The sequence below is a fragment of the Bradyrhizobium sp. MOS001 genome (genome assembly GCF_004634465.1).
GTDB lineage: Bacteria > Pseudomonadota > Alphaproteobacteria > Rhizobiales > Xanthobacteraceae > Bradyrhizobium > Bradyrhizobium barranii.
Genome location: NZ_SPVJ01000016.1, coordinates 1 through 55,463, shown reverse-complemented (window position 1 = coordinate 55,463; position 55,463 = coordinate 1). Strand labels below are relative to the sequence as shown.

At 64.2% G+C, this 55,463-nt stretch carries 61 protein-coding genes and 1 pseudogene (1 of these 62 running past the window's edge); 25 read left to right on the top strand and 37 right to left on the bottom strand.

From position 1 onward, the window contains the following. The 3 genes from CT676_RS20945 to CT676_RS20935 all read left to right on the top strand — a co-directional run. A protein-coding gene (locus tag CT676_RS20945; protein WP_135215268.1) for a transporter substrate-binding domain-containing protein crosses the window boundary here: on the top strand, positions 1-260 show its 3' end. 535 nt of this gene lie to the left of the window's left edge; 260 of the gene's 795 nt are visible here — the last part of the coding sequence; its start codon lies beyond the left edge, outside the window; it ends in the stop codon at positions 258-260. Positions 261-328: 68 nt separating this feature from the next. After that, positions 329-775: a ribose 5-phosphate isomerase B gene (gene rpiB / locus CT676_RS20940; RefSeq protein ID WP_085402833.1), complete on the top strand. Its 447-nt coding sequence runs from the start codon at positions 329-331 to the stop codon at positions 773-775. Between the two features lie 104 nt (positions 776-879). Then, positions 880-1,605 (top strand): sulfite exporter TauE/SafE family protein, encoded by a 726-nt coding sequence (locus tag CT676_RS20935; RefSeq protein ID WP_063986422.1) that lies wholly within the window; start codon positions 880-882, stop codon positions 1,603-1,605. A 6-nt stretch (positions 1,606-1,611) separates the two neighbouring features. Here CT676_RS20935 and CT676_RS20930 read toward each other — a convergent pair whose 3' ends face one another. Continuing rightward, positions 1,612-3,690 (bottom strand): EAL domain-containing protein, encoded by a 2,079-nt coding sequence (locus CT676_RS20930; protein WP_135215267.1) that lies wholly within the window; start codon positions 3,688-3,690, stop codon positions 1,612-1,614. Continuing rightward, complete coding sequence (locus tag CT676_RS20925) at positions 3,690-4,847, bottom strand: ABC transporter substrate-binding protein (RefSeq protein WP_244623218.1); 1,158 nt, start codon at positions 4,845-4,847, stop codon at positions 3,690-3,692. Before CT676_RS20925 ends, CT676_RS20930 begins: the two co-directional genes overlap by 1 nt. 201 nt (positions 4,848-5,048) lie before the next feature. On the opposite strand from CT676_RS20925, the gene radA reads away from it, so the two are divergent. From radA to CT676_RS20895, 6 genes are all read left to right on the top strand, one after another. Continuing rightward, positions 5,049-6,497 carry a DNA repair protein RadA gene (gene radA, locus CT676_RS20920; protein ID WP_135215265.1) on the top strand — a complete coding sequence of 483 codons (1,449 nt, stop codon included), beginning with the start codon at positions 5,049-5,051 and terminating at the stop codon, positions 6,495-6,497. 166 nt (positions 6,498-6,663) lie between these two features. Next, positions 6,664-7,293 (top strand): CvpA family protein, encoded by a 630-nt coding sequence (locus tag CT676_RS20915; protein ID WP_071914705.1) that lies wholly within the window; start codon positions 6,664-6,666, stop codon positions 7,291-7,293. A 29-nt stretch (positions 7,294-7,322) separates the two neighbouring features. Further along, positions 7,323-8,828, top strand: coding sequence for an amidophosphoribosyltransferase (purF, locus tag CT676_RS20910; RefSeq protein WP_063983721.1), 1,506 nt, complete (start codon positions 7,323-7,325; stop codon positions 8,826-8,828). A 218-nt stretch (positions 8,829-9,046) separates the two neighbouring features. After that, on the top strand, positions 9,047-9,787 hold the full coding sequence (locus CT676_RS20905) for an SDR family NAD(P)-dependent oxidoreductase (protein WP_135215264.1): 741 nt from the start codon (positions 9,047-9,049) through the stop codon (positions 9,785-9,787). A 78-nt stretch (positions 9,788-9,865) separates the two neighbouring features. Continuing rightward, complete coding sequence (locus CT676_RS20900) at positions 9,866-11,029, top strand: hypothetical protein (RefSeq protein ID WP_135215263.1); 1,164 nt, start codon at positions 9,866-9,868, stop codon at positions 11,027-11,029. A 166-nt stretch (positions 11,030-11,195) separates the two neighbouring features. After that, positions 11,196-12,422, top strand: coding sequence for an ABC transporter substrate-binding protein (locus CT676_RS20895; RefSeq protein ID WP_063983724.1), 1,227 nt, complete (start codon positions 11,196-11,198; stop codon positions 12,420-12,422). Between the two features lie 105 nt (positions 12,423-12,527). Here CT676_RS20895 and CT676_RS20890 read toward each other — a convergent pair whose 3' ends face one another. The 8 genes from CT676_RS20890 to CT676_RS20855 form a co-directional block, all read right to left on the bottom strand. Beyond that, complete coding sequence (locus CT676_RS20890; protein WP_135215262.1) at positions 12,528-13,784, bottom strand: TCR/Tet family MFS transporter; 1,257 nt, start codon at positions 13,782-13,784, stop codon at positions 12,528-12,530. After that, positions 13,781-15,163 carry a ribosome biogenesis GTPase Der gene (gene der, locus CT676_RS20885; protein WP_135215261.1) on the bottom strand — a complete coding sequence of 461 codons (1,383 nt, stop codon included), beginning with the start codon at positions 15,161-15,163 and terminating at the stop codon, positions 13,781-13,783. Before der ends, CT676_RS20890 begins: the two co-directional genes overlap by 4 nt. Before the next feature lie 49 nt (positions 15,164-15,212). After that, positions 15,213-15,764 (bottom strand): hypothetical protein, encoded by a 552-nt coding sequence (locus CT676_RS20880; RefSeq protein WP_135215260.1) that lies wholly within the window; start codon positions 15,762-15,764, stop codon positions 15,213-15,215. Between the two features lie 44 nt (positions 15,765-15,808). After that, on the bottom strand, positions 15,809-16,462 hold the full coding sequence (locus CT676_RS20875; protein WP_135215259.1) for a tetratricopeptide repeat protein: 654 nt from the start codon (positions 16,460-16,462) through the stop codon (positions 15,809-15,811). 165 nt (positions 16,463-16,627) lie between these two features. Then, on the bottom strand, positions 16,628-18,220 hold the full coding sequence (locus CT676_RS20870) for a class I adenylate-forming enzyme family protein (RefSeq protein WP_135215258.1): 1,593 nt from the start codon (positions 18,218-18,220) through the stop codon (positions 16,628-16,630). A 75-nt stretch (positions 18,221-18,295) separates the two neighbouring features. Next, positions 18,296-18,880: an NnrU family protein gene (locus CT676_RS20865; protein WP_135215257.1), complete on the bottom strand. Its 585-nt coding sequence runs from the start codon at positions 18,878-18,880 to the stop codon at positions 18,296-18,298. A gap of 166 nt (positions 18,881-19,046) precedes the next feature. Then, the gene (locus CT676_RS20860; protein WP_135215256.1) at positions 19,047-19,625 is read right to left on the bottom strand and encodes a hypothetical protein; all 579 of its coding nucleotides are present in this window, start codon (positions 19,623-19,625) and stop codon (positions 19,047-19,049) included. Positions 19,626-19,855: 230 nt separating this feature from the next. Next, a complete protein-coding gene (locus tag CT676_RS20855) occupies positions 19,856-21,475 on the bottom strand; it encodes a peptide chain release factor 3 (RefSeq protein ID WP_135215255.1) in 1,620 nt (539 codons plus the stop codon). A gap of 158 nt (positions 21,476-21,633) precedes the next feature. Here CT676_RS20855 and sugE point away from each other — a divergent pair, with 158 nt between their 5' ends. Further along, positions 21,634-21,948, top strand: coding sequence for a quaternary ammonium compound efflux SMR transporter SugE (gene sugE, locus CT676_RS20850; RefSeq protein WP_135215254.1), 315 nt, complete (start codon positions 21,634-21,636; stop codon positions 21,946-21,948). On the opposite strand, the gene CT676_RS20845 is transcribed toward sugE, so the two are convergent. The 7 genes from CT676_RS20845 to CT676_RS20815 form a co-directional block, all read right to left on the bottom strand. Then, entirely contained in the window at positions 21,941-22,948 is a 1,008-nt protein-coding gene (locus CT676_RS20845) for an inorganic phosphate transporter (RefSeq protein WP_008143644.1), read from the bottom strand. The genes sugE and CT676_RS20845 overlap by 8 nt on opposite strands. A gap of 15 nt (positions 22,949-22,963) precedes the next feature. Beyond that, a complete protein-coding gene (locus tag CT676_RS20840) occupies positions 22,964-23,608 on the bottom strand; it encodes a DUF47 domain-containing protein (protein ID WP_135215253.1) in 645 nt (214 codons plus the stop codon). Between the two features lie 156 nt (positions 23,609-23,764). After that, complete coding sequence (locus CT676_RS20835) at positions 23,765-24,733, bottom strand: branched-chain amino acid ABC transporter permease (RefSeq protein ID WP_135215252.1); 969 nt, start codon at positions 24,731-24,733, stop codon at positions 23,765-23,767. Between the two features lies 1 nt (position 24,734). Further along, positions 24,735-25,598, bottom strand: coding sequence for a branched-chain amino acid ABC transporter permease (locus tag CT676_RS20830; protein WP_063983732.1), 864 nt, complete (start codon positions 25,596-25,598; stop codon positions 24,735-24,737). A 72-nt stretch (positions 25,599-25,670) separates the two neighbouring features. Continuing rightward, positions 25,671-26,891: an ABC transporter substrate-binding protein gene (locus CT676_RS20825; protein WP_135215251.1), complete on the bottom strand. Its 1,221-nt coding sequence runs from the start codon at positions 26,889-26,891 to the stop codon at positions 25,671-25,673. A gap of 48 nt (positions 26,892-26,939) precedes the next feature. Next, positions 26,940-27,686: an ABC transporter ATP-binding protein gene (locus CT676_RS20820; RefSeq protein WP_014495849.1), complete on the bottom strand. Its 747-nt coding sequence runs from the start codon at positions 27,684-27,686 to the stop codon at positions 26,940-26,942. After that, complete coding sequence (locus tag CT676_RS20815; RefSeq protein ID WP_063983735.1) at positions 27,679-28,434, bottom strand: ABC transporter ATP-binding protein; 756 nt, start codon at positions 28,432-28,434, stop codon at positions 27,679-27,681. Before CT676_RS20815 ends, CT676_RS20820 begins: the two co-directional genes overlap by 8 nt. Positions 28,435-28,736: 302 nt before the next feature. Between CT676_RS20815 and CT676_RS20810 the strand changes: the two genes are divergently transcribed. Next, entirely contained in the window at positions 28,737-29,417 is a 681-nt protein-coding gene (locus CT676_RS20810) for a hypothetical protein (RefSeq protein WP_135215250.1), read from the top strand. Between the two features lie 39 nt (positions 29,418-29,456). Here CT676_RS20810 and CT676_RS20805 read toward each other — a convergent pair whose 3' ends face one another. After that, positions 29,457-29,810: an ArsC family reductase gene (locus CT676_RS20805; protein ID WP_135215249.1), complete on the bottom strand. Its 354-nt coding sequence runs from the start codon at positions 29,808-29,810 to the stop codon at positions 29,457-29,459. Positions 29,811-29,914: 104 nt separating this feature from the next. Between CT676_RS20805 and CT676_RS20800 the strand changes: the two genes are divergently transcribed. The 3 genes from CT676_RS20800 (at position 29,915) to CT676_RS20790 (ending at position 31,917) form a co-directional block, all read left to right on the top strand. After that, the gene (locus CT676_RS20800; RefSeq protein ID WP_135215248.1) at positions 29,915-30,286 is read left to right on the top strand and encodes a tRNA-binding protein; all 372 of its coding nucleotides are present in this window, start codon (positions 29,915-29,917) and stop codon (positions 30,284-30,286) included. A gap of 212 nt (positions 30,287-30,498) precedes the next feature. Further along, positions 30,499-31,131 carry a TetR/AcrR family transcriptional regulator gene (locus CT676_RS20795; RefSeq protein WP_135215247.1) on the top strand — a complete coding sequence of 211 codons (633 nt, stop codon included), beginning with the start codon at positions 30,499-30,501 and terminating at the stop codon, positions 31,129-31,131. Positions 31,132-31,134: 3 nt separating this feature from the next. Next, a complete protein-coding gene (locus CT676_RS20790) occupies positions 31,135-31,917 on the top strand; it encodes a sulfite exporter TauE/SafE family protein (RefSeq protein ID WP_135215246.1) in 783 nt (260 codons plus the stop codon). Between the two features lie 2 nt (positions 31,918-31,919). Here the strand turns inward: CT676_RS20790 and CT676_RS20785 are convergent, their stop codons facing one another. The 3 genes from CT676_RS20785 to CT676_RS20780 all read right to left on the bottom strand — a co-directional run bounded on the left by CT676_RS20785 (position 31,920) and on the right by CT676_RS20780 (position 33,644). Continuing rightward, on the bottom strand, positions 31,920-32,624 hold the full coding sequence (locus CT676_RS20785; protein WP_135215245.1) for a glutathione S-transferase N-terminal domain-containing protein: 705 nt from the start codon (positions 32,622-32,624) through the stop codon (positions 31,920-31,922). 92 nt (positions 32,625-32,716) lie between these two features. Beyond that, positions 32,717-32,860 carry a hypothetical protein gene (locus CT676_RS44125; RefSeq protein ID WP_167768104.1) on the bottom strand — a complete coding sequence of 48 codons (144 nt, stop codon included), beginning with the start codon at positions 32,858-32,860 and terminating at the stop codon, positions 32,717-32,719. 118 nt (positions 32,861-32,978) lie between these two features. Continuing rightward, positions 32,979-33,644: a DUF429 domain-containing protein gene (locus CT676_RS20780; RefSeq protein WP_135215244.1), complete on the bottom strand. Its 666-nt coding sequence runs from the start codon at positions 33,642-33,644 to the stop codon at positions 32,979-32,981. Between the two features lie 311 nt (positions 33,645-33,955). On the opposite strand from CT676_RS20780, the gene CT676_RS20775 reads away from it, so the two are divergent. Next, positions 33,956-35,296, top strand: coding sequence for an RtcB family protein (locus CT676_RS20775; protein WP_135215243.1), 1,341 nt, complete (start codon positions 33,956-33,958; stop codon positions 35,294-35,296). Between the two features lie 42 nt (positions 35,297-35,338). Here the strand turns inward: CT676_RS20775 and CT676_RS20770 are convergent, their stop codons facing one another. The 9 genes and pseudogenes from CT676_RS20770 to CT676_RS20730 all read right to left on the bottom strand — a co-directional run bounded on the left by CT676_RS20770 (position 35,339) and on the right by CT676_RS20730 (position 41,799). After that, positions 35,339-35,686: a carboxymuconolactone decarboxylase family protein gene (locus tag CT676_RS20770; RefSeq protein WP_135215242.1), complete on the bottom strand. Its 348-nt coding sequence runs from the start codon at positions 35,684-35,686 to the stop codon at positions 35,339-35,341. A gap of 3 nt (positions 35,687-35,689) precedes the next feature. Next, on the bottom strand, positions 35,690-36,211 hold the full coding sequence (locus tag CT676_RS20765) for a sigma-70 family RNA polymerase sigma factor (RefSeq protein ID WP_135215241.1): 522 nt from the start codon (positions 36,209-36,211) through the stop codon (positions 35,690-35,692). Further along, entirely contained in the window at positions 36,208-36,417 is a 210-nt protein-coding gene (locus tag CT676_RS20760) for a DUF2892 domain-containing protein (RefSeq protein WP_166095708.1), read from the bottom strand. Before CT676_RS20760 ends, CT676_RS20765 begins: the two co-directional genes overlap by 4 nt. A gap of 95 nt (positions 36,418-36,512) precedes the next feature. After that, a complete protein-coding gene (locus tag CT676_RS20755; protein WP_275552116.1) occupies positions 36,513-37,382 on the bottom strand; it encodes a serine hydrolase domain-containing protein in 870 nt (289 codons plus the stop codon). Positions 37,383-37,467: 85 nt separating this feature from the next. Continuing rightward, a pseudogene (locus CT676_RS46080) lies at positions 37,468-37,653 on the bottom strand (serine hydrolase); the annotation flags it as partial. 115 nt (positions 37,654-37,768) lie between these two features. Next, complete coding sequence (locus CT676_RS20750; RefSeq protein ID WP_167768103.1) at positions 37,769-38,458, bottom strand: GNAT family N-acetyltransferase; 690 nt, start codon at positions 38,456-38,458, stop codon at positions 37,769-37,771. Between the two features lie 4 nt (positions 38,459-38,462). Continuing rightward, positions 38,463-38,810 (bottom strand): Lin0512 family protein, encoded by a 348-nt coding sequence (locus CT676_RS20745; protein ID WP_063983745.1) that lies wholly within the window; start codon positions 38,808-38,810, stop codon positions 38,463-38,465. Positions 38,811-38,990: 180 nt separating this feature from the next. Beyond that, positions 38,991-40,655 carry an acetolactate synthase large subunit gene (locus tag CT676_RS20735; RefSeq protein ID WP_135215238.1) on the bottom strand — a complete coding sequence of 555 codons (1,665 nt, stop codon included), beginning with the start codon at positions 40,653-40,655 and terminating at the stop codon, positions 38,991-38,993. 250 nt (positions 40,656-40,905) lie between these two features. Next, on the bottom strand, positions 40,906-41,799 hold the full coding sequence (locus CT676_RS20730) for a LysR family transcriptional regulator (RefSeq protein ID WP_135215237.1): 894 nt from the start codon (positions 41,797-41,799) through the stop codon (positions 40,906-40,908). A gap of 117 nt (positions 41,800-41,916) precedes the next feature. On the opposite strand from CT676_RS20730, the gene CT676_RS20725 reads away from it, so the two are divergent. Then, a complete protein-coding gene (locus CT676_RS20725) occupies positions 41,917-42,150 on the top strand; it encodes a 4-oxalocrotonate tautomerase family protein (RefSeq protein ID WP_085402808.1) in 234 nt (77 codons plus the stop codon). Here the strand turns inward: CT676_RS20725 and CT676_RS20720 are convergent. The 3 genes from CT676_RS20720 to CT676_RS20710 form a co-directional block, all read right to left on the bottom strand. Then, complete coding sequence (locus CT676_RS20720; protein ID WP_135215236.1) at positions 42,131-42,775, bottom strand: class I SAM-dependent methyltransferase; 645 nt, start codon at positions 42,773-42,775, stop codon at positions 42,131-42,133. The genes CT676_RS20725 and CT676_RS20720 overlap by 20 nt on opposite strands. A gap of 19 nt (positions 42,776-42,794) precedes the next feature. After that, the gene (locus tag CT676_RS20715) at positions 42,795-43,421 is read right to left on the bottom strand and encodes a PadR family transcriptional regulator (protein WP_063983749.1); all 627 of its coding nucleotides are present in this window, start codon (positions 43,419-43,421) and stop codon (positions 42,795-42,797) included. 128 nt (positions 43,422-43,549) lie between these two features. Then, a complete protein-coding gene (locus tag CT676_RS20710; RefSeq protein ID WP_135215235.1) occupies positions 43,550-44,101 on the bottom strand; it encodes a carboxymuconolactone decarboxylase family protein in 552 nt (183 codons plus the stop codon). Between the two features lie 69 nt (positions 44,102-44,170). Here CT676_RS20710 and CT676_RS20705 point away from each other — a divergent pair, with 69 nt between their 5' ends. Next, positions 44,171-44,524, top strand: a complete 354-nt coding sequence (locus CT676_RS20705; protein ID WP_135215234.1) for an MmcQ/YjbR family DNA-binding protein — start codon at positions 44,171-44,173, stop codon at positions 44,522-44,524. Between the two features lie 100 nt (positions 44,525-44,624). Further along, positions 44,625-44,780 (top strand): hypothetical protein, encoded by a 156-nt coding sequence (locus CT676_RS20700; RefSeq protein WP_094184234.1) that lies wholly within the window; start codon positions 44,625-44,627, stop codon positions 44,778-44,780. A 77-nt stretch (positions 44,781-44,857) separates the two neighbouring features. Here CT676_RS20700 and CT676_RS20695 read toward each other — a convergent pair whose 3' ends face one another. Beyond that, on the bottom strand, positions 44,858-45,328 hold the full coding sequence (locus tag CT676_RS20695; RefSeq protein ID WP_135215233.1) for a MarR family transcriptional regulator: 471 nt from the start codon (positions 45,326-45,328) through the stop codon (positions 44,858-44,860). A 148-nt stretch (positions 45,329-45,476) separates the two neighbouring features. Here CT676_RS20695 and CT676_RS20690 point away from each other — a divergent pair, with 148 nt between their 5' ends. The 3 genes from CT676_RS20690 to CT676_RS20680 are packed head-to-tail and all read left to right on the top strand — an operon-like array spanning position 45,477 to position 47,254. Then, positions 45,477-45,878 carry an Ohr family peroxiredoxin gene (locus CT676_RS20690; RefSeq protein ID WP_135215232.1) on the top strand — a complete coding sequence of 134 codons (402 nt, stop codon included), beginning with the start codon at positions 45,477-45,479 and terminating at the stop codon, positions 45,876-45,878. Positions 45,879-45,909: 31 nt separating this feature from the next. Continuing rightward, positions 45,910-46,323, top strand: a complete 414-nt coding sequence (locus CT676_RS20685; RefSeq protein WP_135215231.1) for a cupin domain-containing protein — start codon at positions 45,910-45,912, stop codon at positions 46,321-46,323. Between the two features lie 52 nt (positions 46,324-46,375). Then, positions 46,376-47,254, top strand: coding sequence for a bifunctional helix-turn-helix transcriptional regulator/GNAT family N-acetyltransferase (locus CT676_RS20680; RefSeq protein WP_135215230.1), 879 nt, complete (start codon positions 46,376-46,378; stop codon positions 47,252-47,254). Positions 47,255-47,260: 6 nt separating this feature from the next. On the opposite strand, the gene CT676_RS20675 is transcribed toward CT676_RS20680, so the two are convergent. Beyond that, the gene (locus CT676_RS20675) at positions 47,261-48,481 is read right to left on the bottom strand and encodes an MFS transporter (RefSeq protein ID WP_135215229.1); all 1,221 of its coding nucleotides are present in this window, start codon (positions 48,479-48,481) and stop codon (positions 47,261-47,263) included. Between the two features lie 322 nt (positions 48,482-48,803). Here CT676_RS20675 and CT676_RS20670 point away from each other — a divergent pair, with 322 nt between their 5' ends. Then, the gene (locus tag CT676_RS20670; protein WP_135215318.1) at positions 48,804-49,265 is read left to right on the top strand and encodes a cupin domain-containing protein; all 462 of its coding nucleotides are present in this window, start codon (positions 48,804-48,806) and stop codon (positions 49,263-49,265) included. A 17-nt stretch (positions 49,266-49,282) separates the two neighbouring features. On the opposite strand, the gene CT676_RS20665 is transcribed toward CT676_RS20670, so the two are convergent. Next, on the bottom strand, positions 49,283-49,861 hold the full coding sequence (locus CT676_RS20665; RefSeq protein ID WP_135215228.1) for a DUF308 domain-containing protein: 579 nt from the start codon (positions 49,859-49,861) through the stop codon (positions 49,283-49,285). Between the two features lie 105 nt (positions 49,862-49,966). Beyond that, a complete protein-coding gene (locus CT676_RS20660; protein WP_063983759.1) occupies positions 49,967-50,551 on the bottom strand; it encodes a TetR/AcrR family transcriptional regulator in 585 nt (194 codons plus the stop codon). 78 nt (positions 50,552-50,629) lie between these two features. Here CT676_RS20660 and CT676_RS20655 point away from each other — a divergent pair, with 78 nt between their 5' ends. The 3 genes from CT676_RS20655 to CT676_RS45295 all read left to right on the top strand — a co-directional run bounded on the left by CT676_RS20655 (position 50,630) and on the right by CT676_RS45295 (position 55,013). Then, the gene (locus CT676_RS20655; RefSeq protein ID WP_135215227.1) at positions 50,630-51,127 is read left to right on the top strand and encodes a peptide deformylase; all 498 of its coding nucleotides are present in this window, start codon (positions 50,630-50,632) and stop codon (positions 51,125-51,127) included. A gap of 443 nt (positions 51,128-51,570) precedes the next feature. After that, positions 51,571-53,313 (top strand): adenylate/guanylate cyclase domain-containing protein, encoded by a 1,743-nt coding sequence (locus tag CT676_RS20650; protein ID WP_135215226.1) that lies wholly within the window; start codon positions 51,571-51,573, stop codon positions 53,311-53,313. Positions 53,314-53,759: 446 nt separating this feature from the next. After that, a complete protein-coding gene (locus CT676_RS45295; RefSeq protein ID WP_244623217.1) occupies positions 53,760-55,013 on the top strand; it encodes a transglycosylase SLT domain-containing protein in 1,254 nt (417 codons plus the stop codon). The last annotated feature ends 450 nt before the right edge of the window (positions 55,014-55,463 follow it).

Genomic DNA, 55,463 nt, shown 5'->3' with positions numbered 1-55,463 from the left:
CGGCCGTCTCCGGTCAGGTCGACTGCGTCGCCTCGTCGGCGACGATCATCAACCAGATCGGGGTGAAGAACCCGTCGCGTGTGTTCGAATCCCGGATCCCGCTGGCGACCTTCGACCTTGCGATCGGCCTGAAGAAGGGTGAGCAGCGCCTGATGGACAAGCTCAACGCCTGGATCACCGAGAACGTCAAGAACGGCAAGCTCAACGCGATCTACAAGAAATTCCACGGGGTCGAGCTGCCGCCCGACATGCGCAGCTGAAACCAGGGAAAATCGTGGCAGCCGCGAAGCGGCTGTCACGACCAACATAAAATCAAGAAGGACATCACATGCGTCTCGTCATCGGATCCGACCACGCCGGCTGGCCGCTCAAGCAGACCGTTATCGATCACATCCGCAGCCTCGGCCACGACATCGTCGATGTCGGCTCCCATGACGACAAGCCGGTGGACTTCCCCGACATCGCGCGGGCCGTGGCTCAGAAGGTGACGTCAGGCGAAGCCGCACGCGGCATCATGGTGTGCGGCACCGGCGTCGGCGCCTCGATCGCAGCCAACAAGATGAAGGGCATCCGCGCCGCGGTTTGCCACGATGTTCATTCCGCCCATCAGAGCGTCGAGCATGATGACGTCAACGTCATGTGCATCGGCGCGCAGATCGTCGGCGCCTGGCTCGCCGTGGATCTGGTCTCGTCCTATCTCTCCGCCGAGTTCTCGACGGACGAGGATTTTCGCCGCCGTGTCGAGAAGCTGCGCATCATGGACGAGCAAGGCTGACGGCCGGCCCGGACCGCATGCGCTGAGCGATCGGTTCCCGCGCCTGGAATGGATCGCCCACATCGCCGGCCACGGCTAAACTCTCCCGATTCGTGGAGAGCACCTTGGCCTTTCTCTTCGTCCTCATCGTCGGCCTGATCGCCGGCACCGTCTCAGGCATCGTCGGCACGGGGTCGTCGATCATGCTGATGCCGGTGCTGGTCTATGCCTATGGGCCGAAGGAAGCCGTGCCGATCATGGCGGTCGCCTCCGTGATGGCGAATTTCTCCCGGATCCTGGCCTGGTGGCGCGAGGTCGACTGGCGGGCCTGCGCGGCCTATTCGGTGACGGGCATTCCGGCCGCCGTGCTGGGCGCGCGCACGCTGCTCGCGCTCCCCTCGCACGCCGTCGATCTCGCCATCGGCGTCTTCCTGATCGCGATGGTGCCGGTGCGGCACTGGCTGGCGCGGCACGACCTCAAGGCCAATCTCTGGCACCTCGCGATCGGCGGGGCGATCATCGGCTATCTCACCGGCATCGTGGTCTCGACCGGCCCGCTCAGCGTGCCACTGTTCCTGTTCTACGGCCTGTCCAAGGGCGCGTTCCTCGCAACCGAAGCGGCCTCCTCACTCGGCCTCTACTTCGCGAAATCCGTGACCTTCGAACGTTTCGGCGCGTTGACGCAGGATGTCTTCATCAAGGGCCTGGTCGCAGGCTCCTCGCTGATGTCGGGCGCCTTCATCGCAAAACGCTTCGTGCTGCATCTCAAGCCGGAGATGTTCCGCCTGGTGATGGACGCGATCATGATCGCTGCGGGCCTCTCCATGCTCTGGAACGCAACGCAGTCGTAATCGCGCTCAGGCGGCGAATTCGGGCGCGATCGACGGGCTGCCGGCGATGACGCGGCTTGTCTCAGTGGGCACCGCCTGCTTTTCGAGCCATAGCAGCACGGCGTCGAGCGGCTGCGGCCGATGGTAGTGATAACCCTGCCCGAGCATCACGCCCATCTCGCGCATGGCGTCGGCCTGCTCGGGCCGCTCGATGCCTTCCGCGACGAGCGTCAGCCCCAGCGTGCCGGCGAGCGAGGCGATGACGCCGACGATCGCCTTGTCTTCCGCGCTGTCAGGGATCTCGCTGATGAAGGCCTTGTCGATCTTGACCTTGTCGAGCGGGAAACGCCGGAGATGCGCGAGCGAGCTGTAGCCGGTGCCGAAATCGTCGAGCGCGATGGTTGCGCCCAGGCGCCGCAGGCGGTGCAGCGTCTCGGAGGCGCTGGCGATGTTGTTGATCAGCGAGCCCTCGGTGATCTCGAGCTCCAGCGACGAGGCCGCAACGTTGAAACGCGCGCAGGTCGCGCGCAGCTCGGCGGCGAGCGAATGGTCGGCGAGCTCGGACGGCGGCAGATTGATCGCGATCCGGATCTGCGGCCTGCCGGCGGACGCCAGTCGCTGCAGCGCGCGACAGGCATCGGTCAGCACGTAGCGCGTCAGCCGCGCATTGTTGCCGCTGCGCTCGATCAGCGGCAGGAATTCGCCGGGACCGATCAAGCCAAGTTCGGGATGGCGCCAGCGGATCAGCGCCTCAAGGCCGACAACGGCCTGGCTCTCGAGGTCGACCTGGCTCTGATACCAGACCTCGAACTGCCCCTCGGCGAAGCCTGCGGGAATGGCGAGCTCGAGATCCCGGCGGCGGCGATAGTCGCGCTGAAGCGCTTCGTCGAGCACGGCGACGGTGCCCGGCGCCTTGCTCTTGGCATGGTAGAGCGCGATGTCGGCGAGCGCCGGCAAATGCGACAGCTCGGGATCGCCGGCGCGGCGCACGGCAAGGCCGATGCTGGCGCGCGGCACGACCTGCTTGTCGTGCAGCCGGATCGGCTCGGAAATCGCATCTAACAGCTGGCGCGCGAACGCCTGGGCGGTCGCTTCATTGCTGACCTCGGGGCGGATGACGACGAATTCGTCGCCGCCGAGCCGGGCGACCCAATCCTGCGGTTCGACCGCATCACGAAGGCGCTCGGAGATGTGCACCAGGAACTTGTCGCCGGCATCATGGCCGAAGGTGTCGTTGATGCCCTTGAAGTCGTCGAGATCGATGAAGCAGAAGGCGATGAGCGAGTCCGGCGAGCCGGCATCGCCGCTCAGGGTCACCAGATGCTCGGACAGCGAGCGACGATTGGGCAGGCCCGTGAGCGGATCGTGCGCGGCCATGTGCCCGAGCCGGTCGAGCGCGCCCGATGTCGTGTACTGCATGGCGTTGAAGGCACGCGCGAGCTGGCCGAATTCGTTCGTCGATTTGATGTCGGCCGGATAGGCTCGCCCGTCCTGCTTGCTGCGCTGGATCGCCGACATGATCGCGGTAAGCGGCTTGCCGATGAAGATGTTGGCCGATATCCGCATCGCGATCAGGGTGGCAAATGTCGCGAGCAGGCCGACCACCAGCAGCAGCATCAGCCGGCTGCCCGTGTCCGTGTAGACCGTCGCATAGGAATAGGCGATCGCGATACGACCGGCCTGCACGGCGATGTTGCCGTTGCTGTAGCGGATCGGACGCGAGACTTCCGATACCGCCTGGTCCGCCGGCCGCGCCACCACCCGCGCGATCGCGACGCCGGTGTCGTCATAAACGGCCGCCGCGGCAATGGTCTCGTAGTGCATGATCTCGTTGAGGACGCTCGTGACCTGATCGTAGCGCATCTTCCAGAGCGGCTCGGCGATCAGTTCGGCGCGGCTCTCGGCCGTGCGGGCAATGCGCGCGTCGAGCTGCCTGATCTGCGACCAGAAGCTCGATGCCTCGACGCCGGCAGAGGCGAGCAGTTGCACCACCAGCAGCACCGGCACGGTGGCCCAGATCATCGCACGGACCACCGAGCGCGAGCGCGACGGCGCCGTCTGCTGCTGCTTGCGATCCGGGTCGGTCATGTCGTCACCGTTTCGCATCAGTCAGCAGCGCCTTCCGGAAGCGTCAGCGAAGAGATGAGCGCATCGATGGAGAAATCGTACTGGCCGCAGCGCCCCGCCCTCGCCCTGAAGCGCGCGAAATCGATCCGATCGAAGGCGCGCGTCTTGATGAGGTCTCCGACCGAAGCGAGATTGTCGCGCGTGATCGCGGACGTCCTGGCCTCGACGCGGGGCGATGCGGTCGCGAAATCGCAGCCGTCGGCGTAGTCGCGCAGGAGGACGATCGACCAGCCGCCGAGCAGAAAATGTCCGCCATCGGTCATGAGCAGACGGCCCGCCTTGATCTCGCGCAGCGCGTCCTCCGACCAGTTGAGGCCGACCAGCTGGATGTTTCGGCCGGGCGTGAGGCCGGCCGCGACCACCGCGCGAAGCGCGCCGAGCGCCATCGGATCGTTTCCGGCCCAGATGCCGGCAGGCCGGATCTCCTTGCGCGCGGCCCAGCTCAGATAATTCCTGGTGACCTGCTCTGCCTCCGACTGGGTCCAGTTGGCGAACAGCATCCGGTCCACCACCACGTCGGGCGCGGCGTCCACCGCGAGCTTGAGACCCGCGTTGCGGGCGATCGAGGCCGGCGTGATCTCGTCGCCGCCGATGCCGAGAATGTGGATCTTGCCGTCCGGGCTCTGCCATTTCTCGGCGCGCGCCACTTTGATCAAGGCATTGGCCATCCTCGCACCCGCGGTCTGGAGATCCGTCGTGATGTCGCCGAGCCAGGTCTTGAGCTTTTGCCGGGGCGGTCCGAGGCGCGCGGCGTCGTCGCCGATCAGCGTGTTCGAGAGCAGCAGCGTCTTGACCCCGGCGGCCTCGGCCGCCTCCAGGATGGGAACGGCAGCGGATTCCTCGTTCGACAGGATGAGGAAGTCCGGCTTGTCGGCGCGTGCCACCACGCCGAAGCCAAGCTCCTGCATGGTGCGGTAGTTCCGCTCGCTGGTCAGCACCTCGACATGGGCGTCGAGCTTGCGGCCCGCGGCCTGCATGGTCTGCGCGACCATGTCCCAGTAGACCTCGCCGGTCTTGCCGGGGTTGACGAAAACGATATTGAGACGCCCGGCGTCGGCCGCAACGGCGCCGCCTACCGGCAGAAGAAGGCCGCAGGCCATGCCCACGGCGAGCATTATCCGCAAGACTACCGTCATTCGTTTCGCCATCCCGTATCGGTTTCGAAACTGGACCCGCGTCCGCTAACATTTGGCAAAGTCCGGAACGGCGCGGCGGCGTAGAGCTAACAAAGGGTGTATCGGCTGCGGTGAATTGGGCTAATGGGGGTGCCGGCGATCGCCGTCTCGCCCGTCATTCCGTGCTATCAGCAAACCTGAAAACCCCGACTCGCTGTCCCCATGGCCAAGAACACGCCTTCCTTCGTCTGCCAGAACTGCGGCGCGGCCTATAACCGCTGGCAGGGCAAGTGCGAGTCCTGCGGCGAGTGGAACACGCTTGCCGAGGAGGACACGACCGGCAGCGTGCCGGTCTCGATCCGCTCCAAGCGCAAGGGGCGCACATTCGCGCTGGAGAGCCTCGCCGGCAAAAGCCCGGACGCACCGCGCCTGTCGTCGGGCATGACCGAGCTCGACCGCGTCACCGGTGGCGGCTTCGTCCGCGGCTCGGTGCTGCTGGTCGGCGGCGATCCCGGCATCGGCAAGTCGACGCTGCTGACGCAGGCCACCAGCATGATGGCGCGCGCCGGCCACCGCATCGTCTACATCTCCGGCGAAGAGGCGGTCGCCCAGGTACGCCTGCGCGCCGAGCGGCTCGGCCTGTCGGATGCCCCGGTGCAGCTTGCGGCCGAGACCTCTGTCGAGGATATCGTCTCGACGCTGTCGGAAGGCGCGGTGCCGCGGCTGATCGTGATCGACTCGATCCAGACCATGTGGACCGACACGGTGGAATCCGCGCCCGGCACGGTCACCCAGGTGCGCGCCTCGGCGCAGGCGCTGATCCGCTTCGCCAAGAAGACGGGTGCTGCCATCATCCTGGTCGGCCATGTCACCAAGGACGGCCAGATCGCCGGCCCCCGCGTGGTCGAGCACATGGTCGATGCGGTGCTGTCCTTCGAGGGCGAAGGTTCGCAGCAATTCCGCATCCTGCGCGCCGTGAAAAACCGCTTCGGCCCGACCGACGAGATCGGCGTGTTCGAGATGACCGGCCTTGGCCTGCGCGAGGTCACCAATCCCTCCGAGCTGTTCCTGTCCGAGCGCGACCTGGGCACGCCGGGCACCGCAGTCTTCGCGGGCATCGAGGGCACGAGGCCCGTTCTGGTCGAATTGCAGGCGTTGGTGGCCCCCACCTCGCTCGGCACCCCGCGTAGGGCCGTGGTCGGCTGGGATCAGAGCAGGCTCTCCATGGTGCTGGCGGTGCTGGAGGCCCATTGCGGGGTCAAGCTGTCCGGCCACGACGTCTATCTGAACGTCGCGGGCGGCCTGCGCATCCACGAGCCGGCGGCCGATATGGCCGCCGCGGCCGCACTGGTTTCATCCCTGGTTAATGCGCAGTTACCCACCGATGCCGTCTATTTCGGCGAGATTTCGCTCTCCGGCGTCATCCGCCCGGTGGCGCAGACCCCGGCCCGGCTCAAGGAAGCGGTCAAGCTCGGCTTCAAGCGCGCCGTGCTGCCCGAATCGGCCCGGGGCGGCGATGCTGGCGGCGACGCCGGACTGTCCCTGAACGCGATCAACAGCCTGACGACACTGGTGGCCGAGATCGCGGCCCGGGGCTCCCGCCGCGGCGAACAGAGCCCGCCGGCGGAGAAAAATGCCACACCGGCAAGATTCCGCCGTGGAGAGGGTTAGGTGGAGGTGACGTCCTCCGCCCCCACCGCTATACAGCCGTCACAAAAGCAGCATGGGATTGCGTGGTTGCGGCCTTGCCGGGAACGCCGTCTGGCCCTCACTTAGGGCCACGGCCAAGCACCGATTCGCTGAGCACCTTTGCAGTACGAGCGGACCCGACCAGCCGATGCCAGTAACACTCCTCGACCTGATCCTGCTCGGTGTGATGCTGATCTCGGGCCTGCTCGCCATGGTCCGCGGCTTCATGCGCGAAATCCTGTCGATCGCGGCCTGGGGCGCCGCGGCGATCGTGACGCTGTACTCGTTCTCGAAGCTGCTGCCGACCGCAAAGACCTATTTCAACAACGACACGGTGGCGAGCGTCGTCGTGGTCGCCGGTGTGTTCGTCGGCACCCTGGTCGTGGTTTCCGTGATCACGGTCCGGATCTCCGACATGATCCTGGATTCGCGCATCGGCGCGCTAGACCGCACCCTGGGCTTCCTGTTTGGCCTCGCTCGCGGGCTTTTGATCGTCGTGGTCGCGTTCCTGTTCTTCACCTGGCTGGTGCCGGACAAGCAGCGCCCGGACTGGGTCACGGGGGCCAAATCTCGCGTGGTGCTCCAGGGAACCGGGGATTGGCTGATGGCCCTCTTGCCTGACGACCCCGAGAACACCATCTTGAAGAGATTCAAGAAAAACAAACCAGATGATGATCAAGCTGATTCCGAACAGCAGCCTTCGGGCACTGGCGACGGATACAGTAAACCTGCTCGTGACAGCCTCAAGAAGCTGATCGAGAAACCTGCGGCGCGTTGATTAGGCCCTAAAAGAGAGGCGCGGACGAGATGCGACACCCTGACCAGGACGCCCAACTTGATCTCGGCCCAGCCGCGCTAGAGCTTCAGGACGATCTGGAGGGCGATACGCTCCGCGAGGAATGCGGCGTCTTCGGCATCTATGGCCACCCTGACGCCGCCGCCATCACTGCGCTCGGTCTCCACGCCCTCCAGCATCGCGGCCAGGAGGCCGCCGGCATCGTCTCCTACGACGGCAGCCGCTTTCACTCGGAACGCCGCCTCGGCCTCGTGGGCGACACCTTCTCCCGCCGCGAGGTGATCGACCGCCTGCCCGGCAATATGGCCGTCGGTCATGTCCGCTACTCCACCACCGGCGCCACCATCCTGCGCAACGTGCAGCCGCTGTTCGCCGAGCTGAATGCCGGCGGCCTTGCGGTCGCCCACAACGGCAACCTCACCAACGGCCTGACGCTGCGCCGCGAGCTCGTGAAGAACGGCGCGATGATGCAGTCGACCACCGACACCGAGGTGATCCTGCATCTCGTCGCGCGCTCCAGGCGCAGCCGCTTCATCGAGCGCTACATCGACGCCCTGCGCGAGATCGAGGGCGCCTATGCGCTGGTTTCGCTGACCAACAAGAAGCTGGTCGGCGCGCGCGATCCGCGCGGCATCCGCCCGCTGGTGCTCGGCGAGCTCGACGGTTGTCCGATCCTGACCTCGGAGACCTGCGCGCTCGACATCATCGGCGCGCGCTTCATTCGCGACATCGAGCCCGGCGAAGTCATCGTGTTCGACGAGAATGGCCAGGACATCCACAAGCCGTTTCCGCCGATGGCGCCGCGCCCCTGCATCTTCGAATACATCTATTTCTCCCGTCCGGACTCCATCGTTCACGGCCGCTCGGTCTACGAAGTGCGCAAGGCCTTTGGTGCGCAGCTCGCGCGCGAGAGCCATGTGCCGATCGACGTCGTCGTACCGGTGCCGGATTCCGGCGTGCCCGCCGCGGTCGGCTACAGCCAGCATTCCGGCGTGCCGTTCGAGCTCGGCATCATCCGCAACCACTATGTCGGCCGCACCTTCATCCAGCCGACGCAGGCGATCCGCGAGTCTGGCGTGCGCATGAAGCATTCGGCCAACCGCGCCGCGATCGAAGGCAAGCGCATCATCTTGATCGACGACTCGCTGGTGCGCGGCACCACCTCGAAGAAGATCGTGCGCATGATGCGCGATGCGGGCGCCAAGGAAGTGCATTTCCGCCTCGCCTCGCCGCCGATCCTCTATCCCGATTATTACGGCATCGACCTGCCGGATCGCGGCGGCCTCCTGGCCGCGACGCATTCGCTGGAGGAGATGCGCGAGATCATCGGCGCCGACTCGCTCGCCTTCCTGTCGATCGACGGCATGTATCGCGCCATGGGCGAGCCCGGCCGCGACCCCGCCAATCCGAAATTCTCGGATCATTGCTTCACCGGGGCGTATCCGACCCACCTCACCGACCAGACCCAGACCGAGCAGCAGCCGCGGCAGCTCTCGTTGCTGGCGGAGGCGAGCTGACGCCGAAGGCATGCGATGACCCAGTCGGTAATTGCGATTATCGGCGGTTTATTGCTCATAGGGTTTATCTTCTTCGCCTTTCGACAAGGCACGAAGGTCACTCCCGATGACCGCGAAGATCGTGGACCTTCAGTCGGGACCGGCAACGACTACTAAGTCTGGCCTGTTTTTCGTATGGCCGGGCTTGTCCCGGCCATCCACGCCTGTAAAACCCCGCCATGACAAATCCCCTCGCCAACCGCATCGCTCTCGTCACCGGCGCCTCGCGCGGCATCGGCTTCGCCACGGCCAGGGCGCTGGCCAAGGCCGGCGCGCATATCGTTGCGACGGCGCGAACGCAGGGCGGGCTGGAAGAGCTCGATGACGAGATCCGGAAAGACGGCGGCAGCGCCACGCTGGTGCCGCTCAATCTCACCGATTCCGACGGCATCGCGCGGCTCGGGGCCGGCCTGCACGAACGCTACGGCAAGCTCGATATCCTCGTCGGCAATGCCGGTGTGCTCGGCCCCTCCTCGCCGGTCGGCCACATCGAACTGAAAGCTTTCACCGATGTGATGGCGGTCAACGTCTCCGCTAACTTCCAGTTGATCCGCTGCATGGAGCCGCTGCTGCGGCAGTCCGATGCCGGCCGCGCCGTGTTCATCACCTCAGGCGCCGCCAACAAGGCCACCGCCTATGTCAGCCCCTATGCCGCCTCCAAGGCCGCGCTGGAAACACTGGCCCGCGCCTGGGCGCAGGAAACCACGAACACGCCGCTCCGTGTCAACCTGTTCAACCCGGGCCCGATCCGCACCCGGATGCGCGCCACGTTGATGCCGGGCGAAGATCCGGCGACGCTGGAGACACCCGAGCAGGTCGCCGAATTCATCGTGCCGATGTGCACGCCGGACTGGACCGAAACCGGCAAGTTCTACGACTACAAGACCCGCACGCTGATGAGCTTCCGCTCGCCGGCCTGATTGACTCGCGTGCCTCCCCGCGATTGACTGCCCGTGCTCAAGCGGCAGCAAGCCGCAAGCCAAAAAAGGGAGGTTGCCATGGCGCCGCGGCATGATCGCGCAGGGCTTGTCTGTACAAGGCTCGGCCGTGCGCTCGTACGAGTCTCTCACACCTTCTCCATCCTGATTGCAGCCATCGCGTTCGTGCTTCCAGGCACGGCGACTGCGGGCGACGTCCCGACCTTCGCGGTCGATGCCTCCTGGCCAAAACAGCTGCCTAACAACTGGATCCTCGGCCAGGTCGGCGGCATCACGGTCGACTGGCAGGGCCACATCTGGGTGATCCATCGCCCGCGCTCGCTCACCGATGACGAGAAAGGCGCGAGCCTCAACCCGCCACGCTCGAAATGCTGCGTCTCGGCACCGCCCGTGCTCGAATTCGACACTGACGGCAATCTGCTGCGGTCCTGGGGCGGTCCGGGCGAAGGCTATGAATGGGTCGGCCGCGAGCACGGCATCGAGGTCGACGAGCGCGGCTTCGTCTGGGTCGGCGGCAACGCCGATAGCGACAACGCCATTTTGAAGTTCACGCTCGACGGCAAGTTCGTCGCCCAGATCGGCAAGATCGCGCCGAGCCTCGGCAGCAACGACACCACGCAGCTCGGCAAGCCCGCCGAGACCGCGATCGACAAGGAGGCGAACGAAATCTACGTCGCCGACGGCTATGGCAACCGCCGCGTCATCGTGTTCGATGCGACGACCCTCGCCTACAAGCGGCACTGGGGCGCCTACGGCAACAAACCCAACGACGACAAGCAGCCGGCGTATGATCCCAAGGCGCCTGTCTCCCAGCAATTCGGAAATCCCGTCCATTGCGTGAAGCTCGCCAATGACGGTCTCGTCTACGTCTGCGACCGCATCAACAATCGCATCCAGGTGTTCAAAAAGGATGGCACCTTCGTGAAGGAGTTCTTCTTCGAGAAGAACACGCTCGGCAACGGCGCGGTGTGGGACATCGCGATCTGGCCCGATCCGAAGCAGACCTATTTGCTCAGCGCCGACGGCGAGAACAACGAGATCCGGGTGATCAAGCGCGAGGACGGCAGCGTGGTCGGCAGCTTCGGCCACAACGGCCGCAATGCCGGGCAGTTCCACTGGGTGCATGCCATGGCGATAGACGCCAAGGGTAACGTCTATACCGCCGAGGTCGACACCGGTAAGCGCATCCAGAAATTCAAGCTGACCTCGGACGCGCTCAAATAGCGTCTCAACACACTTTACCCAAAGGTTAACCGACGGATGACGCTACGCCGCAGCGTCATCCGGCTTTAGGCGCATTGCCGCCAGCCGTGGGACACGGTAGAGCGATCAGCCGGAACAAGGCTCCGCAAGAGAGCCGTCCGCATATTGAAAATGGAGGAGACCTATTATGACGACGACGCTCGCGCGCCGCTATGCGGCCCTTCTGGCCTGTGCCGCCTTCGGTTTTGCAACATCCGCTTACGCGCAGGACAAGACCGTCAAGATCGGCGTCTTGAATGACATGTCGAGCCTTTATGCCGATATCGGCGGCCCGAACTCCGTGGTCGCGATCAAGATGGCCGTCGAGGATTCCGGCCTGCTCAAGAAGGGCTGGAAGATCGACGTTCTGAGCGGCGATCACCAGAACAAGCCGGACGTCGGCGTCAATATCGCTCGGCAGTGGATCGACAACGAGAAGGTCGATGCGATCGCCGATACGCCGAACTCCGGCGTCGCGCTTGCGGTCAGCAACCTCGTCAAGGAAAAGAATTCGGTGCTGCTGAATTCCGGCGCCGCCTCTGCCGACTTGACCGGCAAGGCCTGCACGCCGAACACGATCTCCTACACTTACGACACCTACATGCTCGCCAACGGCACCGGCAAGGCGCTGACCAAGGCCGGCGGCGACACCTGGTTCTTTCTTACCGCGGATTATGCCTTCGGCCACGCGCTGGAACGCGACACCACGGCCGTCGTGACGGCAAACGGCGGCAAGGTGCTGGGCAGCGTCAAGCACCCGATCAACAGCTCGGACTTCTCGTCCTTCCTGCTGCAGGCCCAATCGTCCAAGGCCAAGGTGGTCGGCCTCGCCAATGCCGGCGGCGACACCACGAACTCGATCAAGCAGGCGGCCGAATTCGGCATCGTATCGGGCGGCCAGAAGCTCGCGGCGCTGCTGCTGTTCATCAACGATGTGCATTCGCTGGGGTTAAAGACCGCGCACGGCCTGACCTTCACCGAGTCCTTCTACTGGGACATGAACGAGCAGACCCGCGCCTGGTCGAAGCGCTTCGCTGCCCTGGCCAGCAAGAACGCGATGCCGTCGATGACCCAGGCCGGCAACTACGCGATGGTGCTGCACTATCTCAAGGCGATGGAAGCGCTCGGCGGCAACCCGCATGACGGCGCCAAGGTCGTCGCCAAGATGAAGGAGCTGCCGACCGACGATCCGCTGTTCGGCAATGGCCCGCTGCGCCAGGACGGACGCCGTCTCATCCCGGCCTATCTGTTCGAGGTGAAGAAGCCCGAGGAGTCGAAGGGTCCGTGGGACTACTACAAGCAGATCGCCACGATCGCAGCGGAAGACGCAGCCAAGCCGCTCAAGGACAGCGAGTGTCCGCTAGTGAAGAAGTAAGACAGTCGACGCTGCCGTAGGGTGGGCAAAGGCGCGTAAGCGCCGTGCCCACCTTCTCTCCGCGAGTTGACGAAGTAGCGGTGGGCACGCTTCGCTTTGCCCACCCTACGAGACCGTCTTCGTAGTCGCCAGCGTCCGCATCGCGATCGCGACACATGCCACCATCAGCACCGCCGCAAGCAGGAATGGCGCGCCGGGCAGATGCCACGGCGCGCTGGCGCCGATGAAATAGGAAAACGTCAGCGTGAACAGGAACGGCCCGACGAGCTGCGAGACGCTCTGCACGCTCGCGGTCGCGCCCTGCAACTGGCCCTGCTGATCGGGCGCGACCAGTCGCGTCATCAGCGATTGCATGGCGGCGCCCGAGATGCCCCACAGCGACATCACGGGAATGCCGATCCAGAACAGCGGGCCGGTCGGCGCCGCGCCGAAGATCACGAAGCCGATCGCGCCACAGCACAGACCGAGCACCAGCGCATTCCGCTCGCCGAGCACGCGCACGATCGGGCCGATCGCGAGCCCCTGCACCACCATGGCGCAGATGCCGACCATCGCGAGCGTCAGACCCACGGTCTTGGAATCCCAGCCGTAGCGATAGGTCACATAAAGCACGAAGGTCGAGGGCAGCACGACATGCGCGACCTGTGCGATGAAGTTGACGATGGATAATGCGGCGAGCGCCGCGTTGGAACGCAGCAAGTGCAGCGCTCCGATCGGATTGGCGCTGGTCCAGCGGAACGGCGCGCGCCGCTCCGGCGCCAGCGATTCCGGCAGGACGAAGAGGCCATAGAGCGCATTGGCAAAGCTCAAAGCCGCCGAGGCCCAGAACGGCAGCCGCGGATCGATATCGCCGAGCAGGCCGCCGAGCGCCGGGCCCAGGATGAAGCCGGCGCCGAAGGCAGCTCCAATCCTGCCGAAGACGGCCGCGCGCCGCTCCGGCGGCGTGATGTCGGCGATATAGGCAAAGGCGGTCGAAATGCTCGCCGAGGTGATGCCCGAGATCACGCGGCCGATGAACAACCAGAGCAGCGACGGCGCGAGCGCCATCAGCACATAGTCGGCGGCGAGCCCGAAATTCGACAGCAGCACCACCGGCCGCCGTCCGAAGCGATCCGACAGCGCGCCGAGCACCGGCGAGAACACGAACTGCATCAGCGCCCAGGCGGTGCCGAACAGGCCGAAGATACGGGCCGCATGCGCGGTGTCGTTGTCGACGAAGCTCTCGATCAGCTTCGGCAGGATCGGCATGATCACGCCGAGCGCGAGCATGTCGAGCAGGATGGTGACGAAGATGAAGGCGACGGCACCACGCCGGACCGGCGCAGCGCTTCGCGCCGTCGCCTCGCCGGCATCGTTGCTCACGACGGCCGCTTGCGCTTGTGGGCGAAGGGGTTAGCCTTTTCGCGCAAGGTGATGCGCACCGGCGTACCCGGCAGCTCAAAGGTCTCGCGCATGGAATTGGTCAGGTAGCGCAAATAGGACTGCGGCACCGCGTCCGCGCGCGAGCAGAACAGCACGAAGCTCGGCGGACGCGCCTTGTTCTGCGTGATGTAATTCAGCTTGAGCCGTCGGCCGGACACGGCCGGCGGCGGATTGGCCTGCACGGCCTGCTCGAACCAGCGATTGAGCGCGGAAGTCGGCACGCGCCTGTTCCAGACCGCGTAGGCGTCCTGGATCGCCTGCATCAGCCGATCGATGCCCTCGCCCATTAGACCTGATACGGCGACGATCGGCACGCCCTTGATCTGCGGCAGCCAATGGTCGGCATCCCGGCGCAGACCCGAGATGGCGCCGCCGCCCTTGGTCTCCATCAGATCCCATTTGTTGACGGCGAGCACGACCGCGCGGCCTTCGCGCTCGATCAGATCGGCGATGCGCAGATCCTGCTCCTCGAAGCGGTTCTGCGTATCCATCATCATCACGACGACTTCGGCAAAGCGGACCGCGCGCAACGCGTCGGCGACCGAGAGCTTCTCGAGCTTTTCCTCGATGCGCGAGCGACGGCGCAGGCCTGCGGTATCGAACACGCGAAATTCGCGGCCCCTCCAGTTGATCTCGACCGCGATGGAATCGCGCGTGGTGCCGGCCTCCGGGCTCGTCAGCAGGCGCTCCTCGCCGAGCAGATGGTTGATCAGCGTCGACTTGCCGGCATTGGGCCGGCCGACGATGGCGACGCGGATCGGACGCGTCGCGGCCTCCTCCTCGGTCAGCGGCTCATCGTCATCGGCTTCATCTTCGTCGACAGGCTCCGGCATCAACTCGCGGAGGGCGTCATACAGCTCGCCCATGCCTTCGCCGTGCTCGGCCGAGACCTGGATAGGATCGCCGAGGCCGAGCGCAAAGGCCTCCATCGCGCCGGCATCGCCGTGCTTGCCTTCGCTCTTGTTGGCGACCAGCAGCACCGGCTTGTCGGCCTTGCGGGCGAAATCGGCGAAGGCGCGGTCGGTGGGCGTCAGGCCGATGCGCGCATCGATGACGAAGAACAGCGCGTCGGCCTGTGCGATCGCAGCCTCGGTCTGCTCCTGCATGCGCGCGGTCAGCGAGCCCTTGGCGCCCTCGTCGAGGCCGGCGGTGTCGATGATGGTGAATTCGAGGTCGCCGAGCCTGGCCTCGCCTTCGCGGCGGTCGCGGGTGACGCCCGGCAGGTCATCGACGAGCGCGAGCTTCTGCCCAACCAGGCGGTTGAACAGCGTCGATTTGCCGACATTTGGCCGGCCGATAATAGCAATCGTGAAGGACATCGGTCATTCGTGCGCTGCGAAGGCCGCGCCTGTCAATGTAATGAAGTGATCAGCGCGAAAAGCTGCCGCTCGGCATCGGTGCCGGGAAAGCTCCCTGCGACTGCTGCTGGGTGGTCTGGGTCGGTTGCGCCTGCTGGACGGGTTGATCCGGCGGCGGGGCGGTGGTGCGCTTGCGCACGATCTTCTGCTTGGGCGGCGGAGCGGCCGTGGGCGGCGCGGCCTCCGGCTGGGCCTCGCCGTCGACCTCGCCCGCCGGCGCCTCAGCGGGCGCGGCCGCGGTGCTGGCAGGCTGTTTGGTCTTCTTCGCCTTGGCACCCTTTGCCGGCTTGGCCTCGGGCGGCGGCTCGGCGGGCAGAGCCGCGACGGCCGGTGCGTTCGGATCCGGCTGCTGCTGTGCTGCGCCCTTGTACATCTCCCGCGGCACGCCCTGCTCGAGGCCCGGAACGCCCTCCGGGAAGACCGGCTTGCGGTCGCCCGGCAGCTTCTTCTTGGTGTCGAGGAAGTCGAGCATGTCGCTTGGATCGAAGCTGGAGCAGCCGCCCAGGATGCCCGTGAAGGCGATCAGGACGGCGGCTGCGATCAAGCGTGGCGTGCGGCGCATCTTGTGTCTCGTCTACGTCAGAGAGCCCGAAGGTCAGCTCTTGGTCAGCTTTTGGCGACGGGCGGCAGCAGGGCCTGGAGCGCCTCGGCGCGTGAGCGCAAACCGGGCGGCGTTTCGCCGTCCTCGGCAATCGCGTCGAGCCATTTGCGGGCCGCGGTCATGTCGTTGTTGCGCCAGGCCGATAGCGCCAGCAACTCGCGGGCGCTGTGGCGGAACGTGGATTTGGGCGCGGCGGAGAACTCCAGCCGCTGCTGCATGTCGGCATAGGACGCGCTGTCGACCAGCAATCCGGCGGCGCGGAGCTTCGCCAGATCCTGCCACTCGCCACCGATGCTGCGATCGGCGGCGATGTCGTCAAACATCTTGGCGGCCGCCTTGGGATCGCGGGGCGCCGCCTCGGCCGCGGCACGCAGCCGCGCCAGGGTGCGATAACCCGAGGGAGCCTTGGCGGCGAGCGCGGTGAAGGCGGCCTCGGCCTCCGCGTGCTTGTCCTGGTCGGACAGCTCAGCGGCCTTCTCGAAGGCGGCGCCGGCCTCGGCGGCCTTCTTGCCCTCCAGATACTGGTAGCCGCGCCAGCCACCGACGGCAGCCACGATCAGCACCATCAGGGCAATGAAGACAATCGAATACTTGTCCCACAGCTTCTTGAGCTGTTCGCGACGTACTTCCTCGTCGACTTCGTCAAATAATTCAGACACTTATGTTAATCCCATGCCCGTCCGGGTGCGCGCGCCAATGCGTTCGCGTCAGGAATCCCGTCCCCACGTGGCGGCGGGGTACCCTAACGATATGGCGGTGGCAAGGCAAAGCGAGCCCAATCAAGGCGTTAACCACCCGGAACAGCCCGGACCGGCCTGTCCGGCTCAGGTTCCCAGGAGCTCCCGCAGCTGCCGCTTCAGCACCTTGCCGTTGGCATTGCGCGGCAGCGGCTCGGGGGTGATCGCCATGGTTTCGGGGACCTTGTAGTCGGACAGCCGCTCCGCGCACCAGGCGCGCAAGGCCTCGCCGGTCACCGGGGCGCGCGTCACCACCACGGCGTGGACGCGCTCGCCCAGCACCGGGCAGGCCTTGGCAATGATCGCGCTCTCGACCACGGCGGGGTGGCCGGCCAGCACGGACTCGACCTCCGCCGAATAGATCTTCAGACCGCCGCGATTGATCATGTCCTTCTGCCGGTCGAACACGCGGACAAACCCCTCCGCATCGACCGAGCCGAGATCACCGGAATGCCAGAAGCCACCCGTGAAGCTTTCGGCCGTCGCCTTCGGGTTATTCCAGTAGCCCTTGATGACGGAGGCGCTCTGGATCCAGAGCTCGCCGATCTCGCCAGCGGGCAGCTCGCGCCCGTCCGCACCCATCGCGACGATGCGGGCACCGGGACACGGCAGGCCGACACTGTCGATGTGGCTCGCGGTCAGCTCGCCCGGCATGATCGTCGAGGGCGACGTCGTCTCGGTCGAGCCGTAGCAGTTCGCGAGCTTCAGGCCGGGAATCGTCGCCTTGAGCTTCTCGATGGTCGCGACCGGCATCGGCGCGCCGCCAAAGCCGCCGATGCGCCAGCTCGAGAGATCGTAGCTGTCGAAATCGGGCTGGAGCAGGCAGAGATTGTACATCGCCGGCACCATCACCGTGTAGGTGACCCGCTCGCGCGCGGCGAGCTTGAGATAATCCGCGGCCTTGAACTCCGGCATGATGATCAGCGCGCCGCCGCAGCGGATCATGGTCGTGATGTTGGCGACGACGCCGGTGACGTGGCCGAGCGGCACTGCCGCGATCGAGCGGTCCGCTTCCGTCAATTGCAGGCAGGAGACGAACACCATCGAGGAATGGACGATGTTGCAATGGGCGAGCATCGCGCCCTTCGGCTTGCCCGTCGTGCCCGAGGTGTAGAGGATCATCGCGGTGTCCTCCTCGCCGATCTCGACCGGCGCCGATGCCGGGACGTTGTCGGCGAGCACGGCGAAACGCGACAGGGCCTGATCGCTGTCGACGGCGATGCGGTGGATGACATCGGGAACATCAAGCGCATCGGGCAGCCGCCCGGTGAGCCCTGCTTCATGGATCAGGATCCTGGCGCCGCAATCGGCGAGGACATAGGCGATCTCGGGCTTCTGCTGGCGCGTGCCGAGCAGCACCGTCACCAGCCCCTCATGCGCGGCGGCAAACAGCAGCAGCGGAAACTCGATGCGATTGCCGAGCAGGATCGCGACGCGATCGCCACGCTGCAGGCCAAGCTTGCGAAAGCCGGCCGCGATCCGCGCGGCCTGCTCCACCGCCTGTCGCCAGCTCAACCGGACATCGCCTGCGATCAGCGCTTCGCCATCCGGATTGCGGGCGCAAGCGTCCGCGATCATCGCCCACAGGCTCGCCGGCCGGTCGCAGAAGGCCGGCACCACCCGATCGCCAAAGCGCGCCTCGAACCGCATCGGCGGGATCTGAGATTGCGACCAGTCCATCGGGATGCCCTCGGCTGTTGCTTGTCACGTTCCGCGCACGGCTGCGCGGAACCGTCTTGCGCTGATCTGCTGTCGTCAGCCTCCCATGACGGGAACGCCGATCACAACCGGGTGGAATGCGAAGGCCAGCGCGAGATAAGCGACGATACCGACTGCAACGGCGATCAGATCATTGGTGACCCCGCCCACCGGAATCGGCGGGCCGCCGCCATCGGTGCGATGCTTCAGCGAGATGCGGTCGTACACGGCCCAGCCCAGGAACGAGCCAAACAGGATGATGGAGCCGAGATCACCATTGGCGAGCAGATGCGCGGCCGCCCACAATTTGATGCCCGCCAGCATCGGATGCTTCAGCGTCGCATAGATGCGCCCGCGCAAGTAGGACGCCACCACCAGGATAACCGCGGGCAGCATCAGCGCGACTGTAATGTGCTTGAATGCGACCGGCGGCTCCCAAACCGGGATCATTCCGGCAGCTCGATAATGGGCGAAGCCCCAGATGATCAGCGCCAGTCCCGCAAGCGAGACGGCCGCATAGAGGATCTTGTAGGTCCCCTCGCCCAGGCTCGCGATCGCCTGCGCGCGCGCCTCTCGTTTCGTTGTGAAAACATGGGCCGCAAAAAACAGCATCAGCCCCAGGATCATGACCAGCAGACCCACGACATCCTCCCCTCAACCAGCGCCCCCGCCTATGGCGTATCATCGATTGGGCGCGGGTCGCAACTCTCACGCCTCGTGGTGAGGCGTGCAGGCTCGGGTCTGCAACAGCGCGGCCTTCATCCTGCGAGACCCGCGCAAGCGCAGTCCGCAAGATGCGGGGATAGAGCTATTTTCCAAGCTCGCGATTATCGACATAGCGGATCGCGATCGGGCGTCCGGCCAGAGCGCCGCCGAGGCCGTTGGTGAATTTGAGCGGCAGGCAGGCTTTCAGCGATGAATTGATCGCGTTGAGATAGGTCGTTCGGGTATCGGCCGGGACGCCCGTGGTCGCATAGGTCAGCTGCGGCGGACCGATCATGCCGCCTGCCTTGTTGAAGCTGAAGCGCACCGCCATCTGCATGCCCGCGCGCGCATTGTCCGATGGCGGCGACCAGCAGGTGCGCAGCTCGGCGAAGAGATCGCCGATCGTATCGAGATCGTGATCCGGCCTCTGATATTTCGAGCGATCTGCCTCCGCCGGCACGGTTTCGATCGTGAGCTGGAGATTCTGACCGTAGGGGTAGTCGATCTCGGGAATGCAGGGGCCGGGCTCGAGCGGGCTGCAATAGTACGGCGTGCAGGGCCGGCCGGCGAGCACGCTGCACGGCTCATGCGAAAACGGGATCGGATTGATCTGGCGGCGCTGCGCATCGGCGGCAACCGTCGATATCGCCAACAGGAGGAAAACGAGGATGCCGCGCCACATGATGCGAGCTCACAATGTCACACGCACAAACGTGGCATTGCCAACGAACGCGTCAAGCCCGCGGCTGTTCACATGCTCGCGTTTAGCTCCGGTGTCGTCGCCCGGCTCGACCGGGCGACCCAGTACTCCGAGACGGCGGTGATGGAATCGAGAGGCTGCGGCGCTGGATTCCCCGCCTTCGCGGGGAATGACAGCGGAGTGTGGCCACGCAGCAGCGCGCAGAGAGCGTCCTACCCCTTCTTCTTGACGTCCTTGACGTTCGTGAACTCGATGCCCTCGGCGCGCTCCCTGGCGTAGCCGAGATAGAACTCGTTTCTCGCCAGATACACGGGATCGCCGTCGACATCGTCGGCGATGCTCGAGGTGTTGGCGGCGATGAAAGTGTCGAGCTTCTTGCGATCTTCGGATGAGACCCAGCGGGCGAGCTGGAACTCGCTGACCTCGAACTCGACGGGCAGCGAATATTCCGCATCGAGCCGTGCCTTCAGCACGTCAAGCTGCAGCGCCCCGACCACGCCGACCAGCGCCGGTGCGCCGTCGCGCGGGCGGAACACCTGCACCACGCCCTCTTCGGACATCTGCTGAAGCGCTTCCTTCAGCTTCTTCGCCTTCATCGCGTCGGTGAGACGCACGCGGCGGACGATTTCCGGCGCGAAGCTCGGTACGCCGACGAAGGTGAAATCCTCGCCCTCGGTCAGGGTGTCGCCGATGCGCAGCGTGCCGTGATTGGGAATACCGACGACGTCGCCGGCGAAGGCTTCGTCCGCGACCGACCGGTCCTGCGCGAAGAAGAATTGCGGGCTCGACAGCGGCATGCTCTTGCCGGTGCGCACCAGCTTCGCCTTCATGCCGCGGCTGAGCTTGCCGGAGCACAGGCGCGCAAAAGCAATGCGGTCGCGGTGGTTCGGATCCATGTTCGCCTGGATCTTGAACACGAAGGCGCTCATGCGCGGGTCGGTCGCCTCGATCTTGCGCTGGTCGCTCTCCTGCGCGCGCGGCTCCGGCGCGAACTTGCCGAGACCTTCCAGGAGGTCGCCGACGCCGAAATTGCGCAGCGCGCTGCCGAAATAGACCGGCGTCAGATGGCCCTCGCGAAAGGCGGCGAGCTCGAACGGTTTTGAAGCCTCGGTGACGAGCTCGAGCTCGTCCTTCACCGCGGAGACGTCGAGATTGGCGTTGAGCTTGGCCAGTTCCGCAATCTCGATCTGCTGGGCCGCGCCGGTCTTGGCGCCGCCGCCTTCGAGCAGGCGTACGCCGCCATTGGCGACGTCATAGGTGCCGAGGAAATCGCGGCCGCGGCCGACCGGCCAAGTCATCGGCGTGGTGTCGAGCGCCAGCGTCTTCTCGATCTCGTCGAGCAGCTCGAAGACGTCGCGGCTCTCGCGGTCCATCTTGTTGATGAAGGTGATGATCGGAATGTCGCGCAGGCGGCAGACCTCGAACAGCTTTCGGGTGCGCGCCTCGATGCCCTTGGCGGCGTCGATCACCATGACGGCGGAGTCGACGGCCGTGAGCGTACGGTAGGTGTCCTCCGAAAAGTCCTCGTGGCCCGGCGTGTCCAGCAGGTTGAACACGAGACCCTCGAACTCGAAGGTCATGACCGAGGTCACGACCGAGATGCCGCGCTCGCGCTCGATCTTCATCCAGTCCGAGCGGGTATTGCGCCGCTCGCCCTTGGCCTTGACCTGGCCGGCGAGATTGATGGCGCCGCCGAACAGCAGCAGCTTCTCGGTCAGCGTGGTCTTGCCCGCGTCCGGGTGGGAGATGATCGCGAAGGTGCGCCGCCGCGCCACTTCGGTGGCAAGCGGGGAACGGGCCGGCGAGTCGGCTGATATGACGATGTCGGACATGGCGGGAGCGTTTGGCAGGGAAAATGGGCCTGATCAAGCCTCATGTGGTGATTGCGGAGCCCCTCGGCCAGCCCCATATCCGCTCTCGGGGAGGACGGCCTCCCCCCTCATCAGCATATCCGCCGCGGGGACGACCCTGCCTTGAATGGAGGGTCGTCATGGCCTGGAGCATCCTGTTCGTCGCCGGTCTTCTCGAGATTACCTGGGCGATCGGCCTGAAATACACCGAGGGCTTTACCAAGCTTGTTCCGTCCGTCATCACGCTCGTGGCGATGGCCGGCAGCGTCATCCTGCTCGGAATCGCGCTCAAATCGCTGCCCGTCGGAACCGCCTATGCGGTCTGGACCGGCATCGGCGCCGTCGGTACCGCCGCGCTTGGCATCATCCTGTTCGGCGAGCCGGCCACCGCGTTCCGCCTCGCCAGCATTGGGCTGATCGTCGCCGGCATCGCCGGGCTGAAATTCGTCACCTGACGAAAATCTGGACCGCCCACCAGGTCAGCGCCGCGACAATGGCCGAGGCCGGGATCGTGATCACCCAGGCATAGACGATCGAGCTCGCGACGTTCCAGCGCACCGCCGAGACGCGGCGGGCCGCGCCGACGCCGACGATCGCGCCGGTAATGGTGTGGGTGGTCGAGACGGGAACGCCGAGGAAGGTCGCCATGAACAGCGTCGCGGCGCCGCCGGTCTCGGCGCAAAAGCCCTGCATCGGCGTCAGCTTGGTGATGCGCAGGCCCATGGTGCGGACGATGCGCCAGCCGCCCATCAGCGTGCCCAGCGCCATCGCGGCCTGGCAGGACAGCACCACCCAGAACGGCACCGAGAATTCACCGCCGAGATGCCCTTGCGAATAGAGCAGCACGGCGATGATGCCCATGGTCTTCTGGGCGTCATTGCCGCCATGGCCGAGCGAATAAAGCGAGGCGGAGGCGAATTGCAGGATGCGGAAGGCGCGATCGACCGCGAACGGCGTCGAGCGCACCGAGAGCCAGGACACGATCGCGACCAGCATCATCGCAAGCAGGAAGCCGACCAGCGGCGACAGCACGATCGCCAGCACCGCCTTGGACAGTCCGCTCCACACCGCCGCCGAGATCCCTGCCTTGGCCATGCCGCCGCCGACGAGACCGCCGATCAGCGCATGCGACGACGAGGACGGGATGCCCAGCCCCCAGGTCACCAGGTTCCAGACGATCGCACCGACGAGCGCCGCGAAGATCACCTGGGCATCGACGACCGCGGGATCGATGATGCCGGTGCCGATGGTCTGCGCAACATGCAGCCCGAACACCATGAAGGCGATGAAATTGAAGAACGCCGCCCAGAGCACCGCGAATTGCGGCCGCAGCACGCGGGTGGACACGATGGTCGCGATCGAATTGGCGGCGTCGTGCAGGCCGTTCAGGAAGTCGAACAGCAGCGCGACGGCGATCAAGCCGACGAGGACAGGAAGTCCGAGCGCAGCATCCACGGCGCGACCCCTGCCCTAAACTTGCTCGATGACGATGCTGTTGATCTCGTTCGCGACGTCGTCGAAACGGTCGGCCACCTTCTCGAGATGGTCGTAGATCTCGACGCCGACGATGAAATCCATCGTGCTGCCATCACGATGCTTGAGAAACAGCTCCTTCAGCCCGATGTCATGGAGATCGTCGACCCGGCCCTCCAGCTTGCCTAGCTCTTCCGTGATCGCGGTCAGCATCGCGACGTTCGGGCCGATCGACTGCATCAGCGGCAACGCCCGCCCCACGAGATTGGCGCATTCGATCAGAAGCCCGCCAATCTCCCGCATCGGCGGCTCGAAGGTGCGGACCTCGAACAGCATCACGGCCTTGGCCGTCTGCTGCATCTGGTCGATGGCATCGTCCATCGAGGTGATGAGATTTTTGATGTCGCCACGGTCAAAGGGGGTGATGAAGGTACGGCGCACCGCCGTCAGCACCTCACGGGTGATGTTGTCGGCGTCGTTCTCGAACTGGTTGACGCGCTGACAGTAGACCGGCGTCTCCTCGCCCCCGTTGAGCATGCCCTGGAGCGCGATCGAGCCCTGGATCACCGTCTGTGCATGGCGGTCGAACAGGTCGAAGAACCGTTCTTCCTTGGGCAGGAAAGCGCGAAACCATCGCATCATGGGGATAGGCTACCGGTTGGAAATGGCCCGGCCCGAACGGACCGTCATGAAACTGTCATAGACCATTTCCACCCCGCGCGCGTGTCATCTCACGCCCGCGAAGCAGGATCATCCACCGGATTATCGCGCCAATGAAATTGGCGCGATATCAATGGCTTAGAGCGAGCGCCGGAAGTAATGAGCGATTTCGCCGATGACGCCGCGGCGGAAGGTGAGCACGCAGACCACGAAGATCGAGCCCTGGATCACCGTCACCCATTGGCCAAAACCCGCCAGATATTGCTGCATGGCGATGATCGCGAAGGCACCAACCACGGGGCCGAAGATGGTGCCGAGACCGCCAACCAGCGTCATCAGCACGACCTCGCCCGACATCGTCCAGTGCACGTCGGTGAGCGAGGCATTCTGCGCCACGAACACCTTCAGCGATCCGGCAAAGCCGGCCAGCGTGCCGGACAGGACGAAAGCCAGGAATTTATATTGGTCGGTCCGGTAGCCGAGCGAGATCGCGCGCGGCTCGTTCTCGCGGATCGACTTCAGCACTTCACCGAACGGCGAGTTGATGATGCGGTAGATCAGCAGGAAGCCGGCGAGGAAGCCGGCCAGCACGACGTAATAAAGCACCGTCGGCTTGGAGAGATCGAGCAAGCCGAACATCCGCCCCTGCGGAATGCCCTGAATGCCGTCCTCACCATGGGTGAACGGCGCCTGGAGGTAGATGAAGTACAGGAGCTGCGACAGCGCCAGCGTGATCATCGAGAAATAGATGCCCTGGCGGCGGATCGAGATATAGCCGGTGATGAGCGACAGCCCGAACGCCGCGGCGATTCCAACGAGGATGCCGAGCTCCGGCGGCAACGCCCACACTTTCAGCGCGTGCGCGCTGCAATAGCCGGCGGTGCCCATGAACATTGCGTGGCCGAACGACAACAGGCCGCCATAGCCGATCAGCAGGTTGAAGGCGCAGGCAAGCAGCGCAAAGCACAGCGCCTGCATCACGAAGAACGGATAGACGCCCGTGAAGGGCACCGACGCCAGCAGCAGCGCCATCACCACGAACACGACCATCTCGTCACGCATCGCGCGCGGGGTTACCGGCAGCGTGTCGTCCGTCAAGGCTGTCATATCAGGCCGCCCTTCCCGTCAGTCCCGTTGGCTTCACCAAGAGCACCAGCACCATCAGCACGAACACGACGGTGTTGGAGGCCTCGGGGTAGAAATACTTGGTCAGGCCCTCGATCACACCGAGCGCAAAGCCGGTGATGATGGAGCCCATGATCGATCCCATGCCGCCGATCACGACCACCGCGAACACGACGATGATGAGGTCGGCGCCCATCAACGGCCGCACCTGGTTGATCGGCGCCGAGAGCACACCGGCGAGCGCGGCAAGGCCGACGCCGAGACCGTAGGTCAGCGTAATCATGCGTGGCACGTTGATGCCGAAAGCGCGCACCAGCGTCGGATTTTCAGTGGCGGCGCGCAGGTTAGCACCGAGCCGCGTCTTCTCGATCAGGAACCAGGTGGCGATACACACCACCAGCGAGAAGATGACGACCCAGCCGCGATAGATCGGCAGGAACATGAAGCCGAGATTCATGCCGCCCTTGAGCTGGTCCGGAATGGCGTAAGGCAGACCGGAGGAGCCGAAATAGTTCTGGAACACGCCCTGCACGATCAGCGCGATGCCGAAGGTCAGGAGCAGGCCGTAGAGGTGGTCGAGCCCCGTCAGCCATTGCAGCATGGTCCGTTCCAGGATCATGCCGAAGATGCCGACGATAACAGGCGCGATCAGCAGCGCCCACCAGTAGTTGATGCCGCCGAGGCTCAGCAGGAAATAGGCAACGAACGCGCCCATCATGTAGAGCGCACCGTGGGCGAAATTGATGATGTTGAGCATGCCGAAGATCACGGCAAGCCCGAGACTGAGCAGCGCGTAGAACGAGCCGTTGATCAATCCCACCAGTAGCTGAGCGTAAAGAGCCTGCATCGATCCCGCACCCGGTCCCTTCGGCGTTCCCTGAAAATCGCCCGCAGGCCGGATGGCCTGCGGGCGGTTATCTTACTTCTTCAAGAGCGCGCACTTGCTCTCGGACAGCGGCGTGAAAGCCTGGTCGCCCGGCACGGTGCCGACCAGCTTGTAGAAGTCCCACGGCCCCTTGGACTCCGAAGGCTTCTTCACCTCGAACAGGTAGGCGCTGTGGATGGTGCGGCCGTTCGGCTGGATCTCGCCCTTGCCGAACAGGTCGTCCTCCGTCGGCAACGACTTCATCTTCTCGACGACCTTGACGCCGTCATGGGGATTGCCGCCGAGCGCTTCCAGCGTCTTGAGATAGTGACGCACGCCCGCATAGACGCCGGCCTGCACCATGGTGGGCGGCGCGTTGTTCTTCATCTTGTCGGAGAAGCGCTTGGAGAAGGCCCGGGTCTTGTCGTCCATGTCCCAATAGAACGTCTCGGTGAAGTTGAGGCCCTGCGCGGTCTCGAGGCCAATCGCCTTGACGTCGGTGAGGAACAGCAGCAGCGCCGCGAGCTTCTGGCCACCCTTGACGATGCCGAACTCGGCCGCCTGCTTGATCGAGTTGGTGGTGTCGCCGCCGGCATTGGCAAGGCCGACGATCTTGGCCTTGGACGCCTGCGCCTGCAGCAGGAATGACGAGAAGTCGGGCGTGTTGAGCGGATGCTTGACGCCGCCGACGACCTTGCCGCCGTTGGCGGTGACCACGGCCGTGGTATCGCGCTCGAGCGCCGCACCGAAGGCGTAGTCCGCGGTCAGGAAGAACCAGCTGTCGCCACCGGCCTTCACCAGAGCCTGACCCGTGGTGTGGGCCAGCATGTAGGTGTCGTAGGTCCAGTGCACCGTATTGGGCGAGCACTGCGCGTTGGTGAGGTCCGAGGTCGCCGCGCCCGAGTTGATGTAGACGCCATTCTTTTCCTTGATGACGTTGTTGACGGCGAGCGCCACGCCGGAGTTCGGCACGTCGACGATGATGTCGACCTTGTCGACGTCGAACCATTGCCGCGCGATCGCGGTGCCGATGTCGGGCTTGTTCTGGTGATCGCCGGAGATGATGTCGATCTTCCACCCCTTCGCCGCAAGGCCGGAATCTTCGACGGCCATCTGGGCGGCGAGCGTCGAGCCGGGACCGCCGAGGTCGGCGTAGAGGCCGGACTGATCGGACAGCGCGCCGATCTTGACGGTCTTGTCCTGCGCAAAGGCTACGCCAGCCGTGGTGACGGCCAACGCCGTGCCGAGCAGAAACGACGCAATCGACTTTTTCATGCTACTTCCCTCGTGAATTTTCTCGTGGCCGTTTGACGCTTGGCCGTCTTAGACGCCGAGATAGGTGTGGAGCTTGTCCATGTTGGCGGCAAGCTCCGAATTGGAAAATCCGTCAATGATCTTGCCGTGCTCGACCACGTAATAGCGGTCGGCGACGGTGGATGCGAACCGGAAGTTCTGCTCGACCAGGAGGATGGTAAAACCCTCCTTCTTGAGCCGTGCAATGGTGTGGCCGATCTGCTGGATAATGACAGGCGCAAGACCTTCGGTCGGCTCGTCCAGCATCAGGAAGCTCGCGCCGGTGCGCAGGATGCGCGCGATCGCGAGCATCTGCTGCTCACCGCCGGAGAGCTTGGTGCCCTGGCTGTTGAGACGTTCCTTCAGATTCGGAAACAGATCAAAGATCTGCTCGAGCGGCAATCCGCCCGGGCGAACCACCGGCGGCAGCAACAAATTCTCCCGCACATCGAGACTGGAGAAAATGCCGCGTTCCTCCGGGCAGAACGCGATGCCCATCCGCGCGATCTTGTCGGAGGTCGCGCGGATGATGTCCTGGTTGTTGAACTTCACCGAGCCGGTCCGCTTGCCGATGATGCCCATGATCGACTTCAGCGTGGTCGTCTTGCCGGCGCCGTTGCGGCCGAGCAGCGTAACCACCTCGCCCGCGTTCACGTCGAAATTGATCCCGTGCAGGATGTGGGACTCGCCGTACCATGCTTCCAGGTTGCGGACCTGGAGGATGTTGCCGCCGGTTGCGGCTTTTGCGGGAGCGTCCGCGGTTGCAGTCTCAGGCATGACCGGCTCCCAGATAGGCTTCCTTGACGCGCTCGTCCTTGGTGAGCTCGCTGTAATGGCCTTGCGCCAGCACCTGCCCGCGCGTCAGCACGGTGATGATGTCGGAGAGATTGGCCACGACGCTCAGATTATGCTCGACCATCAGGATGGTGTATTTCGCCGAGATGCGCTTGATCAGCGCCGCGATCTTGTCGATGTCCTCGTGGCCCATGCCGGCCATCGGCTCGTCCAGCAACATCATCTCGGGGTCGAGCGCGAGCGTCGTTGCGATCTCGAGCGCGCGCTTGCGGCCGTAGGCCATCTCGACCGCGGGCGTATTGGCAAACTCGCTGAGGCCGACATCGTTCAACAGTTCACGCGCGCGATCGTTGAAGCGGTTGAGCACGGACTTGGAGCGCCAGAAATCGAAGGAACTGCCGTGCTGGCGCTGAAGCGCGACGCGGACGTTTTCCAGCGCGGTGAGATGCGGAAACACTGCCGAGATCTGGAATGAACGGACCAGTCCCAGGCGCGCCACATCGGCCGGCGCCATCGCCGTGATGTCCTGCCCCTTGTACAGAATTTTGCCGGCGGACGGTTTGAGGAACTTGGTCAAAAGATTGAAGCACGTCGTCTTGCCCGCCCCGTTCGGGCCGATCAACGCGTGAATGCTCCCACGGCGAACCTTGAGCGCAACGTCGCGGACGGCGAAGAAGCCCGCGAACTCCTTGGTCAAGCCTTCCGTTTCGAGAATGAACTCATCGGCCAAACAGATTTCCCCCTGCCCGCACAATACGCGTGGCTGTCCTTAGTTACTTCGGCTTTCCGGGGGCCTTGGAGCCTGTCCCGGAACGTCGCCTCCGGGCGCGGAATATGCCGGAGGTGACGGGGGTTAGGCAAGGCGGAAAGCTGAGCAGATCAGGTCTCCGGCCGGGAGGCTTATGCTCCCTTAGTCGGACGCGTTTTGATGTCGCCTGCCCGGCCTCCCGGTTCGCAAGGCACCGGTCATCAAGCCGTCGTTAACGGTCTTTCATCCCGCGCGCCAGCCTTCATAGAAAATTTTCCCGCCGCATGGATCATGCGCGGGTTTTATGCGTCGGGAATATTGTCTTGGATTTTGCAAGCGCGGCTCCTTCTGTCGTCAAGTCGATCAGGCAGCGTGATCTCCTGAACACGTGGCTGCGACTTTATGCGCGCGGGCAGATGGTGCCGGCGATCTGGGAGTATCAGCCCGCGCGGCTCGAGGAAGAGCTGTCCGATCTCATCTATTATACCGTCGACATCTCGGCGCCGACGCCGCGCCTCATCATCCAGAGCGAAGGCACGCGCATCTCGCGCGCCTATGGACAGACCGGCAAAGGCGTTCTGCTCGACGACTACATCGGGCCGCGCCTCGCACCCTTCGTGATGCCAATCTATTATGAATGCGTGGCGCGCGGCCTTCCGGTCTACAGCGTGGCCGACGTCGACGACATCTACGGCCGCGTGGTTGCCTATGAACGGCTGCTGCTGCCGTTCCAGACCGACGGCAAGGTCTGCCACGTCATCGCCTCGCTCAAGACATTCTGCGAGGACGGCGGTTTCGAGATCAAGAATCTGATGCGCGGAAATGACGCGCTGCCGCGCCCGAAACTGCGCACGGTGATCGACCGCGATCTCTTCCATCGCGCTCCCGGCCGGATTGCTGCGGCCGACGTCGTCGAGTTCGCCGATCAGCCCGGCGTCACCACCGAGATCGTCGAGCTGAATTAGGGGTTAGCGCGATCTGGCGCCGACCTACTTGGCCTTGACCTACTTGGCCTTGACTTCCTTGGCATAGATATCCGGCTCGAAGCCGACCAGAAGCTTGCCGCCGACTTCGAGCACCGGCCGCTTGATCATCGATGGTTGCGCTAGCATCAGCGCCAGCGCCTTCTTCTCGGTGAGGCCTTCCTTGTCGGAATCCGGCAGCTTCTTGAAGGTCGTGCCGGCGCGATTGAGCAGCGTCTCCCAGCCAGCCTTGTCGCTCCACTGCTTGAGCTTGTCCTTCTCGACGCCCGCCGCCTTGTAGTCGTGGAACTCGTAGGCGACGCCATGGGTGTCGAGCCAGGCGCGCGCCTTCTTCATGGTGTCGCAGTTCTTGATGCCGTAGATGATGTTGGGCAAGACCTTCCTCGCGCATGCGTCGTTGGATGACTGCAGCGTTGTACGAAACTCCGGTTCGCGCGACAACATTGCGAACGAACCTCGCTCTCCGAACGGATAGATCAATGCACGTCATTCACGATCCCGCCGCGGCCGTGTCGCCAGCCATCGACTTCGACAGCTTCCTCGCGGTCGATATCCGCGTCGGCACCATCGTCGATGCAAAACCGTTCCCGGAGGCGCGCAAGCCGGCCTGGCGGCTGTGGATCGACTTCGGTCCCGCGATCGGCGTGCGCAAGAGCTCGGCCCAGATCACCGAAAATCATCCGCTCGATACGCTGGTGGGACAGCAGGTCGCGGCCGTCGTGAACTTCCCGCCGCGCCAGATCGGTCCGGTCGTCTCGGAGGTGCTGACACTCGGCTTCCCCGATGCCGAGGGCAAGGTCGTGCTGGTGCAGCCGAGCAAGCCTGTGCCGAACGGCGGACGGCTGTTCTAGCCGCGCGATCGCCGGCCGGGCCGCAGCACCTCAGCCACGGCCCCGGCAACGGTTTGATCCTCCCGTTTCCGGACCGTCTGGACTTGACCAAGATCGCCTTTGATAATAAATATGACTGACTGATCGTTTTTTATTAATGCCGGCTTTGTCGAAGCCGCATCAGGCAAATGGTTAAAACGACCGATCTGTCAGTTATTTTATGGACGGCCAGAATGCCCAAGATCAGCGACAAGCAACGCGAAGGAAGGCGGCAGCAGATCCTCGAAGCGGCCCTTGCCTGCTTCGCCGAGCAAGGCTTTCACCAGACCGGCATGGCCGACATCGTCAAACGGTCGGGCTTGAGCCACGGCTCGGTCTATCTCTACTTCCAGAGCAAGGACGATTTGATCGAGGCGCTCGCCGACGACCGGCATCGTCGCGAGGCCGTGCTCAACTCGGTTGCGCAGGGATCGGGTGATCCGATCGAAGGACTCCACGCGCTGATCCGCGTCTACGCGCAATGGCTCACCGATCCCGCCGGCGAAGCGCGGCGTCGCGTCGGCATTCACGGCTGGGCGGAGGCCCTGCGCAACCGCCGCGTCCGCACCAGCGTCGTCGAAGGCATCGACATGCCGCGCGCGCTGATCGTGGCGCTGGTCGAGCGCGGCCAGCATGACGGCCTGATCAAGCGCGACCTCGGCGCCGATGCGATCGCGCGCGTGCTCATCGCGATCTTCCAGGGCTTCGTGCTGCAGAAATGCTGGGGCGAGGATTTTGACGTCGAGGCCTGCATGGCGGCCGTCGGCGGCGTGATCGAGGGATTTCGCACGACCAGGCCTGACATCAAGCGACGGACCAGGACGTAAGCGATGTCCTGGATTCACGATCTCCTCGCAGGCATTGGCGTCGGTCTCGTCGGCGGACTGACATCGGGCTTCATGGGTACGAGCCCGGGCGGCGGGCTTGTCGTCTTCACCGTGCTGCTGCTCGGCGCGGAGCAGCATGTCGCCCAGGGGACGTCGCTGATCACGCAGGTCCCGCCCACTGGCCTCGCTGGCGTGCGCCGCTACTGGCAGAGCGGCAATCGCAGCCCGCTGCAATGGATCGCCTGGATCGGCCTCGGATTTCTCGCCGGCGGTGCGGGCGGCGGTTACGCCGCGGCGGCGGTTTCCGACTCGGTGCTGCAATGGACCTACGTCGTCTATCTCGTCGCGCTGATCGCCCTTCTGATCCTGCGCCGCGACCGCAAGGACGGCAACCACGCGGCCGTTGACCGAGACGAACTGCCTTGGCTCCCCCTGCTCCTCATCGGCGCGCTTGCCGGATTTTCCTCCGGCTTCATGGGCATCGGCGGCGGGCTCGCGATCACCGTCGGCCTCGCCGCGGGCCTACGCGTCCCGCAGCATCAGGCCCAACTCGTCAGCCTCATCTTCTCGGTCATCCCGACCAATATTCCGGCGGCCTGGATCTACTGGAGCAAGGGGCTCATGGTCGGCTGGCCGGCCATCATCGGGATTCTCGCCGGCCTCTGGATCGGCACCGATCTCGGTGCACGCGCGGCCAACGGCGTCAGCAAAGCGGTGCTGCACAGGGTCATGATCGCCCTCATCTCGGTGATGGCGCTCTACATGACGCATAAGGCGCTGACCTGATTCTACGGCCGCTTCGGAATGTTCAGCCCGCGCTGCACGGCAGGACGCGCCAGCCCCCGTTCGAGCCAGGCACCGACCGACTTGAACTGGCTGAATTCGACGAGATCGCCGGCGCCGTAGAAACCGATGAGATTGCGCACCCAGCCGAGCATGGAGATATCGGCGATGGTGTAGTCGTCATCCATCAACCACTGCCGGCCGGAAAGATGCGTCTCCATCACGCCGAGCAGACGCTTGGCCTCGCTGACATAGCGGTCGAGCGGCCGCTTGTCCTCGAAATCCTTGCCGGCGAATTTGTGGAAGAAGCCGACCTGGCCGAACATCGGCCCGATGCCGCCCATCTGGAAATGCACCCACTGGATGGCCTGGTAGCGGCGCGCGGCGTCCTCCGGCAGAAGCTTGCCGGTCTTCTCGGCGAGGTATTGCAGGATCGCCCCGGACTCGAACAGCGGCAGCGGCCGGCCGCCCGGACCGTTGGGATCGAGGATCGCCGGAATCTTGCCGTTCGGATTGAGTGAGAGGAATTCCGCCGTCTTCTGGTCGTCCTTGCCGAAGTCGACGAGGTGGACCTCGTAAGGCAGACCGATCTCTTCCAGCATGATCGACACCTTGACGCCGTTCGGCGTCGGCAGCGAATAAAGCTGAAGCAGCTCCGGATGCCTGGCAGGCCAGCGCTTGGTGATGGGAAAGGCGGACAGATCAGGCATCGGGACCCCGGCTTCGTTCGTGAGATGCCGCCTAATCTAGGCGAGCCGTCGAACGGCGCAAGGCCGAGCAGTGATCATGCATCGAAGCCGGACTACAGGGGCCGCAGCAGATGCCTGGCGGCGTACGCGATATCGCGCTGCGCGCGTTGCTCGATGAAGAGCTGCCCGGTGACGAGCAGCGTTCCGGTGAAAATGAGCGCGAGCATCGCGGTCGCGAACTGACTGGCATCCTTCATCGCACGAGCTTCTCCGTCATCGGTTCGCACGGGGAACGCGGGCCGACCGTCGACAGTTCCTGCACGCCTCAAATAAATTGCCACTTTATCCCGAATCGAGGCGCACCAGGCCGCGACCTCAATAATTGATCTCCATCCGCAGTCCGCGCGGATCGACCTCTTCGCCGCCGACACGCTGTGTGCTGTCGCGGGCCGCGACCGCGCAGGCACAGGCATCGATGAGATCGTCGCGGCCGATGCCGGTGCCATGACGCTGCGTCAGCCATGTCTCCAGGCGCGTGAAGCCGCGTTGCGCCAGCAGCGAGATGCGCTGCTCACGACCTTGCGCCGACGTCTTCTTCGGAAGACGGACTCGGCCCGCCAGATTCCAGAAAATCAATTCCGGATGCGCTTCGCCAATTGTCGCCTGCCGCACCGGCGTCATGATCTCGTCGACGTCCCTGATCTTGTCCCTGATGTTCCAGAGCTGCGCCGACACGCCCCTGCCCTTGCCCTCCCGCTCCCAATAGTGGCGATTGGCTGCCGCCATGTCGGGAAATGTCCAGAGATCGCGGCGCGCGCCAAGAAACACGGCAGGGCCGACCAGCTCGCGTGCACGCAAGTCGCAGGCTCGATAGCCGCTTGGCTTCAATCCGATCGGCATGTCGATCATCGCACGCGCATGCGGCATCGCAAGCAAGCGCGTCAGGCCCGGCGAATAATCGAAGCCGTGATCGCCGCGCTCGTCGATCCAGGCTGCGACCCAGCCGAAGCGAAACCCATCGAGACCGAGATAGTTTGGCAAATCATGCGTCCATCATTTTCAATCTTCACACGCGCGTCGCTTGACATCCGTAAGTTGCGAGAGTATTTCCCGCGCCCTCACGAACACTTCCGTTCGTGACACACATCATGAACCGAGCAATGCCGCACCGCTACGCAATCCTGGTCCGCCCGTCGAATGACCTACGGTCAATCGATTGCGCACGCTTGGCTCATGGGAGAGGTCTTGCCTGATAGCGAGATCAAAAGTCCAGGTATCACGGACCCTCCCGAGCCAACGCTCCGGAGGGTTTTTTGTTGTTCAAAGCAATATGTTAAGCAGGACACATGACCATGCGACGATCTGATCCCTACATGGAACGCGCCCGAGAGCTCTGCCTCGCCGCCGGCGTCGATCCGGACTCGCGCGTCGGTGAAGGACGCGGCCAGCCGGCCTGGTGCCTGTACAAGGACGCCGCGCGCAAGGAGCATCTGGCACGCGAGGCCAATGCGACGGCCGACGCGATCGCGCAGCTCCATCCGCAGGAGGCCCGCTTTCAGAATGCGCCGCTGAAGATTTTTGGCCCGCATGAGGAAGCGACCATCGCGCAGATGCGCAACTGCATGGCGGTCGGCAATGTCGTGTCCGGCGTGATCTGCGCCGACGGCCATCTCGGCTACGCCCAGCCGGTCGGCGGGGTCATCGCCTACGAGAAGCAGATCAGCATCTCCGGCGTCGGCTTCGACATCGGCTGCGGCAACATGGCCGCACGGCTCGACACGCGCTTCGACGACATTGCGGCGATCGTGCCCACGATCATCCGCGACGTCGCCAAGGTCATCTCGTTCGGTGTTGGTCGCGCCAACGCCGAACGGGCCGAGCACGAGCTGTTCGACGACGGTGACGCCTGGCGCGAGAGCGACATGGAAGCCTACCGTCAGAAGGCGGTGGCGCAGCTCGGCACGGTCGGGTCGGGCAACCACTATGTCGACCTCATGCGCGACGAGGAAGGTTTTGTCTGGATCGGCGTCCACTTCGGAAGCCGTGGTCTCGGGCATACTTCCGCGACGCGCTACCTCAAGGCCGCCGGCGGCAAGGACGGCATGAACGTCCCGCCCGCCGTCGTCGACGAGGAGTCCGAGCTCGGCCGCCGCTACATCGCGGCGATGCAGCTCGCCGGGCGTTATGCCTATGCGGGCCGGGAGTGGGTTGTCGAACGCGTCCGCCAGATCATCGGCGGCAGCGTGACCGAGAGCGTGCACAACCACCACAACTACGCCTGGCGTGAGACCCACGACGGGCGTGATCTGTGGGTGGTGCGCAAGGGCGCGACGCCGGCGTTTCCCGGCCAGAAGGGATTCGTCGGCGGCTCGATGGGCGACGACGCCGTCATTCTCGAAGGCGTCGACAGTCCGGAAGCCAGGGCTTCGCTCTACTCGACAGTACACGGCGCCGGCCGCATGTTCGGACGAAAGGAGGCGAAGCGGCGCTTCTCGCGTGCGGAGATGGACCACTGGCTCAACGAGCGTGGTGTCACCTTGATCGGTGCCGACCTCGACGAGAGCCCGATGGCCTATCGCCGCCTGCCCGACGTGCTCGCGCAGCACGCCGGCACCGTGCGGGTGCTGCACACGCTGCGGCCGTTCGCCGTCGCCATGGCTGGCGAAGGCGAGTTCGACCCCTGGAAGGACTGACGCGAACCGCAGGCGGGAGGCATCACCTCCCGCCTGCATCATCTATGTTTTCGTTTCACTACGATGCTGCTCGAATAGCCGCTGCGCCAGCAGCGCATGGCCGAGCGTGCCGCCGGCGCGCACAGCGGCCGCGATCAACGCGGCTTCGGCGACTTCCTCGCGCGTCGCGCCGGCTTTCGCTGCCTGCGCCGTATGCACGTCCAGGCAATAGGCGCATTGCGTGGTGAGTGCCACCGCGAGCGAGATCAGCTCGCGGTATTTCGGCGGGATCGAACCGTCCTTGCGCTCGACCGCGTGGTTGAACGCAAGGAACGCGTTGGCCTCCACCGGCGCCAACGCCACGAAAGCGGGGACAGACTTCAGATCGTCAGGCGTTTGATAATTGGTCATGTCTCACCTCGTCAAATACTCGCGCATCAAGGCGCGGGCGCGATGCAGGCGCGCCTTCACGGTCTGCCTGGACGCTCCGAGCGCGGCGGCGATTTCGTCGATGGTCATTTCCTTGACGTCCCGCATCAGCGCGACATCGCGATAGTGCGCTGGCAACGCTTCAAACGCAGCCGCCACGTCAAGACGCAAATCCACTTCGGAGCGCGACAGCAGCAGAGCCTCCGCCTCGCCGTCGTCGATCGATGGCGCAAGGCCCGCCTTGCGCGCGAGCCGCAGACATTCGCGGCGGACCACGCTGAACAGCCACGCGGAAAACGCGACGAGCGAGCGGATCGTACCGACATGGCGGAACAGGATCCACATCGCCTCCTGGGTTGCATCCTCGGCATCCGCCGAGCTGCGGCAGGTGGCGCGTGCGTAGCGGCGGATATCCGGCTGCGCCGTCTCGAGCAGAGACGCGATCGCCTGGGGATCGCCGAGCCGGGCCGCCTCGAACAGGCTTGACGAGATCGCCGCCGCACTCACGACACGCCTCCTCGTCCGATCCCGGCCATCGCGCACATCGGGCAATAGCCGACGAGCCCCGTCAATGCGAAGCCTGCGCCCCCGAGCGCCACCAGCCACGCCGCGACGCCGGCGAGATACACGAATGCGGCAATCGCAACCGCAATTCCGAGCGCAACCCGCACCGCCTGATGCAGACCGCCGATATTCTTCCTGTAGAATGCCATCACATCCTCCGAAATGAGCCGAAGCAAAATGCCTCGACCATCAAGAGGGCGCGAAGGCCGGAAAGGATTCGCGGACGCCGGCAATTTCTTCGCGATCAGCCCCCGACCGCCTGGTAGGCCAGGCGCTTGAACTCGAAGAAGAACGGGTTCCAGAAGCCCATATGGCGCTGGGCCATCAGCACGCCGGCGGTGTTGGCCTGCGGACAAATCCACCAATGGGTGCCGGCAAGCCCGCCCCACTGGAATTCGCCGGTCGAATTCGGGGGATCGAACGGCGTCGGCGCAAAGGTGACGGCGCCGCCGAGACCAAAGCCCTTGCCGGGAATCGGCCCGAGATTGGCAAATCGGATGGTCTGGCCCGCGGGCAACTGGTTCGTCATCATCTGCTGCAGCGTGTCCGGCTTCAGCAGCGCATCCGGACCGGGTCGCAGCGCGCGTACCAGCGCGAGCATGTCGGGCAAGGTCGAGACCAGACCGCCGCCGCCCGAGAGCCGCGGAAACGGCCGCCGATAGGCCTGCGGATAAGGCAGATTGTCGGCCCGCGTCAGGCCCGGCTTCATCGGATCAAGCACGTCGGCGCCGGTGTAGAGCGCAACCAGCCTGCCCTGCTGCGCCTCGGGCACTGAGAAGCCCGTATCGACCATGCCGAGGCGATCGAAGATGCGCGCCTTGAGGAAGGTGTCGAGCGCATGGCCGGAGACAACCTCGACCACGCGGCCGAGCACGTCGGTCGCGACCGAATATTCCCAGCCCGCGCCGGGATGATAGGACAGCGGCAGATCGGCGAGCTTGTCGATCATGTCGGAGAGCGGCGTCAACGGATTGAGCACGCGCGCCTCGTTATAGCCTTTGAACAGCACAGTGCCGGGATCGAAGATGCCGTAGCTGAGGCCCGAGCTGTGGGTCAGCAGCTGGCGGATCGTGATCGAGCTCTTCGCCGGCTCGACATCGAAGGCTCGCGGCACCCTGCTTCAGCACCTTGCGATTGCCGAGCTGCGGCAGGAATTTTTCGACGGGATCATCAAGCCCGATGCGGCCCTCCTCGACCAGCAGCATGATCGAGCACGTCACGAAGATCTTGGTATTGGAAAACGCGCGGAAAATATGGTCAGACCGGAGCGCCGTCTTCGCCTCGCGATCGGCAAAGCCGACGCATTGCTGGTCAACCACCTCATGACCACGGAGCACGGCCCAGGACACACCCGGAATGATCTCCTGATCGACATAGCGTTCCATCGCCGTCCGTGCGGCGGAAAAATCCGTTGTCCTGACGTCCATGTGTTTCCCCCAAATTATGGTTCGGATGGATATAGCGCGCTTTCGCGGGAAATGAAGACCGTCCGATCGGCCCTCAAATCTTCATCAGCGCCGTGACGTGCAGCCGGCGACGGATCTTCATGCCCTGCCGTTCGTACAGCGCAATCGCCGAGGCGTTATGAGAAAACACGTGCAGGAACGGAATTTCGCCGCGCGCCTCGATCCGGCGCGCGACCGCCGCGAGCAGCGCCTGCGCGTAGCCGCGCCCACGACAGTCCGGATGCACGCAGACGGCCGTCATCTCGACGAACTTTCCCGGCTTCATCCGCTCGCCCGTCATCGCAACCAATTCTCCACCAACGCGAATGCCAAGGAAGGTGCCGAGCTCATGGGTGCGCAACGCGAACGGACCAGGCTTGGTCAGCTCCGTCAGCGCCATCATGGCGGCGACGTCGGCCGCGCCCAATTTGACGATCTCGGCATCGCGAAGCGGACTGTCGGCCGGCGAGCCGATCATCTGCTCGCCGGTCTCGGCGAGCACGACCTTGAAGCCGGCGGGAACGTCGACCGGCTCCGGCGTGAACAGCGCGGCGACCTGCGAGCCCGCCAGGAGATCACCGAGCGCGGCGAAGCTTGCCTCAGACATGTCGACCATGTCGGCAAACGGCGTCATGTCCACGGGATAGCGCCGCGCGCGCGGGCCGCCCTCCGCCAGATGCTTCTGGCTCGTCGTCAGCGCACTCCAGATCGGACGATCCAGTAGCCGCTCATCGCCGTCGGACACCGGCCTAGTCCTTGTCGAAGCTGACGATGACGGCGGCGTTGGCGATGAGGATGGGATCGTTGGCCACTTCCGTGGCCGAGGGAATCTCCAGCCCGCCCTTGACCGCAGTCACGGTCACCGTGCCGTAAGGCAGCTCCTTCGCAACGGCGTCCTTGTCCACCGCCTCAGGGTTGGGCACCGCAATCGTGACGTCGACGAACATATCGTTCGCGGTCTTGCCGATCATCCGGAAGAATCCGAGGCTCGAATGCCTGATGGCATCCGATACGGCACGCTTCGCCGCCTTGGTGGCGTCCCTGCCGTGAACGTCGACGCCCATGCCCATCTCGGTGATACAGCGAACGCGAGTCATGTCTTATTCCTGTGGTTGGTTGAGCTACGTTGATGCAGGTTGTTATCGGATTTTGGCTGATCAGCATACTCCGTCATTGCGAGGAGCAAAGCGACGAAGCAATCCAGACTGCCTCCGCGGAAAGATTCTGGATTGCTTCGCTGCGCTCGCAATGACGATGTGGCGAGAGCATCGACCACATCACGCCTTCGACTTCTCGTGCGCCCGCAGTTCATCTACCAGCACGCGCACATTCTCCGAATAGTCGATCGGGATCACGACCAGATGCACGCCACCCTCCTTGAAGGCCGCATCGAGCGTCGGGCCGAAGCTGTCGATGCTCTCGATGCGATGTCCCTTGGCACCGTAGGCCTTCGCGTAAAGGACGAAATCGGGATTGCCAAAGGTCATGCCGTAATCGGCGAAGTGATCGACGGCCTGCTTCCAGCGGATCATGCCGTAGGCGTTGTCCTCGAGCACCAGCACGACCAAATTGAGCTTGAGGCGGACGGCGGTCTCCATCTCCTGGCTGTTCATCATGAAGCCGCCGTCGCCGGCAACCGCGAGCACGCGGCGCTCGGGATAGAGCATCGCAGCCATCATGGCCGACGGCAGGCCGGCTCCCATCGTCGCCAGCGCATTGTCGAGCAGCAGCGTGTTGGCGACGCGGGTTCGGTAGTTGCGCGCGAACCAGATCTTGTACATGCCGTTGTCGAGCGCGACGATGCCGTTCTCCGGGATCACCTGCCGGATGTCGTGCACGATGCGCTGCGGTGTCGGCGGCCAGCGCGCCTCGGTCGCGCGGTCGGCGAGGTGCCTGAGGATCTCCTCGCGCAACGGCAAGAGTGCTGGCGCCTGCGGCAGCTTGCCTTCGAGCCGGTCGGCGAGCAGCTCCAGGCTCGGGCCGACGTCGCCGACGACCTCGGCATCGGGGAAATAGACCAGCTCGACGCTCGCCGGCGTGTAGCTGACGTGAATGACCTTCGGTCCCGACGGCCCCATGATGAAGGGCGGCTTCTCGATCGGATCATGGCCGATCGCCACGATCAAATCGGCTGCATCGATCGCATCATGGACGTAGTCGCGCTCGGACAGCGCCGCCGTGCCCATGTAGAGATTGGTGCCGCCGGGCACCGTGCCCTTCCCCATCTGTGTCGTGAAAAACGGAATGCCGGTTCGCCGAACGAAGCTGGCGATGCCGTGGGTCGAGCTCGGCCGGCTGGTCGCAGCTCCCATCATCACCAAGGGACGTTTTGCGGCCAAGATCATCTCGGCCGCGCGGTCGAGCGCGGCGCGATGGGCGACCGGAATTTCAATCGGATGGACCGGGATCACGGGGACGGCCGGCACTTCGTCGCCCGCGATGTCCTCGGGCAGCTCGAGATGCACCGGCCCCGGCCGTTCCTCCATCGCCACGCGAAAGGCATCGCGCACCACGGTCGGAATGCTGGAGGCGCTGATGATCTGCCGGGAGAGCTTCGTCAGCGGCTTCATGGTCGCAACCACGTCCACGATCTGGAAGCGCGCCTGCCGGCTGCTCATGATCGGCTTCTGGCCGGTGATCAAAATCATCGGCATCGCGCCGAGATGTGCATAGGCGGCGCCCGTGGACAAGTTGAGCGCGCCCGGACCGAGCGTCGAGAGACACACTCCCGGCTTGCCGGTGAGCCGACCGTGCGTGGCGGCCATGAAGGCCGCGGCCTGCTCGTGACGGGTCAGGACCAGCTCGATCTTGGAGGTGCGCAGTGATTCGACGAGGTCGAGATTTTCCTCTCCGGGGATACCGAAGATGCGATCGACGCCCTCGTTCTCCAGCGCCGCGACAAACAGGTCCGATCCTTTTGCCTTGCGTTCCTGCCCGCTCATATCGCCTCCGCTCGCTGTGCGTCCCGTGGTCGGGAGCGATCACATGGTAGCGGCTCGTGGCGCAGGCACAACTCACAAAGAGGCGGGCGATTGTCCCAACATCGTCAATACGATCGCAGCGAAGCAATCCAGAATCTTTCCGCGGATATTTCTGGATTGCTCCGCCGCGCTCGCAACGACGCCGTTTCCGAATTCCGGTAGAGCGGATTGACCGACTGTTCGGGCATTTTGCCTGTCGGGCTACGAAGCTCTACAGCTTCGCCTCGGCAAAGATGCCTGATATCCAGTCGAGGAAGACGCGCAGGCGGAGTGCAAGCTGTCGGTTTTGTGGATAGAGCGCGGAGAGCGGCGTCGGCGACGGCGGATAGCCGGCCAGGACCTCGACCAGCGCACCGCTGGCGAGATCCGCCGCGAAGCGATAGCGGGGCGCCTGCGTCAGGCCGAAGCCGAGCCGCGCGAGATCTGCCATGGTGTCGGAATTGTTGACGCGAACCCGGCTTGGCAGCACGACATTGCGCAGCGTGCCGGCAACGGAAAACTCCAGCGGCAAAACATCGCCGGTGCGCGATGAGATGAACGCGACCATCTGATGGCCGTCGAGCGTATCAGGCGTCGCGGGCATACCGTGGCTGGCGAGATAGGCCGGGCTCGCCACCGTGATTTCCTCGACCGTGCCGAGGCGCCGCAAAATCATCCCGCTGTCCTCGGGCTCGCCCGACCGGATCGCGCAATCGATGCCCTCGCGCACGAGATCGACCAGCCGGTCGCCCTGCCCGATCTGCAAGTCGAGCTGCGGATGGCGCGCCAGGAATTCCGGCAGGTGCGGCAAGATGAAGGTGCGGGTCAGCAAAGGATGTGCGTCGATGCGCAGCAAGCCACGCGGTCGCGCATCGCGCATCGTGGTTTCGGCTTCCTCGACCTCCGCGAGGATGGCGACGCAGCGGCGGTAATAGTCCTCGCCGTCGAGCGTCGGCGTGACATGCCGTGTCGTGCGTTCGAGCAGGCGCGCGCCCAGCCGCGCCTCGAGCCCGCGCAAAACCTCGCTCGCCGTCGAGCGGGGAATGCCGAGGTCGGCAGCCGCAGCCGTAAAGCTCTGCCGTTCGACGAGGCGGACGAACAGGCGCATGGCGTCAAATCGGTCCATGGCCGATTGTTCACCACAGCCGACAAGTGATGACAAGTTTTTCGCGATTATCCGGTCGCGGCGATCGGGCATTCTCGAACAGGAGCAACCACACCCCATCACACGGAGAGACCCACCATGCCCTTCGCGAATATCAAGATCCCCCAGGCCGCCTTATCGCGGGCGCAGAAGGCGGAGATCGTGCACAACCTCACCGCGCTGTTCGCGCACTATTTCGGCGAAGCGGCGCGGACGCACACCATGGTGCTGATCGAGGAAGTGCCTGATGGCGGTTATGGCCGCGCCGACGAGGTGTTCGTGGTTCCCGACGCCTATCGCGCAAGCGACGCCGCTACCTCAGCTTCAGGCTGAGCTCGGTGCCGCCCTTGAGCGGCAACGTCATCGAGACGAAACCGTTTTTGGGATCGCGGATGAAATCGAGATAGTCGGGCTCGGCATTGTCGTTCATGACGTAGCCGCCGACGCGCAGCTGCGGCGCGACGATCCCGATCACCTCGCGCGCCAGCGAGGGACCGCTCTCACCCGGCCAGCCGTCGATCAGAACGAAGTCGACGGGACCGCCGAGATCGCGCAAGGTTTTTCGCGCATCGCCCTCGCGGATCTCGGCATAGTCGGCAAGGCCGGCCTCGGCGAGATTGCGTTTGGCGGTCTCGACCTTGGCCGGCACAATCTCCGAGCCGATCACGGTGCCGCCGCCATTGTCGCGGATAGCGGCCGCGAAATAGAGCGTGGACATGCCGACCGAGGTGGCGAACTCGGCCACGCGCGTAGCACGCAAGCCACGGCACAGCAGGTAGATCAGTTCGCCCTGCTCGGATTGAATCGAAAAGCCCTGCTCGGCATAGGCGTGGGGATCACGGCTGTTGAAGGAGCCGCGCGGCCCGCCGCCGGCCGGCCGCTGCCGCGCGCCTTGGAGGCGCGCGAGGACGGCGTTGACGCGTGGGTCTTGAATCGGGCTATGGGGCCGATCATTCATGTGTTGCTTCGCCTCTCAGTTATTTGCCGAGGATTTCCGCGGCGGCACGATCCAGGATCGCCGCGATGCGGCGCGCCTCGGCGGGGTCGCTTCCAAGCCTGGAACGCAGCGCGCGCTTGAGGTTGTGGCGGGCACGGTGCAATTCGTCGGAGGCGTCGGCATCGAGATCGCTGACGCCAGCAAAGGCCTCGCGCACCTCGTCCATGCGGCGACCGATCCGCGACAACGCTTGCAGGATTGCATCCGCAGTGGCGCGGTTCTCGGCGAGATGCGCCTCGCCCTGCGGCGTGATGCTGTAGAGCTTTCGACCGCCATCCTGCTCGACGCTGCTGTGGCCGACCTCTTCCAGATAAGTCAGCGCCGGATAAATCACGCCCGGGCTCGGCGTGTAGAAGCCGTCGGACCGCTCCTCGATAATCTTGATCAGCTCGTATCCATGAGCCGGCTTTTCGGCGAGCAACGCCAGGATCACGAGTTGGAGGTCCTGCGAGGACAGCCGCCTTGCGCCGGGGAAATCGCCCCCCGGGCCGCGCCCGAAGAAGCCATGCCCGCCGCGGCCGAAGCGCCGTCCGCCGCCGTGCCGGCCCATGACGAAATGGGCGAAATGCCCAAAATGGAAGTCTTTGTGGTCTCGTCCGTGGTGCATATCGTACGTCCTTTTGTAAAACATATCTTACGATATAATTTGCGATAGACAGTCCACAACCCACAAATCTGTGATCGGGCGCCTTGGCGCCGGTCCCGGCTCGGGGGACCAGCACCGCCGCGGGCCGATTACTCCGCGGCTTCGCTGTGGGGAACGCCCTGCTCGACCTCGAGCTGAAGGATGTCGTTGAAGCGGTTGAAGGCACCACAGAGCGCGATGCGCCAGGTCAGCTCGACGATCTGGGCTTCCGAGAAATGCGCGCGCAGGCGGGCGAATATCTCGTCGCGGGTCTTGTTCCAATTGTTGGTGACGGCGATGGAATATTCGACGACGAGCTTGTCGAGCTCATCGAGCTCGGGGTGGTCCTTGTAATCGACGAGGCGCGCGGCGCCCTCCTCCGACACGCCCTGCACCGCCAACTTCGGCGCATGATGCGAGACGCAATAGTCGCATTTGTTGAGCAGCGAGACCGTGACCAGCGCGAGCTCCAGATGGCGCTTCGAGACATTGGCTTCTTCAGCAAGATCGACCAGCAGCGACCACATATGCTTGAAGATCGGCAGGCGGTGGGCCATGACACCGGCCTGGTTCTCGAACGCGCCGTAGGTCGTCATCTTGTCCCACAACGGCCTCAGCGTCTCCGGCAGATCGTCCCTGGTCTTGATCGAAACGCGCGACATGGCAATTCATCCCTGGTTGGAAGACGCATGTTGCCATAACGGCGGGCCTTTCGTCTCAAGTGCGAGCGCATGACACCCAAGACATTCGAAGCCCGCTGCCTGCGCCTGCCCGCGGCCACCAAGGTGGTGCAGTGGGAAGGCACCTCCGTGTTCAAGGTCGGCGGCAAGATGTTCGCGCTCGGCGGCGGCTTTGCCGCGGGCTCCGGCGGCTACATGTTCAAGGTCTCGGACATGGCCTATGCGATGCTGATCGAGCATGGCGTGGCACGACCGGCGCCCTATCTGGCGCGCGCCAAATGGGTGCAGCTCGCCGGCAACAATGCACTTCCCGATGCGGAACTCACCGCCTATCTGGCGCAGGCCCATGCCCTGATCGTCGCAAAGCTCACGCGCAAATCGCGCAAGGCGCTCGGGCTGGACTAAGCACTCTCCACAACGTGATGCGCTGATCAACGTACTCCCATTGGACTTTTGCTGCACCGCACCTAGCTCGAAGCAAAGCCCATTCGAGATGGAGTGCTCCATGAGCAAGCCCAACACCACTGCAGCCAACACTTATCGCTATGAACTCGTGCATGATGATGATGACGCCGACTTCGTCGCTTACCAGCGCCGTCGCGAAGACGGGTTCTGGCAGACTTTTGCGACCTGGATGATTCCGCGCACGGTCTGCAACTAGAGCCGCGCGCTTTTCCTCGTACTTGTATCGGAGGCGGACGCCGCCTCCGACTTTCCCAGCGGGAAGGCGCTGCCCGCTCAGCGTTTCTTCTCTCCGGCCGCCTGGGTCGCGCGCAGCAGGTTGTCGCGCAGCCGGCTCACCGTCTTCTGCACCACCGGAAAATCGTCGCCGAGGCCGGTCGCCTCGATCACGGACTCGCCGAGATCCTGTTCGATCAGTTTTCGGCCGCCCGGCGTCAGGCTTACCCGCACCTGCCGCTCGTCCGCGGGATCGCGGTGGCGCTTGATGTAACCGATCTGCTCGAGCTTCTTCAGGATCGGCGTCAGCGTGTTGGATTCCAGGAACAGCTTTTCGCCGAGCGCGCTGACGGTCTGCTCATCCTCGTCCAACAGCGCCACCATGGCGATGTACTGGGTGTAGGTCAGCCCGACCTTGTCCAGCAGGGGCTTGTAGGCGCGGCCGAAGGCCAGATTGGCCGAATAAACGGCAAAGCACAGGAAATTCGACAGTTTTCGGCCTTTGCCGGCGGCTTTGGCGGGACGGGACACGTGAACCTCCGCAATTCGTGATCTCCGCGTCAATATAAATCGCATCCGATTAAATCGGAAGAGCTTGACCGGACAGAGCGACGGGTTTATTTCAGAACGCATCCGATTAGATCGGATACGATTTAAGTCGAGCCCGAAAGGATCCGCCATGACCACCGCTGCAAAGCTTCTCTTCACCGGCAAGACCCACGTCACCTCCGGCCCCGGCGGCGCCGCGCACGCGGACGACGGGTCTCTCGATATCAAGCTGGCCCAGCCGCACCCGGCCGCCGAGAACCTGTTCGCCGCCGCCTGGTCGGCCTGCTACCTCGGCGCGCTCGGCCTCGCCGCCGCCCAGCGCAAGGTCAAGCTGCCGAGTGAGCCGTCGGTCGACACCACGATCGACCTGAACAATGCGAACGGCGCCTTCTTCCTGCGGGCCCGTCTCGACGTCAGCGTTCCCGGCGTCGATCGCACGGTCGCCCAGGAGTTGATCGAGGCGGCGCACGGCATCTGCCCCTACTCCAAGGCCGTTCACGGCAACATCGAGGTGACCACCACCCTCGTCTGACCCGCCATCAAGCCAACATCAGGAGCCGACCATGAGCCCCTATCCATTACGAACCCTGCGCATGCTTGCGAGCGCTGCCGTGCTCGCCACCAACCTTCTCACCCTGCCGGCGGCAGCCCAGCCGGCCGGCGTCACGCGCACCGACCTCCAGCGCCATGATCTCAGCGCGCCCGGCCGCGAGGCGATCCAGGTCCGCGTCGACCTCGCGCCCGGAGTTGCGTTCGGCCGGCACACTCATCCAGGCGAGGAGATTATCTATGTGCTGACAGGCGCCATCGAATACGACGTCGAGGGCAAGCCCCCGGTGACGCTTAGGGCAGGCGACGTGCTGTTCATTCCGGCCGGAGCGGTTCATGCGGCGAAGAACGTCGGCACGGACACCGCGAGCGAGCTTGCGACCTATATCGTCGCCAAGGACAAGCCGCTGCTGACGCTGGTGAAGTGAGACCGGCCGTCTCGATTGACCCGCACACAATGTCTGACTAAAGTCAGGTATCATGCTCGATCCCGTCTCCCGCGTCCGCCGCTTCAATCGCGCCGTAACCTCCGCCGTCGGCGCGCTCGACACTTCGTTCCTCGGGCGCGGCCGGCCGCTCGGGGCGGCGCGGGTGCTCAATGCGATCGGACATGGGCGCTCGGACGTGGCGGAGATCCGCGATTATCTCGGGCTCGATTCCGGATTGATGAGCCGGCTGCTCCGCAGCCTCGAGGACGAAGGGCTGGTCGAGACCACGACGCATGAGGACGATGCGCGCCGCCGTGTCGCGACGTTGACGCGTGCGGGACGGCGCGAGTTCGCAGCCTACGAGGCGCTGTCCAATACGCAGGCCGAAGGCTTCCTGGTGCAACATTCGCAGCGCGAGGCACTGCTGGCGGCGATGGACCTGATCGCCTCCGCATTGACGCGCGAGCGCGTCGCGTTGGACGAGATGGATCCGCGGAGTGAAGAAGCACGTTATTGCCTGCGCGAGTACTATTCCGAGCTCGGCCGCCGCTTCAAGCAGGGTTTTGACGTCTCGCTGTCGCGCGATCCAGACGCCAAGGACATGCGCCGGCCGCGCGGCACCTTCATCGTCGCGATGTCCGACACGCTGCCGATCGGCTGTGTCGGATTGAAGGGAACGGATCACGGCTATGCCGAGATCAAGCGTCTCTGGGTTGCCCCTGCAGCGCGCGGATTGCGGCTCGGCCGGCGCCTGATGGACGCGGCCGAGAATGCCGCACGCGACCTCGGCATCACGCTGCTGCGGCTCGACACCAACAGCGCGCTCGCCGAGGCCGGCCAGCTCTACCGCACCACGGGCTGGCGCGAGATCCCCCGCTTCAACGATGATCCCTACCCGGATCTCTTTTTCGAAAAGCACATCCAGTCATAGACCTCGTCACGCCGCCGCCGCCGCGGCCTCGCCTTGCGGCTTCGCGAATGGCCTGAAATTCATCGCCATCAGGAAGGCGCCGAGGCCCATCGCCCAGGAGGCGATATAGAGCCAGGCGTAGCTTGAGAACGCGTCGTAGATCAGGCCGCCGGCGAGCGGGCCGGTCGCCATGCCGAGGCTGCCGGCCATCGCCGTGCCGCCGATCACCGTGCCCATCATGCGCAGCGGAAAGTTTTCGCGCACCAGCACGGCGTAGAGCGGCATGGTGCCGGCATAGATGAAGCCGAAGACGGCACCGACCGCGTAGAACGTCGCGAGCTGCTGCGCGAAGACATAGGCGAGCGCGCCGAACGCCTGCAACAGCAACCCCGTCACCAGCACCCTCTTGGCGCCGAAACGATCGCCGAGCAGCCCGAAGGCGATACGGCCGCCCATGCCGGCAAAGCCCTCGATGCTGTAGATCGTCACAGCCGCGATCAGCGGGATGCCGCAGCTCACGGCATAGCTGACGGTGTGAATGATCGGGCCCGAATGGGTGGCGCAGCAGAAGAAGTTGGTGGCGAGCAGGATCATGAATTGCGGCGAGCGCAGCGCCTCGCCCAGCGACATCTCCCCTTGCGGCGCGCTCTCGCCCGCAGGCGCGGCCACGAGATGCGCGAGCGCGGGCGGGCGTCGCACCAGGAACGAGACCGGGATCATGATGGCGCCGACCACCAGCGCCACGATCTGCATCGAGGTGCGCCAGTCGTGGCCGGAGACGAGCCAGGCCGCGAGCGGCGCCATCGTCATCGGCGCCATGCCCATGCCGGCCGACACCAGCGACACAGCCAGGCTGCGATGGGTGTCGAACCAGCCGGTGACGGTCGCCATCATCGGCGCGAAGATCGCCGCGCAGGAGGCACCGACCAGAAGGCCGAACATGACCTGGAACGCCAGCAGCGAGGTCGCATGGCTTGCGGCGAACAGGCTGAGCGACAGCACTATCGATCCTGTCAGCACCACCGGCAGCGGCCCGTATCTGTCGGTCGCCGTGCCCCAGGCCATGCTGGTGAAGGCCATCGCCAGGAAGCCGATCGTCATCGCGCTGGAAATGCCGGTCACCGACCAGCCGGTGTCCTTGGCGATCGGCTGGAGGAACACCGGCAGCGAAAACATGCCGCCGATCGCGACGCAGCCGAGCAAGCCGCCGGCGGCGACGATCACCCAGCGATAGGAAGAAGCGTTCATTTGGGTCTCCCGTCAGGTCTGTCTGGGTGGAAGACGAATGGGAACTGCGCCTGCCGACAACGGCATCGAGGACACCAGATTTTTTTGGCGCCGCCAAACAAAGATCCCGAAAACAACCCCATGCACAGTAGCCGGCCGCCGCCGGATCAAGGACTTACCAACGACCCGCAACGTCAGGGCCGCGTTTGACACGTCGGGCAAAACACCGGCACAATGTCATCATCCCGCCAACGCGATCTCATCATGCTCGGACGCTGCCGATCTGGCGCACGCCACCGATCCGGTGCGCTGTCAATGCTCCGATTTCGGAGGGAATGCTTGCATGCCGAAAATTGATATAGCCACCGTGCCGGGCCGGAAAGGCTCCGGTTATCCCGCGCCGCTCGACGCGCCCTGCGCCGAGCGCATCCGCCAACGGCTGGGCAATGCCGGAAAGCTTAAGGATTTCGGCGTCAACCTGATGCGTCTGCCACCGGGCAGCTGGTCGAGCCAGCGACACTGGCATTCGCATGAGGACGAGTTCGTCTATGTGCTCGAAGGCGAGCTGACGCTTGTCGAGGACGAGGGCGAAACCGTGCTGAGCGCCGGCGACTGCGCCGCCTTCCCGAAGGGAAGCGGCAACGGCCATCACATGATCAACCGGTCCGATGCAACGGCCGTCTACCTCGAAGTCGGCTCGCGCTCGCCCGATGACCTCATCACCTGCTCCGACGTCGACATGATGAGCCCGGCTTCCAGCGGCCGGTTCCTGCACAAGGATGGCACGCCTTATCCGCGCGAATGAACGGCAACGGCGACGCCTCACATGGCTGCGCCACGCCGCCACTCGGTCACGGTCAGCCATACCGCCGAGACCAGGAAGTAGATCGCGCCGACCGCAGCGTAGCCCGCGACATTCGCGATCGTTGGAGACATCGGCGTCGTGGCCTGAAAGATGAAGAAGCCACCGGCCAGAGCCGACTGGCCGCCGCTGAGCACCATGGCCCACTGCGCGCCAAAACTTCTCCAGCGGCGAATCGCGGTCCCCAGCTGGAGCAATCCGGACAGGATCGCCCAGGCCCCGAAGACGCCGAGCACCCCGTTCATGCTCATCTGCAAGGCGACGAGGACCGCGACAGTGGTCACCAGGCTGACCAGAACGTTCAGCGCCTGCGTGCGATTTTGAGTGAGCCCGCCACTGCGCAACGCGTCGACCAAGTTCGCCGCCGCATCCCATGCCGGATAGAGCACGAGCAAGGCTCCTGCGATCGCCGCAGATGGCGACCCGACGGCAAAGGCGGCAACGACCCACGCGACGGAGAACGCCGCCCGGATGAAGTAGTAGAATTTCAGCCATTGCTCGCGGTCGGCCCGAACGAGATCCAATTGATGATGCGTCACTGCACTCTCTCCTTTACCTACTAGTTGGTAGCTTTCCCGCACAACAAGTCACCCTCGCCCGCAAGATCACCTGCGGGCGTGTCGTTGTCGTCTCGTCGATATGTTTCAGTGCCTGGCGGACAACCGATCCAGCAGCGGCCCGGTGATCACACCGAACATCTTTGGATCGCCATAGGCACGCGCCGACAGCATCGCGCCGTGAACGGTCGCCATGAAGCCTTCAGCCTCGATCTTCGCTGCGCTGGAGAGATGCAGCTGCCCCTTCCGCTTGCCGCGCTCCATCACCGAGGTCAGCCACGACGCCAGCGAACGGAAATGCGCGCGGACCTCAAGCGCCACCTGCTCCGGCAGGATCGGTAGCTCGCAGGCAAGCAGCGCACACACGCAGAAAGGCGCCGTCGCATCATTGATGCACGCCTCCCAATACCGGACATAGCTTTTGAGCTGGTCGCGGGGGTCCGCGACATTGCGTTCGAGCGCGGACAGTCCCGCCTCGGCTTCCGCGCGATAGCGCGACACGAGGGTTCGGACCAGATCGACCTTGCTGGCGAAATGGTGGTGGATGCTCGGCTTGCGGATACCGACGATTTCGGCCACGTCGGCATAGCTGAAGCCGTTATAGCCGCCCGCGATGATCAGGGTGCGCGCGCAGGCCAGGATGTCGTCGGCCGTCGAGGAAACGTTGGTCATGGCGGATTAACTACCTTCCAGTTGGTAGGTAGTCAAGAACGGGATGCTTCAACCATCCGTGAGTGGTAGGGAGCCTGCATGACCATTCGTCCCCTCCTCCGCTATCCCGATCGCCGGCTCGCGACGCCGGCCCATCCCGTCACCGCATTCGACGGCGCGTTGCGCGAGCTTGCAGCCGACCTGCTCGACACCATGCGCGCCGCGCCCGGCATCGGCATCACGGCGCCGCATATCGGCGTGCCCTTGCGCGTCGTCGTGCTCGAGCTCGACGCCAAGGCGGGCCCGCAAACCTACGTCAATCCGGAGATCGAGTGGGCTTCGCCCGAGATGATCCTGCACAAGGAAGGCAGCGTCTCGATGCCCGGCGTCAACGACGAGGTCCAGCGCCACGCACGGGTGCGGATCAGCTATCAGGATGTTGACGGCAACACGCACAGCGAGGAGTCGGACGACTTGCGCGCCGTCTGTCACCAGCACGAGATCGACCAGCTCGACGGCATGTTCTGGATTCAGCGGCTGTCGCGGCTGAAGCGGGAACGGCTGGTGAAGAAGTATGAGAAGATGTCGCGGGATTGAGCGCATCGCCAGTGCAGGCTCCCCGACAGCCGGGGTTGTGGCCGCGTGTCGCAATTCGGCGATGCTCATGGATTTCGGTAGAGGTCGGCACTGGGTCTCGGCATACAGAGCGAGATTTCAGAGAGAACTCCCGCCACTGCAGCTCCAGGTTTGCACGAAATTCAAGCCGATTGGCGTTGTACTTCCAGAGGGCGTGTACTCATTGAGGCGAGATGTCCGCTTTCGGATGCGAAGCAGAACTCACGTGCTCGATCCAAGCCTTACCGGTCGTGACCCAACTCGGACCTTCCGAGTTGCCGCACGCTTACTGCCGCCGTGCAACAGCAAATGCCGCCTCGGGGCAACAGGGCCCTCCCGCGATTACCGCTCACAGGTTCGCAACAAAGTGCTAGGCTCCTCCTGGCCCCAGCGACGAATTTTTGGCTGGCCGTTCGGAGAGCGCTGTGACGGAGCAGCGGGTTCAAAGGCGATTAGCGGCGATTTTGGCTGCCGACGTGGTCGGTTACTCTGCGTTGATGCAACGCGCTGAGGAAGCTACCTATGCCGAGTTCGAGCGGCTCAAGCGAGAACTGATCGAGCCGAGCCTCTCCCGCCACGAAGGCCGTCTAATCAAGACAACGGGTGATGGCGCACTCGCCGAGTTCGCCAGTCCCCTGGCCGCCATGAGATGCGCGGTTGAGATACAGGATCATCTCGCCGAGGGTAGCGGTCCATTCAAGCTACGCATCGGGCTCAACCTTGGTGACGTGATCGTTGGACAGGACGACGACCTCTACGGCGACGGGATCAACATTGCTGTTCGGCTGGAGGGGATCGCCGATCCGGGCGGTATCCTGATTTCCGACAAGGTCTACAACGAAGTCGAGGGCAAGCTAGACGCTGGCTTCGAGGATCGTGGCGAGCAGCAGCTCAAGAACATCTCCAAGCCGGTCCGCGCCTACGCTGTCCGCGCCGGAGCGCCAGGGGCGCTGACAGAGGGGCTGAGTGCGGCCCCGCCACACCCGGACAAGCCTTCCATCGCCGTACTGCCGTTCGAGAACATGAGCGGCGATCCCGAACAGGAATACTTTGCGGACGGAATGGTCGAGGAGATCATCACCGCGCTGTCGCGCTTCAAGTCGCTGTTCGTGATCGCGCGCAATTCGAGCTTCACCTTCAAGGGGCGAGCGGTCGATATCAAGGAAGTCGGGCGAAGGCTCGGCGTGCGCTATGTCCTCGAGGGGTCTGTGCGGAAGGCGTCGGGGAAAGTTCGCATCACAGGGCAGTTGATCGATGCGGTTACAGGCGCGCACATCTGGGTGGACAGGTTTGAGCGTGACCTGACCGACGTTTTTGCTCTTCAGGACGAAGTAACGCTCGCCGTTGTGTCGGCCATTGAGCCAAAGATGCTTCAAACAGAAATTGAATTGGCGACGCGGCGGCGGCCAGAGAACCTCACCTCGTATGATTTTTATCTCCGTGCCATGCCGCAGTTCTACCTAAGGACCCGCGAAGGGTTGGCCGAGGCAATCCGACTGTTCCACCGCGCCTTGGAGCTCGCCCCTCGGTTCGGCGCTGTCGCGGCTCTGGCAGGTGTCTGCCACATGCTCAACGTCCTTTTGGGCTATGCCAACGATCCTCAGTTCGACCGCAAGGAAGCGGTTCGGCTTGCTCGTTTGGCATTGAGCATCGACGATGGCGATCCGGACACGTTAGCAAGGGCTGCCGTAATCTCGGCGTTCATGGTCGGCGATCGTGAAGCCGAGATCGAAATGGCTGACCGGGCGGTCGGGCTCAACCCAAATTCATGGCTCACATGGAGCTGCAGAGGCCATGTCTATAGAATTGCGGGGCTGCCGGAGGAAGCGATCTGGAGCTTTGAACGTGCCGTTCGCATGAGCCCAGTAGACCCGCTACTATACATGACGCTTACTGGCATTGGGCAGGCCCTTATCGAGCTTCGCCGCTTTGACGAAGCCATCGTCGTATTGAAGAAGGCCCTTCGTCAGAACCTTTATTTGGCAACTTACCAATGGCTCGCGTCCGCCTTCGCCCATCTCGGACGTGACGCTGAGGCGCACGACGCGGCGGCGCGTGTGCTTGAGATCGATCCCGCCTTTACAGTATCGGCGCTTATCGCCCGGGCCGGACTATCAAACGCAAAGCTGTTTATTGAGGGTCTTCGGAAAGCGGGGTTGCCCGATTAGCTCTCCATCCCATGAGGCGATTGAATAGCGGCACTCTGCTGCGACGCATGAGTCCGGTCATGGCCCATCGCTTCAGTTTGCGACATGTCCGGAGCGGGTAGTAGACCGGAAGTCGTCGAGCTACGGGCCAACCGACGCGATTGACCCAACTGAGACATTGGCGCACTAGTTTACTGTTGCGCAAGAATGCGGCAGGCGCTGTGGTGAGCTGCAACGCTCCGGCCCGAGCGGAGACAACGGTCACGGCAGACCTGAGCTTGGCTAGACCAGCTCCGCTGAGACCGACGCTGGCGGTCATAAAGCGGATTGCGATTGTCCATCCCAGCGAACCGTCCTCGGGTCTTGCGACGTCGCGGCCTCGAGATGCTTGGGAGCGGTGTGCGCGCGGGCGCCGGTCTCGATGCGCTAACGCACGAAGATGCCTTGCTTAGCGATGGTTGCGCGATATGGCGCCCGTCCTGTTCCTCGGCGGGAGGCGCATCACGACCGCAACTTTCAATTTAGGCAATCTTGGCGACGCGACCGAGACCGGCCGCACCTGCGCCACAGGTGCGCCCCATTGTCATCCCCTCACCTCCTTAATCTGCGTGCCAAGTCGGGGACGTGAATGGGGGACCGCGGCCGCGCGGCTGGCGACATTGAAGATTTGGCAAACAAGCTGTATTGCCGGCGCGCTGACAGCGACTTCGCTTGTCGCGATTGGTCAGATCGCGGTACCGCGCCCAAGCATCGCAACGCCGAATGCAAGAGTGGCTGATGCATTCAGCGGCATCCCGCTGAATGTGACGACGGTTCTGTCAAATGCTGGCGCCGCGTTTCCGGCCCCGGCCATCGAGACGAAATTCGATACAGGATTATCGGCTAATGCGATCGTTGCGGCGGGATTCAGCGCCGCGGCGCCGGACTCGGTGCCGCCGTCCGATGTAACCACTTCGCAAGAGCCAATGGTGCAGGTCGCCAGCCTTGAGGCAGCGTCGCCCGAGAACTCGGCAACGCTACAGCAGGACCGTCCGCCCGTTGCTTCGCCCAATCCGGGCGAAGGCAAACCGTCGTATCTCAAATACTACGTCTACTCGGAAATTCCGCCGCCGGAAAAACCCGCAAAGATCGCCTTGTCGGCGTTGAGCGACGTTCCGCTCGGAACGCCCGTCCAGGAGATCGAACGTGCAGCCGAAGCGTTCGGTGTCGATGTCAACTTCATGAAGGCGGTCGCCAAAATCGAATCCGATTTCAATCCCAAGCAACGCACCGGCTCCTATATCGGCCTGTTCCAGCTGAGCAAGTTTGAGTTCAGCAAATACGGATCGGGCGACATCCTCAATCCTCGCGACAACGCTGTAGGTGCCGCCTACAAGTTTCTCAGCGAGGCTGCGCTATTCGAAATATTGACGCAGAAAAAGCCGACCCTTTCCGACCTCTACCTGATCCACCAGCAGGGCTGGGAAGGAGCCGCCCAACACATCAGCCGTCCGCAGCGGATTGCCTGGAAGTCGATGTGCGCAACCCGGGAGGGCTCGGCAAAGGGCGAGCGATGGTGCAAGCGCGCTATCTGGGGCAATACGCTGCCTGCGGTCAAACGCGAATGGAAGTCGGTCGATGATCTCACCTCGGGTGCGTTCGTGGCGATGTGGCGGGACCGCGTCGACACGCTCTATGCCCGCTATCCTGTGCTAACGGCGGCGGCCGAACGCTCGAGATAGAACAGCTTGCGACTGCGCACACGCACACCTCTGGGTCGACATTCGTTTCGTCGAGAAGCTGTGTCGGCAATCTAGTTTCCGGCGCCAGGTAAGTTTGCGTTCCGCTCAGAGACTGGGTGGCTGTTCGGCTCCCACGGCCGGATTGACCCAATACCTCGACCAGTGCCGCTCCGCGGCCCGGACTCCTAGATTATTCACAGGCAATCACGTCGGCTGATAACCCATCAGCGAAGTGACGACACTCCTCGTTGAGGTCCGCTTAGTGGGGTGAAGCGGACTGGATTTGCTCACTCTGAGTTCTTCGCATTTTGACCCAAATGTATGGTCCGGCCGTGCGTAGCAAGAGGTTCGTCGATCAGGTGGTGAGTGGTCTTGCATCAATGTATCCGGCCTTTGATTGGAGCATTTGCTCCGGGCCATCATGGATATCAGCGCGCGTGCGTTCTCATT

Coding starts and splice junctions, on each gene's coding strand:
- rpiB (WP_085402833.1), top strand. CDS start 329: ATGCGTCTCGTCATCGGATCCGACCACGCCGGCTGGCCGCTCAAGCAG.
- CT676_RS20930 (WP_135215267.1), bottom strand. CDS start 3,690: ATGCGAAACGGTGACGACATGACCGACCCGGATCGCAAGCAGCAGCAG.
- CT676_RS20925 (WP_244623218.1), bottom strand. CDS start 4,847: ATGACGGTAGTCTTGCGGATAATGCTCGCCGTGGGCATGGCCTGCGGC.
- radA (WP_135215265.1), top strand. CDS start 5,049: ATGGCCAAGAACACGCCTTCCTTCGTCTGCCAGAACTGCGGCGCGGCC.
- CT676_RS20915 (WP_071914705.1), top strand. CDS start 6,664: ATGCCAGTAACACTCCTCGACCTGATCCTGCTCGGTGTGATGCTGATC.
- purF (WP_063983721.1), top strand. CDS start 7,323: ATGCGACACCCTGACCAGGACGCCCAACTTGATCTCGGCCCAGCCGCG.
- CT676_RS20905 (WP_135215264.1), top strand. CDS start 9,047: ATGACAAATCCCCTCGCCAACCGCATCGCTCTCGTCACCGGCGCCTCG.
- CT676_RS20900 (WP_135215263.1), top strand. CDS start 9,866: ATGGCGCCGCGGCATGATCGCGCAGGGCTTGTCTGTACAAGGCTCGGC.
- CT676_RS20895 (WP_063983724.1), top strand. CDS start 11,196: ATGACGACGACGCTCGCGCGCCGCTATGCGGCCCTTCTGGCCTGTGCC.
- der (WP_135215261.1), bottom strand. CDS start 15,163: ATGTCCTTCACGATTGCTATTATCGGCCGGCCAAATGTCGGCAAATCG.
- CT676_RS20880 (WP_135215260.1), bottom strand. CDS start 15,764: ATGCGCCGCACGCCACGCTTGATCGCAGCCGCCGTCCTGATCGCCTTC.
- CT676_RS20870 (WP_135215258.1), bottom strand. CDS start 18,220: ATGGACTGGTCGCAATCTCAGATCCCGCCGATGCGGTTCGAGGCGCGC.
- CT676_RS20860 (WP_135215256.1), bottom strand. CDS start 19,625: ATGTGGCGCGGCATCCTCGTTTTCCTCCTGTTGGCGATATCGACGGTT.
- CT676_RS20855 (WP_135215255.1), bottom strand. CDS start 21,475: ATGTCCGACATCGTCATATCAGCCGACTCGCCGGCCCGTTCCCCGCTT.
- sugE (WP_135215254.1), top strand. CDS start 21,634: ATGGCCTGGAGCATCCTGTTCGTCGCCGGTCTTCTCGAGATTACCTGG.
- CT676_RS20840 (WP_135215253.1), bottom strand. CDS start 23,608: ATGATGCGATGGTTTCGCGCTTTCCTGCCCAAGGAAGAACGGTTCTTC.
- CT676_RS20835 (WP_135215252.1), bottom strand. CDS start 24,733: ATGACAGCCTTGACGGACGACACGCTGCCGGTAACCCCGCGCGCGATG.
- CT676_RS20830 (WP_063983732.1), bottom strand. CDS start 25,598: ATGCAGGCTCTTTACGCTCAGCTACTGGTGGGATTGATCAACGGCTCG.
- CT676_RS20825 (WP_135215251.1), bottom strand. CDS start 26,891: ATGAAAAAGTCGATTGCGTCGTTTCTGCTCGGCACGGCGTTGGCCGTC.
- CT676_RS20820 (WP_014495849.1), bottom strand. CDS start 27,686: ATGCCTGAGACTGCAACCGCGGACGCTCCCGCAAAAGCCGCAACCGGC.
- CT676_RS20810 (WP_135215250.1), top strand. CDS start 28,737: ATGGATCATGCGCGGGTTTTATGCGTCGGGAATATTGTCTTGGATTTT.
- CT676_RS20800 (WP_135215248.1), top strand. CDS start 29,915: ATGCACGTCATTCACGATCCCGCCGCGGCCGTGTCGCCAGCCATCGAC.
- CT676_RS20795 (WP_135215247.1), top strand. CDS start 30,499: ATGCCCAAGATCAGCGACAAGCAACGCGAAGGAAGGCGGCAGCAGATC.
- CT676_RS20790 (WP_135215246.1), top strand. CDS start 31,135: ATGTCCTGGATTCACGATCTCCTCGCAGGCATTGGCGTCGGTCTCGTC.
- CT676_RS20785 (WP_135215245.1), bottom strand. CDS start 32,624: ATGCCTGATCTGTCCGCCTTTCCCATCACCAAGCGCTGGCCTGCCAGG.
- CT676_RS44125 (WP_167768104.1), bottom strand. CDS start 32,860: ATGAAGGATGCCAGTCAGTTCGCGACCGCGATGCTCGCGCTCATTTTC.
- CT676_RS20775 (WP_135215243.1), top strand. CDS start 33,956: ATGCGACGATCTGATCCCTACATGGAACGCGCCCGAGAGCTCTGCCTC.
- CT676_RS20770 (WP_135215242.1), bottom strand. CDS start 35,686: ATGACCAATTATCAAACGCCTGACGATCTGAAGTCTGTCCCCGCTTTC.
- CT676_RS20760 (WP_166095708.1), bottom strand. CDS start 36,417: ATGGCATTCTACAGGAAGAATATCGGCGGTCTGCATCAGGCGGTGCGG.
- CT676_RS20745 (WP_063983745.1), bottom strand. CDS start 38,810: ATGACTCGCGTTCGCTGTATCACCGAGATGGGCATGGGCGTCGACGTT.
- CT676_RS20735 (WP_135215238.1), bottom strand. CDS start 40,655: ATGAGCGGGCAGGAACGCAAGGCAAAAGGATCGGACCTGTTTGTCGCG.
- CT676_RS20730 (WP_135215237.1), bottom strand. CDS start 41,799: ATGGACCGATTTGACGCCATGCGCCTGTTCGTCCGCCTCGTCGAACGG.
- CT676_RS20725 (WP_085402808.1), top strand. CDS start 41,917: ATGCCCTTCGCGAATATCAAGATCCCCCAGGCCGCCTTATCGCGGGCG.
- CT676_RS20720 (WP_135215236.1), bottom strand. CDS start 42,775: ATGAATGATCGGCCCCATAGCCCGATTCAAGACCCACGCGTCAACGCC.
- CT676_RS20715 (WP_063983749.1), bottom strand. CDS start 43,421: ATGCACCACGGACGAGACCACAAAGACTTCCATTTTGGGCATTTCGCC.
- CT676_RS20710 (WP_135215235.1), bottom strand. CDS start 44,101: ATGTCGCGCGTTTCGATCAAGACCAGGGACGATCTGCCGGAGACGCTG.
- CT676_RS20705 (WP_135215234.1), top strand. CDS start 44,171: ATGACACCCAAGACATTCGAAGCCCGCTGCCTGCGCCTGCCCGCGGCC.
- CT676_RS20700 (WP_094184234.1), top strand. CDS start 44,625: ATGAGCAAGCCCAACACCACTGCAGCCAACACTTATCGCTATGAACTC.
- CT676_RS20690 (WP_135215232.1), top strand. CDS start 45,477: ATGACCACCGCTGCAAAGCTTCTCTTCACCGGCAAGACCCACGTCACC.
- CT676_RS20685 (WP_135215231.1), top strand. CDS start 45,910: ATGAGCCCCTATCCATTACGAACCCTGCGCATGCTTGCGAGCGCTGCC.
- CT676_RS20680 (WP_135215230.1), top strand. CDS start 46,376: ATGCTCGATCCCGTCTCCCGCGTCCGCCGCTTCAATCGCGCCGTAACC.
- CT676_RS20675 (WP_135215229.1), bottom strand. CDS start 48,481: ATGAACGCTTCTTCCTATCGCTGGGTGATCGTCGCCGCCGGCGGCTTG.
- CT676_RS20670 (WP_135215318.1), top strand. CDS start 48,804: ATGCCGAAAATTGATATAGCCACCGTGCCGGGCCGGAAAGGCTCCGGT.
- CT676_RS20660 (WP_063983759.1), bottom strand. CDS start 50,551: ATGACCAACGTTTCCTCGACGGCCGACGACATCCTGGCCTGCGCGCGC.
- CT676_RS20655 (WP_135215227.1), top strand. CDS start 50,630: ATGACCATTCGTCCCCTCCTCCGCTATCCCGATCGCCGGCTCGCGACG.
- CT676_RS45295 (WP_244623217.1), top strand. CDS start 53,760: ATGGCGCCCGTCCTGTTCCTCGGCGGGAGGCGCATCACGACCGCAACT.